50 protein-coding genes (2 of these 50 cut by a window edge) are annotated in these 56652 nt (G+C 66.3%); 25 read left to right on the top strand and 25 right to left on the bottom strand.

Annotated features, from left to right (window positions below; all coding sequences use genetic code 11):
* The 4 genes from ACQ5SA_RS02795 to ACQ5SA_RS02780 all read left to right on the top strand — a co-directional run.
* Positions 1-390, top strand: partial view of a ribonucleoside-diphosphate reductase subunit alpha gene (locus tag ACQ5SA_RS02795; protein WP_499313302.1) — the final stretch only. 1938 nt of this gene lie to the left of the window's left edge; 390 of the gene's 2328 nt are visible here — the last part of the coding sequence; its start codon lies off the left edge, out of view; the stop codon is at positions 388-390.
* A gap of 74 nt (positions 391-464) precedes the next feature.
* A complete protein-coding gene (locus ACQ5SA_RS02790; protein ID WP_025878567.1) occupies positions 465-1505 on the top strand; it encodes a ribonucleotide-diphosphate reductase subunit beta in 1041 nt (346 codons plus the stop codon).
* 13 nt (positions 1506-1518) lie between these two features.
* Positions 1519-1998 carry a flavodoxin gene (locus ACQ5SA_RS02785; RefSeq protein WP_499313300.1) on the top strand — a complete coding sequence of 160 codons (480 nt, stop codon included), beginning with the start codon at positions 1519-1521 and terminating at the stop codon, positions 1996-1998.
* A complete protein-coding gene (locus ACQ5SA_RS02780; RefSeq protein WP_032975313.1) occupies positions 1970-2296 on the top strand; it encodes a thioredoxin family protein in 327 nt (108 codons plus the stop codon). The genes ACQ5SA_RS02785 and ACQ5SA_RS02780 overlap by 29 nt, the downstream gene beginning before the upstream one ends.
* Positions 2297-2430: 134 nt before the next feature.
* On the opposite strand, the gene ACQ5SA_RS02775 is transcribed toward ACQ5SA_RS02780, so the two are convergent.
* Positions 2431-3762 (bottom strand): Nramp family divalent metal transporter, encoded by a 1332-nt coding sequence (locus ACQ5SA_RS02775; protein WP_230109954.1) that lies wholly within the window; start codon positions 3760-3762, stop codon positions 2431-2433.
* Between the two features lie 116 nt (positions 3763-3878).
* Between ACQ5SA_RS02775 and mntR the strand changes: the two genes are divergently transcribed.
* A complete protein-coding gene (mntR, locus tag ACQ5SA_RS02770) occupies positions 3879-4349 on the top strand; it encodes a manganese-binding transcriptional regulator MntR (protein ID WP_499312531.1) in 471 nt (156 codons plus the stop codon).
* A 68-nt stretch (positions 4350-4417) separates the two neighbouring features.
* On the opposite strand, the gene ACQ5SA_RS02765 is transcribed toward mntR, so the two are convergent.
* From ACQ5SA_RS02765 to fabR, 3 genes are all read right to left on the bottom strand, one after another.
* Complete coding sequence (locus ACQ5SA_RS02765; RefSeq protein ID WP_499312530.1) at positions 4418-4966, bottom strand: thioredoxin-like domain-containing protein; 549 nt, start codon at positions 4964-4966, stop codon at positions 4418-4420.
* Positions 4956-7115 carry a TonB-dependent receptor plug domain-containing protein gene (locus ACQ5SA_RS02760; protein WP_499312529.1) on the bottom strand — a complete coding sequence of 720 codons (2160 nt, stop codon included), beginning with the start codon at positions 7113-7115 and terminating at the stop codon, positions 4956-4958. The genes ACQ5SA_RS02765 and ACQ5SA_RS02760 overlap by 11 nt, the downstream gene beginning before the upstream one ends.
* A gap of 196 nt (positions 7116-7311) precedes the next feature.
* On the bottom strand, positions 7312-7968 hold the full coding sequence (gene fabR / locus ACQ5SA_RS02755; protein ID WP_033831321.1) for an HTH-type transcriptional repressor FabR: 657 nt from the start codon (positions 7966-7968) through the stop codon (positions 7312-7314).
* A gap of 92 nt (positions 7969-8060) precedes the next feature.
* Between fabR and ACQ5SA_RS02750 the strand changes: the two genes are divergently transcribed.
* Positions 8061-9131: a ferredoxin reductase gene (locus tag ACQ5SA_RS02750; RefSeq protein WP_499312527.1), complete on the top strand. Its 1071-nt coding sequence runs from the start codon at positions 8061-8063 to the stop codon at positions 9129-9131.
* A gap of 13 nt (positions 9132-9144) precedes the next feature.
* Entirely contained in the window at positions 9145-10293 is a 1149-nt protein-coding gene (locus ACQ5SA_RS02745) for a fatty acid desaturase family protein (RefSeq protein ID WP_499312525.1), read from the top strand.
* 4 nt (positions 10294-10297) lie between these two features.
* On the opposite strand, the gene ACQ5SA_RS02740 is transcribed toward ACQ5SA_RS02745, so the two are convergent.
* From ACQ5SA_RS02740 to ACQ5SA_RS02720, 5 genes are all read right to left on the bottom strand, one after another.
* The gene (locus ACQ5SA_RS02740) at positions 10298-10636 is read right to left on the bottom strand and encodes a tetratricopeptide repeat protein (protein ID WP_499312524.1); all 339 of its coding nucleotides are present in this window, start codon (positions 10634-10636) and stop codon (positions 10298-10300) included.
* Positions 10636-11211, bottom strand: coding sequence for a flavin reductase family protein (locus tag ACQ5SA_RS02735; RefSeq protein ID WP_499312523.1), 576 nt, complete (start codon positions 11209-11211; stop codon positions 10636-10638). Before ACQ5SA_RS02735 ends, ACQ5SA_RS02740 begins: the two co-directional genes overlap by 1 nt.
* Positions 11208-11837, bottom strand: a complete 630-nt coding sequence (locus ACQ5SA_RS02730) for a superoxide dismutase (RefSeq protein WP_363733544.1) — start codon at positions 11835-11837, stop codon at positions 11208-11210. The genes ACQ5SA_RS02735 and ACQ5SA_RS02730 overlap by 4 nt, the downstream gene beginning before the upstream one ends.
* Positions 11838-12077: 240 nt before the next feature.
* The gene (locus tag ACQ5SA_RS02725) at positions 12078-13601 is read right to left on the bottom strand and encodes a thioredoxin family protein (protein WP_499312521.1); all 1524 of its coding nucleotides are present in this window, start codon (positions 13599-13601) and stop codon (positions 12078-12080) included.
* Positions 13602-13700: 99 nt separating this feature from the next.
* Positions 13701-14180, bottom strand: coding sequence for a GNAT family N-acetyltransferase (locus tag ACQ5SA_RS02720; RefSeq protein WP_499312520.1), 480 nt, complete (start codon positions 14178-14180; stop codon positions 13701-13703).
* 54 nt (positions 14181-14234) lie between these two features.
* On the opposite strand from ACQ5SA_RS02720, the gene ACQ5SA_RS02715 reads away from it, so the two are divergent.
* From ACQ5SA_RS02715 to ACQ5SA_RS02670, 10 genes are all read left to right on the top strand, one after another.
* The gene (locus ACQ5SA_RS02715) at positions 14235-15170 is read left to right on the top strand and encodes a TIGR03571 family LLM class oxidoreductase (protein ID WP_499312518.1); all 936 of its coding nucleotides are present in this window, start codon (positions 14235-14237) and stop codon (positions 15168-15170) included.
* Between the two features lie 134 nt (positions 15171-15304).
* The gene (locus ACQ5SA_RS02710) at positions 15305-15634 is read left to right on the top strand and encodes a DUF3817 domain-containing protein (protein ID WP_312787966.1); all 330 of its coding nucleotides are present in this window, start codon (positions 15305-15307) and stop codon (positions 15632-15634) included.
* Positions 15635-15786: 152 nt separating this feature from the next.
* Positions 15787-16983 (top strand): MFS transporter, encoded by a 1197-nt coding sequence (locus ACQ5SA_RS02705; protein WP_499312516.1) that lies wholly within the window; start codon positions 15787-15789, stop codon positions 16981-16983.
* The gene (locus ACQ5SA_RS02700) at positions 16980-18173 is read left to right on the top strand and encodes an isochorismate synthase (protein ID WP_499312514.1); all 1194 of its coding nucleotides are present in this window, start codon (positions 16980-16982) and stop codon (positions 18171-18173) included. Before ACQ5SA_RS02705 ends, ACQ5SA_RS02700 begins: the two co-directional genes overlap by 4 nt.
* Positions 18170-19822, top strand: coding sequence for a (2,3-dihydroxybenzoyl)adenylate synthase (locus ACQ5SA_RS02695; protein WP_499312513.1), 1653 nt, complete (start codon positions 18170-18172; stop codon positions 19820-19822). The genes ACQ5SA_RS02700 and ACQ5SA_RS02695 overlap by 4 nt, the downstream gene beginning before the upstream one ends.
* Positions 19822-20454 carry an isochorismatase family protein gene (locus tag ACQ5SA_RS02690; RefSeq protein WP_230109973.1) on the top strand — a complete coding sequence of 211 codons (633 nt, stop codon included), beginning with the start codon at positions 19822-19824 and terminating at the stop codon, positions 20452-20454. The genes ACQ5SA_RS02695 and ACQ5SA_RS02690 overlap by 1 nt, the downstream gene beginning before the upstream one ends.
* Positions 20454-20711, top strand: coding sequence for a phosphopantetheine-binding protein (locus tag ACQ5SA_RS02685; protein WP_230109974.1), 258 nt, complete (start codon positions 20454-20456; stop codon positions 20709-20711). Before ACQ5SA_RS02690 ends, ACQ5SA_RS02685 begins: the two co-directional genes overlap by 1 nt.
* Entirely contained in the window at positions 20708-24586 is a 3879-nt protein-coding gene (locus ACQ5SA_RS02680) for an amino acid adenylation domain-containing protein (RefSeq protein ID WP_499312510.1), read from the top strand. The genes ACQ5SA_RS02685 and ACQ5SA_RS02680 overlap by 4 nt, the downstream gene beginning before the upstream one ends.
* Positions 24577-25341, top strand: coding sequence for a 2,3-dihydro-2,3-dihydroxybenzoate dehydrogenase (locus ACQ5SA_RS02675; protein WP_499312508.1), 765 nt, complete (start codon positions 24577-24579; stop codon positions 25339-25341). The genes ACQ5SA_RS02680 and ACQ5SA_RS02675 overlap by 10 nt, the downstream gene beginning before the upstream one ends.
* A 337-nt stretch (positions 25342-25678) precedes the next feature.
* On the top strand, positions 25679-26122 hold the full coding sequence (locus ACQ5SA_RS02670) for an REP-associated tyrosine transposase (RefSeq protein WP_499312507.1): 444 nt from the start codon (positions 25679-25681) through the stop codon (positions 26120-26122).
* A gap of 113 nt (positions 26123-26235) precedes the next feature.
* On the opposite strand, the gene ACQ5SA_RS02665 is transcribed toward ACQ5SA_RS02670, so the two are convergent.
* From ACQ5SA_RS02665 to ACQ5SA_RS02640, 6 genes are all read right to left on the bottom strand, one after another.
* Positions 26236-27696 (bottom strand): esterase-like activity of phytase family protein, encoded by a 1461-nt coding sequence (locus tag ACQ5SA_RS02665; RefSeq protein ID WP_499312505.1) that lies wholly within the window; start codon positions 27694-27696, stop codon positions 26236-26238.
* Between the two features lie 21 nt (positions 27697-27717).
* The gene (locus ACQ5SA_RS02660) at positions 27718-30018 is read right to left on the bottom strand and encodes a TonB-dependent receptor (RefSeq protein ID WP_499312503.1); all 2301 of its coding nucleotides are present in this window, start codon (positions 30016-30018) and stop codon (positions 27718-27720) included.
* A gap of 373 nt (positions 30019-30391) precedes the next feature.
* Positions 30392-30850, bottom strand: a complete 459-nt coding sequence (locus tag ACQ5SA_RS02655) for a DUF2894 domain-containing protein (protein WP_428701586.1) — start codon at positions 30848-30850, stop codon at positions 30392-30394.
* The gene (locus tag ACQ5SA_RS02650; protein ID WP_499312501.1) at positions 30759-31418 is read right to left on the bottom strand and encodes an OmpA family protein; all 660 of its coding nucleotides are present in this window, start codon (positions 31416-31418) and stop codon (positions 30759-30761) included. Before ACQ5SA_RS02650 ends, ACQ5SA_RS02655 begins: the two co-directional genes overlap by 92 nt.
* Positions 31415-33679: a DUF802 domain-containing protein gene (locus ACQ5SA_RS02645; protein WP_499312499.1), complete on the bottom strand. Its 2265-nt coding sequence runs from the start codon at positions 33677-33679 to the stop codon at positions 31415-31417. The genes ACQ5SA_RS02650 and ACQ5SA_RS02645 overlap by 4 nt, the downstream gene beginning before the upstream one ends.
* Positions 33680-33689: 10 nt before the next feature.
* The gene (locus tag ACQ5SA_RS02640; protein WP_499312497.1) at positions 33690-34343 is read right to left on the bottom strand and encodes a DUF3348 family protein; all 654 of its coding nucleotides are present in this window, start codon (positions 34341-34343) and stop codon (positions 33690-33692) included.
* Positions 34344-34487: 144 nt separating this feature from the next.
* On the opposite strand from ACQ5SA_RS02640, the gene ACQ5SA_RS02635 reads away from it, so the two are divergent.
* Complete coding sequence (locus tag ACQ5SA_RS02635; protein WP_059064378.1) at positions 34488-35405, top strand: M14 family metallopeptidase; 918 nt, start codon at positions 34488-34490, stop codon at positions 35403-35405.
* 124 nt (positions 35406-35529) lie between these two features.
* Here ACQ5SA_RS02635 and ACQ5SA_RS02630 read toward each other — a convergent pair whose 3' ends face one another.
* Positions 35530-40599, bottom strand: coding sequence for a putative Ig domain-containing protein (locus ACQ5SA_RS02630; RefSeq protein ID WP_499312495.1), 5070 nt, complete (start codon positions 40597-40599; stop codon positions 35530-35532).
* Between the two features lie 296 nt (positions 40600-40895).
* Between ACQ5SA_RS02630 and ACQ5SA_RS02625 the strand changes: the two genes are divergently transcribed.
* From ACQ5SA_RS02625 to ACQ5SA_RS02610, 4 genes are read left to right on the top strand one after another with little or no spacing between them, the layout of a single operon-like run.
* Positions 40896-41420: a phage tail protein gene (locus tag ACQ5SA_RS02625; RefSeq protein WP_499312493.1), complete on the top strand. Its 525-nt coding sequence runs from the start codon at positions 40896-40898 to the stop codon at positions 41418-41420.
* Positions 41421-41450: 30 nt separating this feature from the next.
* On the top strand, positions 41451-41981 hold the full coding sequence (locus ACQ5SA_RS02620; protein ID WP_499312491.1) for a phage tail protein: 531 nt from the start codon (positions 41451-41453) through the stop codon (positions 41979-41981).
* 37 nt (positions 41982-42018) lie between these two features.
* Positions 42019-42552, top strand: coding sequence for a phage tail protein (locus tag ACQ5SA_RS02615; RefSeq protein WP_499312490.1), 534 nt, complete (start codon positions 42019-42021; stop codon positions 42550-42552).
* A gap of 4 nt (positions 42553-42556) precedes the next feature.
* Positions 42557-43105 (top strand): GNAT family N-acetyltransferase, encoded by a 549-nt coding sequence (locus ACQ5SA_RS02610; RefSeq protein WP_499312489.1) that lies wholly within the window; start codon positions 42557-42559, stop codon positions 43103-43105.
* A 43-nt stretch (positions 43106-43148) separates the two neighbouring features.
* Here the strand turns inward: ACQ5SA_RS02610 and ACQ5SA_RS02605 are convergent, their stop codons facing one another.
* The 5 genes from ACQ5SA_RS02605 to ACQ5SA_RS02585 all read right to left on the bottom strand — a co-directional run bounded on the left by ACQ5SA_RS02605 (position 43149) and on the right by ACQ5SA_RS02585 (position 48042).
* Positions 43149-43445 carry a DUF6916 family protein gene (locus ACQ5SA_RS02605; protein ID WP_499312487.1) on the bottom strand — a complete coding sequence of 99 codons (297 nt, stop codon included), beginning with the start codon at positions 43443-43445 and terminating at the stop codon, positions 43149-43151.
* A gap of 110 nt (positions 43446-43555) precedes the next feature.
* Entirely contained in the window at positions 43556-45004 is a 1449-nt protein-coding gene (locus tag ACQ5SA_RS02600) for an efflux transporter outer membrane subunit (RefSeq protein WP_499312486.1), read from the bottom strand.
* Positions 45001-45885, bottom strand: coding sequence for an HlyD family secretion protein (locus ACQ5SA_RS02595; RefSeq protein ID WP_499312484.1), 885 nt, complete (start codon positions 45883-45885; stop codon positions 45001-45003). Before ACQ5SA_RS02595 ends, ACQ5SA_RS02600 begins: the two co-directional genes overlap by 4 nt.
* A complete protein-coding gene (locus ACQ5SA_RS02590) occupies positions 45882-46097 on the bottom strand; it encodes a DUF1656 domain-containing protein (RefSeq protein WP_025874327.1) in 216 nt (71 codons plus the stop codon). The genes ACQ5SA_RS02595 and ACQ5SA_RS02590 overlap by 4 nt, the downstream gene beginning before the upstream one ends.
* A gap of 4 nt (positions 46098-46101) precedes the next feature.
* The gene (locus tag ACQ5SA_RS02585; RefSeq protein WP_499312482.1) at positions 46102-48042 is read right to left on the bottom strand and encodes an FUSC family protein; all 1941 of its coding nucleotides are present in this window, start codon (positions 48040-48042) and stop codon (positions 46102-46104) included.
* Between the two features lie 77 nt (positions 48043-48119).
* Between ACQ5SA_RS02585 and ACQ5SA_RS02580 the strand changes: the two genes are divergently transcribed.
* Entirely contained in the window at positions 48120-48935 is an 816-nt protein-coding gene (locus ACQ5SA_RS02580; RefSeq protein ID WP_499312481.1) for an AraC family transcriptional regulator, read from the top strand.
* Positions 48936-48958: 23 nt separating this feature from the next.
* Here ACQ5SA_RS02580 and ACQ5SA_RS02575 read toward each other — a convergent pair whose 3' ends face one another.
* From ACQ5SA_RS02575 to ACQ5SA_RS02565, 3 genes are read right to left on the bottom strand one after another with little or no spacing between them, the layout of a single operon-like run.
* Complete coding sequence (locus ACQ5SA_RS02575; RefSeq protein WP_499313295.1) at positions 48959-49489, bottom strand: nuclear transport factor 2 family protein; 531 nt, start codon at positions 49487-49489, stop codon at positions 48959-48961.
* Positions 49490-49527: 38 nt separating this feature from the next.
* Positions 49528-49953, bottom strand: coding sequence for a YbbD-related protein (locus tag ACQ5SA_RS02570; RefSeq protein ID WP_499312479.1), 426 nt, complete (start codon positions 49951-49953; stop codon positions 49528-49530).
* Positions 49954-50007: 54 nt separating this feature from the next.
* A complete protein-coding gene (locus tag ACQ5SA_RS02565) occupies positions 50008-50628 on the bottom strand; it encodes a hypothetical protein (RefSeq protein WP_499312478.1) in 621 nt (206 codons plus the stop codon).
* 308 nt (positions 50629-50936) lie between these two features.
* On the opposite strand from ACQ5SA_RS02565, the gene ACQ5SA_RS02560 reads away from it, so the two are divergent.
* A complete protein-coding gene (locus ACQ5SA_RS02560; protein ID WP_499312476.1) occupies positions 50937-55640 on the top strand; it encodes an RHS repeat-associated core domain-containing protein in 4704 nt (1567 codons plus the stop codon).
* A 3-nt stretch (positions 55641-55643) separates the two neighbouring features.
* The gene (locus ACQ5SA_RS02555; protein ID WP_499312474.1) at positions 55644-55979 is read left to right on the top strand and encodes a DUF6984 family protein; all 336 of its coding nucleotides are present in this window, start codon (positions 55644-55646) and stop codon (positions 55977-55979) included.
* 368 nt (positions 55980-56347) lie between these two features.
* Here the strand turns inward: ACQ5SA_RS02555 and ACQ5SA_RS02550 are convergent, their stop codons facing one another.
* Positions 56348-56652 carry the 3' portion of a hypothetical protein gene (locus ACQ5SA_RS02550; RefSeq protein ID WP_499312472.1) on the bottom strand. Its footprint extends 70 nt past the window's final position, so 305 of the gene's 375 nt are visible here — the last part of the coding sequence; the start codon falls outside the window, past its right edge; it ends in the stop codon at positions 56348-56350.

The raw sequence follows: 56652 nt of genomic DNA, 5'->3' as shown, positions 1-56652 counted from the left end.
GGCTGGCTGCTGGCAGTGGCACCGAACATGAGCACCGCACAGATCGCCGGTTCCACCGCGTCGATCGATCCGATCTACAGCGCGTTCTACTACGAGGAAAAGAAGGACTTCCGGCGGCCGGTGGCTGCACCCGGGCTGTCGCTGGAAACCTGGCCGTACTACGAGAAGGGTGCCTACAAGGTCGACCAGTTCGCCAGCGTGCGGCAGAACGCGCGCCGCCAGCGCCATGTCGACCAGTCGATCAGCTTCAACCTCTACGTGCCGAGCACGATCCGCGCCAGCACGTTGCTGGAGCTGCACCTGAGTGCCTGGCGGGAAGGGCTGAAGACCACCTACTACGTGCGCTCCAACGACATCGATATCAGCGAATGCGAGTGGTGCTCGAGCTGATCGCCCGGCCCCCTCGGTGGTAGTGCCGGCCGCTGGCCGGCAACCCGTCAGCAACAGAACGAAGGCAGAAGACCATGGCAACACCCCTCGACCGCATCAAGATTCTCGAACCGCGCCACCCCAACCGCAGCACCGGCATCATCAACGGCCGCACCAGCGGCATCCTCAACTGGAACGACATTCCCTACCCGTCGTTCTATCGCGCCTACAAGGAGCTGTCGACCAACTTCTGGATCCCCGACGAGGTGGACATGAAGGTGGATGCACGCCAGTACGGCGAGCTCAACGCGCGCGAGAAGAACGCCTACGATTCCATCATCGGCCTGCTGGCCACGCTGGATTCGCCGCAGACGCGTTTCATCTACAACGTCGCCGAGTACATCACCGACCCGGCCGCGCACGCCAACGCAGCGATCATCGGCCAGCAGGAAGTGATCCACAACGAGAGCTACAGCTACGTGCTGGCCTCGATCACCGACCTGCCGAACCAGAACCGCATCTTCGAGATCGCCCGCACCCACCCGACCATCATCAAGCGCAACGCGCCGATCATGGGGGCCTACGACGACTTCATGCGCGAGAAGACCGCCGAAACCCTGTTGAAGTCGCTGATCCAGTCCTCGATCCTGGAAGGCATCAACTTCTATTCCGGTTTCGCGTACTTCTACAACATGGTGCGGCAGAACCGCATGAACGGCACCGGCAAGATCATCAGCTTCATCAACCGTGACGAACTGGCCCACACCAAGTTCATCAGCGAGCTGATCCGCGCCATCATCGGCGAGAACCCGGAGCTGCAGACCAACGAGCTGACCGCCTACGTGCACCAGTCGTTCGAACATGCCATCGAACTGGAAACCCAATGGTCGGCGGAGGTGCTGGATGGCATCGACGGCATCGACGTAGACGAGATGGTGCGCTACGTGAAGTACCGCGCCAACAAGATGGCCGGCATGCTTGGCATCGAGCGCCTGTACAGCGACACCACCGACAACGTGATGCCGTGGATCAAGGCTTACGCCGACAACTTCACCGAGACCAAGACCGACTTCTTCGAGATGCGCAATGCAAGTTACAAGAAGACCAACGTCGACAACGGCTTCGACGACCTCTGAACGCGGCCCGGCGCTGCGCATCCTGATCGTGGTGGCCTCGCTCAGCGGCAACACGCGCGAGCTCGGCCGCCATATCACCGGGCGCTGCCGGGCCGCAGGCCACGCCGTGCACTGGCAGGACGCCGACGACCTGCGCCAGTGTCCACCGCTGCCGGTGGACGAGGCCGACCTGGTGCTGCTGGGCTGCTGGACCGACAACGCCGGGCGCACGCCGTCGGAGATGAAGGCCTGGGTGGCCGGCATCGCCGAACGCGGCCAGCGGCCGCGCCAGGTGGCGGTGTTCGGTACCGGCGAAACGCAGTGGGGGCAGGAGTACTACTGCGGTGCGGTACACCGGCTGATCCGCTATTTCCACAGTGGCTACCCGCCGCTGGAGATCGAACAGATGCCACATGGCCGGCGGCATGCCGCGGCCATCGATACCTGGACCGATGCGGTCCTGGATCAATACTGGAGCACCACCGATGCAGATCATCGACGCCACCACGCCTGAGCAGTTCCAGCAGTTGCTGGCCGACCATCCGCGCGTGCTGGTGGACTTCCACAAGGACCAATGCCCGGGTTGCCGGATGCTGGATATGTCGCTGCAGCGGGTGGCCAGCGGCACGGCGGGGCAGGGCACGACCCTGCTGCGGGTGCAGCTGGAAGTGGTGGGCGAGGCGTTCTTCCGCGAGCTGGGGCTGCGCCAGACCCCCACGCTGTCGCTGTTCCTTGACGGTGACGAACGCATGCGCATGCCGGGCTTCCAGTCGCCGCAGCAGATTGAAGCGGCGATCGCAGAGTTCCTGTAGCCCAGGATCAGGGTCGGAGCCCTGGCCACAGGCTAGGGCTCTGACCCCACTTTGACGCATGGCTTGGATCATCGGGGTCAGAGCCCTTGCCTGCGGCAAGGGATCCGACCCCCGGCGGCCCCACGGCGCGCGGATCAACCGCCAGCGAACGTATCCACCAGCAGCTTCACGTTCAGCACCACGATCACCACTGCGATCACCCAGGCGATGCCGCCCAGCCAGCGCGGCGCCACCAGCGCGCCCATCGTCATCTTGTCGGTCACGATCCGTACCAGCGGGATGATCGCGAACGGCAGCTGCATCGACAGCACCACCTGGCTCAGCACCAGCAGCTTCACTGCGCCCTGGTCACCGAACAGCATGATGACCACCACCACTGGGATGATGGCCAGCGCGCGGGTGATCAAGCGCCGCAGCCATGGCGGCAGGCGCAGGCGCAGGAACCCTTCCATCACGATCTGCCCGGCCAGTGTCGCCGTCACCGTGGAGTTCAGGCCGGACGCGAGCAGCGCCACGGCGAACAATGTGGAGGCCAGGCCCACGCCCAGCATCGGCGCCAGCAGCTGGTGCGCCTGCTCGATGTCTTCCACATCGAAGCGGCCGTTGGCATGGAACACCGACGCCGCCAGGATCAGGATGCTGGCGTTGATGAACAATGCCAGGGTCAAGGCAACGGTGCTGTCGGTGACGGCCCAGCGCAGCGCGCTGCGACGGCCTTCATCGGTGCGTGGATAGGCACGGGTCTGCACGATGGAAGAATGCAGGTACAGGTTGTGCGGCATCACCGTGGCGCCGATGATGCCGATGGCGATGTACAGCGCATGCGGATCAGTGACCACCTGAGCGCGCGGAATGAAACCGCCCAGTACCTGCATCACCGGCGGCGCGGCCAGCGCGATCTGCACCATGAAGCAGCCGAAGATCACCAGCAGCAGCGCGATCACGAAGGCTTCCAGCGCGCGGAAACCGCGGTTCATCAGCAGCAGCACCAGCAGCGTGTCCAGCGCGGTGATCACCGCGCCCCACAGCAGTGGCAGGTCGAACAACAGTTTCAAGGCGATGGCCGTACCGATCACTTCGGCCAGGTCGCAGGCGATGATCGCCGCTTCGCACAGCGCCCACAGCGCCAGGTTCACCGGCTTGGGGTAGCGCGCACGGCAGGCCTGCGCCAGGTCCATGCCGGTGGCGATGCCCAGCCGTGCCGACAACGCCTGCAGGATCACCGCCATCAGGTTGGAGATCAGGATGACCGACAGCAGCAGATAGCCGAAGCGCGAGCCGCCTGCCAGATCGGTGGCCCAGTTGCCCGGGTCCATGTAACCGACCGACACCATGTAGCCCGGGCCAAGGAAGGCCAGCAGCCGGAACCACCAGTGGCCTTTGTCGGGCACGGCAATCGACGCGTTGAGCGCACCCAGGCTGGCCGGAGTGGAGGCGGCAGAATCGGTGGGTGCGACGGTGTTCATGGCTGTCAATATAGCCACTGCTATATCGCATAGCAATGTGAAACAATCGTCTTTACTGCGTCACTGGTCCAGAATTCAGGTTCGCACCCGATGACAACTGCAGGACAGGCACACGCGTGGGCAAGACGGACGATTCGACATCGCTGAAAAGCACCCCCTTGATCGAGGCCGAGCGCCAGGTCGAGAGCTTCCGGCAAGTGCGCGAAGCACACCGGATGGAACTGGTGGAGGACTATGTCGAGCTGATCTCCGACCTGTTGGCCGACGGCGGCGAGGCCCGCCAGGTCGACATCGCTACCCGTCTCGGCGTGGCCCAGCCGACCGTGGCAAAGATGCTGCGCCGGCTGGCCCGTGATGGCTGGGTCGTGCAGCGCCCGTATCGCGGCGTGTTCCTGACCCCCGAGGGCGAGGCGTTGGCCCATGCCAGCCGCCAGCGCCACCAGACCGTGGAGCGCTTCCTGCTGGCGCTGGGAGTGGACCCGGATACCGCGCGGCGTGATGCCGAGGGCATCGAGCACCATGTCAGTGAACAGACGCTGGCCTTGTTCGACGAATTCGTACGCAAGGCCGAGGGCGGTTCCGACTAACGGTAGCGCCGGGCCATGCCCGGCGGGCGCGTTGCCGCATCACGTATTTCGCCGGGCATGGCCCGGCGCTACCGGGGTTGAATGCCGCCAGTGGGGCAGCGCGCCTGTTCCTGCGCACACGCCCGTTTCGTCCATTCCTTCAATACCGGCTGAAGGCCTCCGTAGCGCCGTCCCTGCCAGCCATTGGCCAGCACCGTGCCCTGCGCATCGATCAGCACCAGGTTGGGGGGTGCCGGGCCCGCCAATGCCTGCAGTGCCGGCATGCGCTTCGCGCGACGCGGGTCCAGCACCGGCCACGGCATGTCCTGCAGCTGCATGTAGCGCCGCAGCGCCGCCTCGCTTTCATCCAGGCTGACATACACCACTTCGGTATCGGCGCCGGCCTCGCGCAGCGCGTCGCGCACGCCGCGCAGGGTTGGCACGAAGGCGTGGCAGGGCGCGCACCAGTCGGCACCGAAGTACAGTGCGATCAGCTTTGGCGGTGGCGACCACTGCACCGGCCGCAGGGAACGTGGCTCGGGCCGCATCAGCGACGCCGAGACCTGCGCGTGCAGGTCGGCCGCCGCGGCCGGCGATGCCAGTGCCAGCAGCAGTGCGGGCAGCCAGCTAGAACGCATAACGCAGGTTCACGTACCACGAGCGGGCGAAGCGTGGCCCGTACACGTAGTCGCTGTCGCGCAGCGCGCCGCTTTCCAGATCCTTCTGTCGTTGGTCGAACACGTTCTTGACCCCGGCCGCCACCGACACTTCCTGCTGTGCCTGTGCGCCCAGGTGGCGATGCCAGCGCGCGCCGAGATCGGTGACCAGGAACGCGCGGGTGCGGTGCAGTTCGCCCAGCCGATTGTTGAGCACCGGCATCGATCCGGTGTGGCGCAGCGCCAGGAACGTCTCCCAGGGTTCGGCCGGCATCCAGCTGAGCTGGGCCACGCCGGTCCAGCGCGGCGTCTTCAGGTAGTCGCGGCTGTCGATCACCGTATCGCCGCCGTCGGCGGTGTCATCGAAGATGCGTTGCGGCTCGCGGAACTGCGAGCGGTACCACGACGCGCCGGCCGTCAGCCGCCATTGCGGAGAGGGCTGCCAGCCGACGTTGGTTTCCATGCCCAGTACGTTCGAGCCGGACGCGTTGTAGCGCAGCTGTGTCAGCTGGCCATCATCGCCGCGCTGGATCTCGCCCAGCGCGAAGGTGTCACGGATGCGTGCATAGGACGCGGTGGCATCCCAGCTCCAGACCGGGTCGGCCGGGTCGGAGCGCCAGTCGAACCCGAACAGCGTGGTCAGCGCGCGCTCCTCCTTCAGGCCACGGGTGTTGCGCACGCGCACCTGCTCGCCGCCGAGGGTATCGACGTGGACATCCTCGACGAAGATTTCCGGCGCACGGAAGCCGGTGGCGACGCCCGCACGCCATTTCAGCCGAGGTGTCGCCTGCCAGGCGAGGGCGATACGCGGTGAGAACACGGCGCTGTCCAGTTCCGAACTCTTGTCCACGCGCGCACCCAGCACCAGGTCGACGTCATCGCGTACGCTCCATTCGTCCTGCACGAACGCGCCGAGGTTGTGGAACGTCGCATCCTCGAGCACGGCGAGGCGCTGGCCGGCACCATCGCGGTTGTCGTCACGCAGGCCCTCATGCTTGTACTGCACGCCGAACGCGAGCGTGTGTGCACCCAACCGCCAGTTCAACTGGCTGTCGATGTAGTGCAGCGGGTTGTGGGTGCGCCCGTACTGGCGCCACGAGCGTGATGCGGCACTGCCGGGCACGGTCGGGTCCAGTTGCGAAGGATCGTAGCCGGGCGCCGATGGATCGGTGACCACATCGCCAAGACCGCCATAGAAGCTGTCGCGGTTGATGTCGGCGAAGGCGTAGGCCAGACGGAAGTCGACGTCGCTGTTCACTTCCTGGTCCCATGACAGGCTGCCGCGACGGTAGTTGGTATCCAGCGATTCGGCGATGTTGGCCAGGTGTTCGGGCTGGTCGAGGCGGTTGCCACCGCGACGGCTTTCATCGGTCACCTGCAGGTCCAGCCGCAGGCGCGTGCCCGGATTCGGTCCATACCAGGCCTGCAGGCCACCGACCTTGAGGTTCTTGCGGGTGATCTCGGTATAGCCGTCGCCGTTGTAGTCGATGCCGCTGTTCCAGTTGCGCTGGGCGATCACCGACAGTCCGGCGTCGGCTTCGCTGGCGACCAGATCCAGACGGACGTCGGCGTTCTTCTGCGGCGTGCCCTTCAGCACATCCACGCCGGCCTGCACATGGCCACCGCTGCGGGCAGGTAGCGGCGGAATCAGATTGATGACACCGGCCACCGCGCCCGGCCCATACAGCGACGAACCACCGCCCTTGACCACTTCGATGCGGTCGACGAAGCCGGCGGGAATCTGTTCCAGCCCGTACACGCTGCCCAGCGTGGACAGCAGTGGAATGCCATCGAACAGCAGCTGGTTGTAGGCACCGGGAAGGCCCAGCAGCTGCACTTCACTGGTGTTGCAGTTCTGGCAGTTGCTCTCTACGCGCAGGCCGTTGATCAGCTCCACCGCGCGCGAAAAATCGGTGGCCGCGCGCAGGGCGATGTCTTCCTTGCGCAGTACTTCGGTGCGGATCGGCACGTCCGACAGCAGGCGTTCGCTGCGGGTGGCGGTGCTGACTTTCACCTGCACCCGGTCCAGCTCGGTAGGTGAGGGCGGTGCAGCGACCGCGGCGAGTGGCAGGGCGGCGGCGATACCGGCAGCCAGCGGCAGCCGGCGAAGAAGGGAGGCAGCAATGCGCATGAGGGCGTCGTCCTTGGGGAGGGAGGGCGGCGAGGGCGACCTGGCTGGCGCACATGAAAGCAGAAGGTCATCAATATAGCAATTGCTATATTGCCGTTTCAGCTTGCGGCGGGACCGTGGCCTTTACTCGAATTAGAGTGTTATAACATTACACAATGCGCACGGAAGTGTGCCGGTGGTCATGCACCGGAAGGGGTCAGCCGCGACGGAAGGCGGCGGGAGTGCGCGCGCCGACGATGATCATGCGGATCATCGTGGAGATCTGTTCGACCAGTTCCGGGTCGTTCTCCGGAGGCTGGTCCATGGCCGAAGCGCCCATCGCAAACACCAGCCGGGTGATCGCCATCGACACCAGTTCCGGCTTGTACAGCACCGCGCCATCCAAGGCGGCCAAGCGCACCAGGTCGTGCTGCAGCTCTTCTTCGAAGTAGTGCAGTTCGCGTTCGACCGCGTGTTTGAAATCGTCCGAGCCGACCGCGCCTTCGCGCAACAGCACGTGCAGCAGCTTGTCGTCGGCGCGCAGCTGTTCCATGAAGGTTTCCACCGACACGCGCACCACGCTGGTGGCGCTGGACGTAGCGCGCTGGCGGGCTTCGCCGATGATGGTGCGCAGTGAGCGGCCAGCGACGTCGATCAGGGCGACGGCCAGTTCGTCCATGTCGCGGAACTGTCGATAGAAGCTGTTGGGTGCGATGCCGGCCTCGCGCGCGACTTCGCGCAGGCTGAGGGTGGACAGGCTGCGATGCGGGCCGATCAGTTTCAACGCGGCGGCCAACAGATCCTCGCGGCTCACCGTACGGCGGGCCGGGCTGTTGGCATCTTCAGGCGGAGACAGAACGGTGGCGGCGGCCATGGCACTTCCGGTGGGGCAAGGCTGAATCATACCCAATCCGGTGCAATATACACATGTATACACAGCTGTGTGTGCGGCCGTATAGTGCGCCCATGAGCGCTGTCGTCCGACCTTCCCTGCTTTCCCCGTACCGCTGGCTGTCGCCGTCGCTGTTCGACTTCTGGGCGGGCCAGCTGAATCCGTTGTGGACCCTGCGTGAGCCGATGGCCCGCCTGGTACGGCGCGAGCCGGCCGGCGAGGGCGCCGCGACCCTGGTCCTGCGCTGCAACCGGCACTGGGCCGGCATGCGCGCCGGTCAGCACGTCACCCTCGGCGTTGAGCTTGAGGGGCGTGTATTGCGCCGCAGCTACAGCCCGACCCGCCTGGGTCGCCGCGAGCTGGCCATTACCGTCAAGGCGGTGGAAGGCGGCAAGGTCAGCCAGCATCTGGTCGCACATGCCAAGCCGGGCGACCTGTTCCGGCTGGATGCGGCCTTCGGTGATTTCCACATGCCTGCCGCCGCGCCGGTATTGCTGCTGGCGGCCGGTAGCGGCATCACGCCCATGCGCAGCCTGCTGCGCGACGCCTGCCAGCGCCCGCTGGCTGCGCCGGTCGACCTGTTCTACTGGGAGCGCAGCGCGGCGGCGTTCCAGTTCCGCGATGAACTGCTGGCGCTGGCTGCGGCGCATCCGAACCTGCGCGTGCACCTGCTGGCCACCCGCGAAGGCGACGTGCCGGCTGCGCGTATCGACAGCCACACGCTGGCCGTTGCCGGTGACGACACCCCGCTGGCGCAGCGCCATGTGCTGGCCTGCGGCCCGGACGGTTTCGTTGCCGCCGCGCGCACGCGGCTGGCCCAGCAGGTGGCCGGTTTCCAGGCGGAAGCCTTTACCCCACCGGCCGCACTCAGTGATGCCGACAGTCTGGGCGAGGTCGCATTGACCCTGGCCCGCAGCGGCCGGCGGTTGATCGTGCCGCGTGGCCGCTCGCTGCTGGAAAGCCTGGAGGCGCAGGGCATCGCGCCCAAGCACGGCTGCCGCATGGGCATCTGCAACAGCTGCACCTGTGAACGCGTCAGTGGCACCACCCGCCACCTGCGCACCGGCGACACCCAGTCCGAAACGGCCGTGCCGGTGCGGATCTGCGTGAGCGCGCCGACCACCGACCTGACCCTGGATCTCTGAGGACCCCGCTGCCATGACCCGCGCTACCGACCGTGCCCTGAGCCCTGCCGAGATGCAGACGTTTGGTGAGGAACTCGATGCGATCCGCGACCGTGTGATCGGCAGCCTCGGCGCGTCCGACACCCGCTACATCCGCCGCGTCGCAGCTGCCGTGCGCTGGTCCGGCGTGCTTGGCCGCAGCCTGCTGTTCCTGGGCGCGTTCTCGCCGTTGTTCTGGGCGCCGCTGCTGTGGCCGGCCTGCATCGCCGGCACCCTGCTGCTGGCGCTGGCCAAGATCCTGGAGAACATGGAGCTGGGCCACAACGTCATGCATGGCCAGTACGACTGGACCGGCGACCCCAAGCTCAACGGCAACACCTACGAATGGGACATCGTTGCCACCGCCGACAACTGGCGCAAGACCCATAATTTCCGCCACCACACCTACACCAACGTGCGTGGCATGGACGATGACATCGGCTATGGCCTGCTGCGCATCTTCCCGGAACAGCGCTGGAAGCCGTTCTACCTGCTGCAGCCGATCATCGCACCGATCTTCGCGCTGCTGTTCCAGTGGGGCGTGGCTGCGCAGGATCTGCGCCTGGGCCGCTGGTTCAAGGGCCGCATCAGCAGCCGCGCGATGTGGCTGCAGACCCGTCCGGTGGCACGCAAGATGATCCGCCAGGTGCTGAAGGACTATGTGTTCTTCCCGCTGCTGGCCGGTCCGTTCTTCCTGCCGGTGTTGCTGGGCAACATGGTGGCCAACGGCCTGCGCAACATCTGGACCTACGTGATCATCTTCTGTGGGCACTTCACTGCCGAATCGGAAACGTTCCCGAAGGAATGCCTGCGCAATGAATCGCGCGGCCACTGGTACCTGCGCCAGCTGCGCGGTTCGTCCAACATCAGCGGTGGTTTCGTGATCAACGTGCTGTCGGGCAACCTCAGCCACCAGATCGAGCACCACTTCTATCCGGATCTGCCGGCCAACCGCTATGCGGCGATCGCCAAGGAAGTGAAGGATATCTGCCGTCGTTACGGCCAGCATTACAACAACGGCTCGCTGCCGCGGCAGTTCACCCAGGTGGTCTGGCGCATCCTGCGCCACGCCTTCCCGAGCAAGCCGCGCCGCCTGCCGATGCCGGACATCATGCCGGCACCGGTGTCGGCCAACGCCGGCTGATTGTTCAGCCGGCGTTCGCCAACAGCGCAGGCGACTGGCGGTCCAGCCTGCGCAGGAACACCTGCATCTCCTTGCGGGCCTGCTGGTCGCCCTTGCTGCCGGCCACGCTGAGCCCGCGCTGCCACGCCTCGCGCGCCGCCTGTGGCTGGCCACCGGCCAGCCATGCCTTGCCCAGCAGCTTCCACGCCGCCGAATAATCCGGGTCCAGCACCACGCAACGGCCCAGGTGGGTGGCTGCGCGCACCGGATCGCCGGCGTCCAGCCAGCTTTTGCCCAGGCCGAAGCGCAGCAGCGCGCTGTCCTTGCCGGCGGCGAGCATCTTTTCCAGCGTGTTGATGTCCATCAGCGCACCTCCACCAGGGTTTCCATCGGACCCGCCTGGAAGCGCCCGCGATGGAACAGCAGCGGTGCGCCGCCTTCTTCCCGCACGTCGACGATGCGCCCGGCCAGAAGCAGGTGATCGCCGACCGGCCACTGCGCGTGGCGGGTGCAGGTGAGGTGGACGACCGCACCGGCAATACGCGGTGGCGCGTTCTCGCCGTCGTCCAGCAAGGGCACGTCGGCGAATCGATGGCGCACCTGCGGGTCGGCGAAACGGCGCGCCAAGGCTTCCTGTCCGGCGCCGAGCACGCTGATCGCGAACTGGGTGGCGCGCTGGAACGTGGACAGGCTCTGCGCATGCAGGGCCAGGTTCCACAGCACCAGTGGCGGCTGCAGCGAGATCGGCACGAACGAGTTGATGGTCAGGCCCTGCGGCTTTCCCTGTGCATCACGCGCGCAGACGATCGCCACGCCGGTAGGGAAATGGCCGAGCAACCGCCGCAGCGCGCGTGGCGGCAGGCCGACCGACGGCACCGGTGCCGGAGCGGGGAAGACCCCTGCCCACGGCCCGGCGTATGCACCGGAGTCTGCGTTCATGCGGCCCTGGCCTGGCGGTAGCGCCGGCCGACTTCGGCCCAGTTGATGAGGTTGAAGAACGCGCCGATGTAGTCCGGGCGGCGGTTCTGGTAATGCAGGTAGTAGGCGTGCTCCCACACATCCAGGGCAAGGATCGGGGTATTGCCGGAGGCGCCCGCCGCTGCGCCCATCAGGGGACTGTCCTGGTTGGCGCTGCTTTCGACCTGCAGGCGGCCATCGCGATCGACGGTCAACCATGCCCAGCCACTGCCGAAGCGCGTCTGTGCGGCCTTGCTGAAGGTTTCCTTGAAGGCATCGTAGCCGCCGAGGTCGCGATCGATGGCCGCGGCAAGTTCGTCATCGGCGGTGCCGCCGTTGGCACTGAGGACGGTCCAGAACAGACTGTGGTTGGCGTGACCGCCGCCGTTGTTGCGCACTGCGCCGCGGATCGATTCGGGCAGGGCATCGAGGTCGGCGATCAGGACTTCGACCGGCTGCGCCGGCAGGCCCGCCTGTTCCAGCGCGGCATTGAGGTTGTTGACGTAGGTCTGGTGGTGCTTGCCGTGGTGGATTTCCATCGTGCGCGCATCGAAGTGCGGTTCGAGGGCGTCGTAGGCATAGGGGAGGGCGGGAAGCGAGTACGACATCGAGACAGTCTCCGTGGGGAAGGCCAGGGGTGTGGCCGTGGGGAGACTGTTATCGCACCTCAACATTGGTTGAGGTCAAGCCACGTGATTGAAAAGCGGGCGCTGTCGGCGCGGAGGCGACGTCAAAGGCGAGAGCAGAAGCAACAGGGTAGTGCCGGCCGCTGGCCGGCAGCTCGTGATGATCGGGGCTGCCGGCCAGCGGCCGGCACTACCCCTATCCGTCGAATCCTGCGTCTGGCGTCAGCTCAACCAATCCTTGCAGGCGCTATCAACCTGATCACCACACGCGGCCTGCATCCGCTGCTGCAACCGTGCCAGCGTCTCCGCACCCTTGTGCGTCGCGCTCCACGCCTGCAACTGGCCGGCCAACCGTTCAAAGCGCTGGCGGGTGCGCTGGTGGTAGCCGGATGGCTGCTTGTCCAGCTCGGCGATCAACGCCTCGGTGGCCTGCTCGATGCGCGCTGCATCATCCGGCGCCAGCCGCAGCAGGCCTTCCACGTACAGCACGCCCCACTGCACGCGCGTCGCAGGACCCTGCGCGCCTTCGTAGGCACGCTTCAACCATTCCAGGGCGCCGGCGGTATCAACGCGCTGCTCGGCCAGTTCAGCCAGCTCCGGCATGTAGTAGTAAGGCTGCTCGCTGCGCTTCAGCTCTGCCAGCAGCAGGGCCTCGGCGCCCGCATTGTCATCGACCTGACGCAGCGCGTAGACCGCACTGCTGATGGTGGCCTGGCGCGCATGCGCGTCCGTGGCGGCGGCATCGGCGGCGGCCACGCGTTGCTTTACCCGCTCAACCAGGGCTGCCGGCAGCGCGCCCTCGGGCTGCTGCTGGCGGGCCAGAGCCAGCTCGGTCAGCGCACGTGACAGGGCATCATCAGCGCGATCACCACGCGCGGTATCGGCACGTTCCAGCGCGACCAGCAGCTGCTGGCCGAGGGCATTGCTGCTGGCCGGACCGGCGCTGGCCTGCTTGACCAGCCCGGCGCCGGCATACCCCAGCAGCTCGCGGTTGCGACGTACTTCCGCCGGCTGCGCCAGCACGGCCTGCAACAGTTCGCGTACCTGGGTGGGCGCTGTCGTCGGTTTCTCGGCTGTAGCCAAGGCGAGCAACCCGAAGCGACGCTGCAGCGCAGGTTCGGGTGCGGCCTTGGCAAGCTGCTGCAGCACGTCCTGGGTGCTGCGCTTGCCGGCCAGGCGGTTGGCATCCACCTCCCAGCCGTAGTCACCCAGCACCTGCCAGTCTTCGGCGCCAAGCTTGGCCGGCGTCGCCAGCGCGGTCGCAAGCGTTTCAGCAACGGCGCTGCGGCGGCTGGCGGCGACGGTAAGTGCCCGGGTCAGTTCGGCCGCGTCGTTGCCGCCGGCCACGCGGGTGATTTCATTGCGCTGCGGGTCGAGCACGATCAGGGTCGGATAGCCGCGCACGCCGAAGCGTTCGCCCCACGCCTGCGCGCCTTCCTCGTCGCCGTCCAGGTACACCGGCACGAATTTTCCGGTCAATGCGATGAAGGCCGGATCCTTGAACAGCCCGGCCTTGAGCTGGTTGCAAGGTGGGCACCACATCGCGCCCCAGTACAGCAGCACCGGCTTGCCACTCTCGGCGGCTTCGTTGAAGGCATCATCCACATCGCCCTGACGCCAGGCGATGGCGGAGGCCGGGGCGGCGGATGTCGCCTGCGCCGTCGGTACCGGAGCGGAAGCGGGAGAGCAGGCGCTCAGGGCCGAGGCCAGCAGCAACATGGAAAGCGCGACGCGCATCGGCAGCATCTCGAAGGACAGGGTGATGGGCCATTGTAGGAACGGTCGGGGTGCTGGCTGATGCAGTTTGCTTATGTCGCACGCGCAGCACGGCATGTGGGCTGCACATCAGTGCGGACCAGGGTCCGCACCCACCGGAGCGGGCACGGTCAACACCAGCGGCTGGTAGATCAGGCCGTTGAACTGGCCGACGTCACCATCCAGCACGAATCCATAGTGTTCGTAGGCGGGCACCGCGTTGAGCGAGGCGCGCACGGTCATCTGCGGGCCACGCACCTGCGGCAGCACCGCCTGCAGCAGGGCACGACCGATGCCTTGCCCCTGCAGCTCCGGCGCGACGAACAGCATTGCCAGATGCTGGCCGGCCTTCAGTTCAACCACGCCGACCACCCGGCCTTCCTGTTCGGCCACAAGGATGTGGTTGTCGCCCTGCAGGCGTTCGGCGAACGCAGACGCTGCGGCCACCGTGCCGAACGTGGCGATGCCCTCGGCGGTGAGCATGGGCGCAACGGCTGCAGTGAAGGCGGCCATGCACACCGCGCTGATCGCGGGCAGGTCATCGACATGGGCGGGGCGGATCGTGGTCATGCGCGGTACTTCCTGTGGCGGGACGGCATCAATGCCCCACGCTAAGCTGGCGGCATGACTGATTTCAATCCCGCCCATGCACGCTTGTTCCCAACGCAGGGCCTCAGCCTTGGCCTGATGACGCCGGTGGCCGCACACGGCCTGGCCGCTCCACATGAGGCGCGACGCATTGCGCGGCTGGCCGATGATCTCGGTTTCGCCGCGCTGTGGACCCGCGATGTGCCGTTGATGGTGCCGCAGGGGCCGGATGCGACCGCCAGTGCGCTTGATGATCCGTTCCTGTGGCTGGGCATGCTGGCCGCGGCGACCGAACGCATCGTGATCGGCACTGCGGCCATCGTGCTGCCATTGCGGCAACCGCTGCAGGTGGCGAAGTCGGCGTTGAGCCTGGACCGGATCAGCGGTGGGCGCTTCGTCCTGGGCCTTGGGTCGGGCGATCGACCTGAGGAGTTCGCAGCATTCGGCGAGGATCTGCAGGGCAGGGCAGGTACCTTCCGCGAACGCTGGTCGCTGCTGCGTGCGGCGCTGTCGCCAGAACCGTCCGAGCGTGCGCCAGTGTTGCAGGCAACCGGTGGATACGACGTACTGCCCGCGCCGACGACGCGCATTCCGATGCTGGTGGTCGGTACTGCACGGCAGAGTCTGCAGTGGATCGCGCGCGAAGCCGAAGGCTGGGCGACCTATCACCGCGAAGAAACCGCGCAGGAAGGGCGCATCGGGCTGTGGCAGCAGGCCCTGGCCCAGCGCGGCGGCGATCCGAAACCGTTCGTGCAGTCGATGCTGCTGGACCTGCAGGCCGACCCGGTTGCGCCGGCAGAACCGCTGCCGCTGGGCCTGAAGGTGGGCCGCGATGGCCTGCGCGACTACCTGTTGCGGGTGCACGCGCAGGGCGTGGCGCATGTGATGTTCAACCTGGTCGACAACGGCCGGCCGATGGACGAGGTGCTGCGTGAGATCGGCGAGCAGATCCTGCCGGACACGCTTCGGTAGGTGTCCACCTTGGTGGACACAGCTCCAAAGTTCGCCTCTACCGCCCGCCGGGCATGGCCCGGCGCTACCCTCGGTGTCCGGAATGTTCGCATCTGCGTATCATTCGCATTTGATATCCACTGTTGGAGCCTTGCGTGACCCACCGCAACCCGCTGCATCCGACCGGACGCCTGTTCGCGATCGTCGCCTTCATCGAGGCCATCACCTGGGCCGGTCTGTTGGTCGGCATGTGGCTCAAGTACGGCCCGCAGGCCAACGTCGCGCTGGTGAAGCTGTTCGGGCCGCTGCATGGCGTGGCGTTCATGGTCTACGTGGCGGTGACCTTGTTCGCGGCGCTGCGCCTGCGCTGGCCATGGTGGGCAACGGGGCTGGCCTTGCTGGCCGCGATTCCGCCGCTGGTGACCCTGCCGCTGGAATGGTGGTTCAAGCGTCGCGGCCTGCTGTCGGTACGCGCAGGGCAGTGATGCACCCGCGGGTGCATGCCCGTTAAGCGAATGGGTATCAAATGCAAATGCGAGCCGTTATCATTTAAGGATGGCGTCGCCGCCTGACAGGGCGACGTCGCGCGGGGTGCGGAAGCGCCCGGCGTTCCCTCCTTGGTTACGGTTGGTGTTCCATGCATGCACGTCCCGTGGTTCCCGGCTTGCCGGCGCTGGTGTTGGCTGCCCTGATCGGCACCATGGCGATGATGTCCTTCGTCGCCGTCATCGGCCCGGTGGTCCGCCTGCTGGGCCTGTCTGAATGGCATGCCGGTCTATCGGTCACGGCCGCGGGTGTGTTGTGGATGCTGGCCGCTCGCCCGTGGGGCCAGCTCAGCGATCGCATCGGCCGCAAGCGCGTGCTGGTGCTGGCCATGAGCGCCTACACGCTGGTCTACATCGCGTTGGCGGTGTTCATCGATGTCGCGCTGCAGACGATACCGCCGGTGCTGGTCTCGGTGCTGGTGCTGGTAGGTGCGCGCGGGCTGGTGGGCCTGTTCTATGCGGCCGTGCCGCCGACCGCTGCGGCGCTGATCGCAGACCAGGCCCCGCCCGGCCAGCGCACCAAGTTCCTGGCCCGGCTGGGCAGCGCCAATGCGCTGGGCATGGTGCTGGGCCCGGCTGCTGCCGGATGGCTGGCCTACAAGAACCTGCCGTTGGCGCTGTACGTGGCGGCGCTGTTGCCGCTGCTCGCGCTGGGCCTGCTGGCGTGGCGCTTGCCGGCCACGCCCCCGGTGGCTGCCGCACAGAACCGCAAGCGCGTACCACTGTCGCGCCTCGACCCGCGCCTGCGCCTGCCGCAGATGGCCGCGTTCGTTGCGATGGTGTCGGTCACCATCGCGCAGGTCACGGTAGGGTTCTTCGCCATCGATCGCTTCGGCCTGGATGCAGCCGCAGGCGCGCGCATGGCCGGCATCGCCCTGACGGCAGTGGGCGTGGGCCTGATTCTTGCGCAGGGGCTGGTGATGAAGCTGGACGTGCATCCCCGGCGCTGGATCATCCTCGGCGCACTGATCGCCGGCATCGGCTTCGCTTCGGTGGCCGCGGTGCAGCAGACCTGGCAGTTGCCGGCGGCCTACGGGCTCGCGGCGTTCGGCATGGGTTTCGTGTTTCCCTCGTTCCAGGCGTTGGCCGCCGATGCGGTGCAGGCGCACGAACAGGGTGCGGCGGCCGGCACGGTCGCGGCGGCACAGGGGCTGGGCATGGTGGCCGGGCCGATGCTCGGCACCCTGTTGTATCGCGGCGGGGCCAGCCTGCCTTATCTGCTGGTCGGCGTGCTGCTGCTGGTGCTGTGCGTGCTGGCCGCAGCGTATCGGATGAAGGAGACGACATGAACGATTCCCTGATGCAGGGTGCGTGGCCGGAGGCTGCGTCGACGCTGCCCGAACCCACCGCCGAAGCGTCGCTGTTCCTGCTGCGGCAGGCCGATCAGCAGATGCACGCGCGGGGCTGTCGCGCACCCTTGCCGACGGGCGCGCTGGCCACGTTGGCCGAGCGTGTGGCGACGTTCTTCGCGCAGCAGCGCGGTGGCCCGGGCCTGCTGGTCGGCGTGGTGCCGTTCGAGCCGCGCGCCGATGATGCGTTGTACCAGCCCGAGCGCCTGCTGCCGGCGTTGCCCGTGCAGTCGCAGGCAGCGCCAGCGCTGTCCGGCGCGCTGAGCGCCGAGCCGTCCGCGCAGGACTATGCAGCGGCAGTGGCCGAGGCGGTCAGCACCATGCGCGCGCCCAACCCGGTGCTGCACAAGGTGGTACTGGCGCGCAGCCTGTTGGCGCGCACGCAGCAGGCGCTGTCGCCGGAAATTCTGCTGGCCCGCCTGGGCACCGATCCTTCGGTGGCGACCTACGCCGTGCCGCTGCCGGTGGACGTCGGCCAGGCGCCAGCGTGGCTGGTGGGCGCGACGCCGGAGCTGCTGCTGCGCAAACGCGGTGCGCAGGTACTGTCGCACCCGCTTGCCGGTTCGGCCCGGCGCAGTGCTGACCCGGCCGCCGACGAGCGCGCCGCGCAGGCGTTGCTGGCATCGGCGAAGGATCACGACGAACACCGCCATGTGGTTGAAGCCATCGTCGATGGCCTGTCGCCCTGGTGCAGCCACATCGAGGCGCAGCCGCGCCCGGTGCTGCACGCTACCGCCAGCATGTGGCATCTGGGAACGCGCATCCACGCCACGCTGAAGGACGCTGCCACCTCGGCGGCGACCCTACTGGCCGAGCTGCATCCCACCCCGGCCGTGTGCGGTACCCCGCGGCTGGACGCACTGCAGCGCATCCGTGCGCTGGAACCGGTACCGCGCGGCTTCTATGCCGGTGCCGTGGGCTGGCTGGATGCACAGGGTGACGGCGACTGGTATGTGGCGATCCGCTGCGCGCGCCTGCAGGGCACCCAGCTGCGCCTGTATGCCGGCGCCGGCATCGTCGCCGACTCGCAGCCCGCTGCCGAGGTTGCCGAGACTGCCGCCAAGTTCGCCGCGCTGTTGAACGCACTGGGCGTGCAGGACCCGCTGCCCTTGATCGAGGTATCCGCATGACGCCGTCCGCCGTTGACTCCCGCCTGCCGCTGCAGCAGCAATGGCCAGAAGTGCTGGTCGCGCGCTATCGGGCTGCAGGTCATTGGCGTGGCGAAACCTTCCCCGGTTTCCTGCGCGAACGCGCCGAGCGCCATGCCGATGACATCGCGGTGGTGGCTGGCGATGTGCGCTTGAGCTATGCGCAGCTCTGGCATGAGGCCGGGCGCATCGGTGCCGGCCTGCTGGCGCTGGGCCTGCAACCCGGTGAGCGCGTGCTGGTGCAGCTGGGCAACACCGCCAATTTCATCAGCACCATCTGCGGGCTGTTCCGCGCCGGGCTGGTGCCGGTGTACGGACTGCCGGCGCATCGCATCACCGAGCTGGCCCACTTCGCCCGCAAGGCCGAGGCCAGTGCCTACATCAGCACCGATGTACATGAGGGTTTCGACCATCGTGGCCTGGCGCGCGCGCTGCAGGCGGACGTGCCGGCGGTACGCCACGTACTGATCGATGGCGACGCAGCCGAATTTGTTGCGCTGGAAGCGCTGCAGGGTGACCGCAGCCAGCTGCCGGCCGATCCTGATCCGCAATCGGTAGCGTTCCTGCAGATCTCCGGCGGTAGCACCGGGCTGTCAAAGCTGATTCCGCGCACGCACGACGATTACATCTACTCGTTCCGCGCCAGCAACGAAATCTGCGGTATCGACCGCGACAGCGTGTACCTGGTCGCGCTGCCGGCGGCGCACAACTTCCCGATGAGTTCGCCCGGCTTCTTCGGTGCGCTGTACGCCGGTGCCCGCGTGGTGCTCAGCCCCGGCCCTGGCCCGGACGCGGCGTTCCCGTTGATCGCGCGCGAGAAGGTGACCTGCTGTGGTCTGGTACCGCCGCTGGCGCTGCTGTGGGCGCAGGCGGCGGCGTCCAGCAAGCACGATCTTTCCAGCCTGCAGGTCCTGCAGGTTGGTGGCGCCAAGCTGGTTCCGGAAGCCGCACGGCGGGTCATCGAGGGCCTCGGATGCACATTGCAGCAGGTGTTCGGCATGGCCGAAGGTCTGGTCAACTACACCCGGCTGGATGATCCGCAGGAACTGATCGTGGCCTGCCAGGGGCGGCCGATCAGTGCCGATGATGAAGTGCGCGTGGTCGATGACCACGATCATCCTGTTGCCGAAGGCGAGGTGGGCCATCTGCTCACGCGGGGCCCGTACACCATCCGCGGTTACCACAACGATGCGGCGGCGAATGCACGCTCGTTCACCGACGATGGCTTCTATCGCACCGGCGACCGCGTGCAGCAGCTGCCTGGAGGCTACCTGGTGGTGCAGGGGCGTGCCGGCGACCACATCAACCGGGCGGGCGAGAAGATCTCCGCCGAGGAGATCGAAGACCATCTGCTGGCCCATGCCAGCGTGTTCGATGCCGCGGTGGTCTCCATTCCCGATGAGTATCTCGGGGAGCGCAGCTGTGCCTTCGTGATCCAGCAGGGCGAGGCGATCAAGGCACCGGCGCTGAAGGCGTGGATGCGCGGGCGTGGCCTGGCGGCGTTCAAGGTGCCCGATCAGATTGTCTTCGTGGACAGCTTCGATACCACTGCGGTTGGCAAGATCAGCCGCCGCGAACTGCGTGCGCAGCTGCGTGCGCGTCATCTGCAACAGACAGGAGGAACGCGCTGATGGCGCTGCCCCGTATTACCCCGTATTCCCTGCCGACCGCTGCGGAACTGCCGCAGGCGCGTGGTGCCTGGCGTCCCCAGCGTGATCGTGTTGCCTTGCTGGTGCACGACATGCAGCGCTATTTCCTTGCCGCCTTCGATGCTGGCAACGCGCCGCTGCGGCCGGCAGTGGACAACATCGCGCGTCTGTTGGGACATTGCCGTACGCACGGCATTCCGGTGTTCTACACCGCCCAGCACGGCGACCAGGACCGCCGTGACCGCGGCCTGCAGGCAGACCTGTGGGGCCCGGGCATGGGCCGGCGTGCCGACCACGAGCCGATCATTGACGCGTTGGCACCAGCACCGGGCGAGCATGTGCTGGTCAAGCACCGCTACAGCGCGTTCCAGCGCAGCAATCTGGAAACGCTGATGCGCGTGCGTGGCCGCGACCAGCTGCTGATCACCGGCGTGTACGCGCACATCGGATGCACGGCTACGGCGGTGGAGGCGTTCCAGCGCGACATCGAGACCTTCATCGCTGCCGATGCCGTGGCCGATTTCTCGCGTGCCGACCATGATCAGGCCCTGCACTGGATCGCCCGCACCTGCGGCGTACCGATGACCACCGATCAACTGCTGGAGGCAGTGTGATGAACACGACCACCGAAGCCTTGACCCTGGAGCGCATGCGCGCTGACGTCGCCCGCGTGCTGGACTGCCAGGCGGCTGACATCGGCGACGATGACAACCTGATCGATCTGGACCTGGATTCGATGCGCATGCTGGGGCTGGTGCTGGCCTGGGGCAACACCGGGTTGCCACTGGAGTTTTCGCAGCTGGCCGAACACACCACGCTGCGCCAATGGTGGGCGGTGGTGCAGCAGCTGCAGGCCGCGCAGACAGCATGAACGGAGCGCCGCTGCCGCTGACCGAGGCGCAGGCCGGGCTGTGGTTTGCCCAGCGGCTGGCACCGGAGAATCCTGCATTCAATACCGCGCATGCGGTGTGGATCGAGGGTCCGTTGGATGTGGCAGCGTTCACCGCTGCCGCCAATCAGGCCGCCGCCGAGGCCGAGGCGTTGGCCTTGCGCTTCGCCGAGGCCGAGGACGGCCAGCCCGTGCAATGGCACGAATCCACGCGGGTGCCATTGCTGCAGCTGCGCGATGTCGCTGCTGCGGTCGATCCGCAGCAGACGGCACGCGCTGCGATGCAGGCCGATCGCTCCAGCGCGGTTGATCCGACCCGCGACCGACTGAGCCAGCAGGTGCTGTTCAACCTGGGCGGCCAGCGCTGGGCGTGGTACCTGCGCGTGCATCACCTGGCCACCGATGGCTATGGCATGGCGCTGTTTACTGACCGTGTCTGCGCACTGTATGCGGGCCGCACCGGTAGCCCGTTGCCAGCGCTGGCGGGCGTGCTGGCCGACGATGCCAGCTACCGCAGCGATGCGCGCCGCGACGCGGACAGGCAGTGGTGGCTGCAGGCACTGCAGGGCGCGCCGGCCTCCACCGGCCTGGCCGGAACCGCCGCTGCCAGTGACGATGCCGTGCGCTGGGTACAGCCGGTGGACCCCGCCTTCCGCGAGCGCCTGCTGCAGGTTTCGGCATCGTGGCTGCAGCCGTGGCCGGATGTGCTGGCTGCATTGGCCGCCGAGTATGTGCGCCGCATGAGCGCGTCCGAGGAAGTCGTGCTTGGCGTGCCGTACATGGCGCGGCTGGGCAGCGTAGCGGCGCGGGTGCCGGCGATGGTGATGAACGTGCTGCCGCTGCGGGTGGCGGGCGGCGAGGACAGCGTCGAGGAATTCTGCCGGCGCATCGGACGCCAGCTCAGCCAGGGCCGCAAGCATGGCCGCTACCGGGGCGAGCAGCTGCGTCGTGACCTCGGGCTGGTCGGCGCACAGCACCGCCTGCATGGGCCGTTGATCAACGTACAGCCCTTCTACAAGCCGCTGATGCTGCCGGGTGTGCAGGCCTCGCTGGAGGTGCTGAGCACCGGGCCGGTGGAGGATATGACGCTGGGCTTCCGTGGCGATGGACAGACCCTGCTGGATCTGGAGATTGAAGCGAACCCCGCCCTGTACGATCTGCACGAGGTGAAGGCGCATGCGCGGCGGTTGCTGCATTTCGTGTCGGCGGCGCTGCAGGCCGAACACATCGCGGCGGTGCCGCTGGCCACGCCGGAAGAATCCAGGCAGGTCCTGCTTGGCTTCAATGCCACCGCGCATCCGCTGCCTGACACCACCCTGGTCGAACTGCTGCAGCAGGGCATGGACCGTGATCCGTCGGCACCGGCGCTGGTCTTCGGCGATACGACGCTGGACCATGCCACGCTGGAGGCGCGTAGCTTCGCCCTGGCCGCGCAGCTGCGCTCGCTGGGCGTGGGCCCGGGCACCATCGTCGCGGTAGCGCTGCCGCGTTCGCTGGAACTGGTGGTGGCGCTGCTGGCGGTACTGCGCGCAGGCGGCGCGTACCTGCCACTGGACCTTGCCCATCCGGCTGAGCGCCTGGCGCGCATCCTGGCGTCGGCGCAGCCGGTCTGCGTGCTGGCAGAGGCCAGCGCACAATCCCGGTTGGCAGACGTACTGGTGCTGCCGCCGGAGCAGTGGACCGATGTGAGCTTCGCCGCACCGTGGCCGGGCCCGATGGGCAACGATGCGGCCTATGTGATCTATACCTCCGGTTCGACCGGCGAGCCCAAGGGCGTGGTGATCGAGCACCGCGCCATCGTCAATCGCCTGCTGTGGATGCGCGAGCACTACGGCATCGGCGCCGACGACCGGATTCTGCAGAAGACCCCGGCAACCTTCGACGTATCGGTCTGGGAATTCTTCCTGCCACTGCTGTGTGGCGCGACGCTGGTGCTGGCGGGGCCGGACGCACACCGCGACCCGACCGAGCTGGCGCGATTGATCCGCGTGCATGGCATCACCACCGCGCATTTCGTACCGTCGATGCTGGATGCGTTCCTGGCTGCCCCGGCCTCGCAGGACCTGCAGCTTCGGCGCGTGTTCACCAGTGGCGAGGCGCTGGATGCCGCCCTGCGTGATCGCTTCCACGCGAGAATGCAATCCGAACTGCACAACCTGTACGGGCCGACCGAGGCGGCAGTGGATGTGAGCTGGTGGCCGGCGTCGGCCGATGACCGCTCGCGCCCGGTGCCGATCGGTTTCCCGGTCTGGAACACCCGCCTGTATGTGCTGGACGCACGGATGCAGCCCGTGCCGGTGGGCGTGGCAGGTGACCTCTACCTCGGCGGTGTGCAGTTGGCGCGCGGCTATCTCGGCCGCGACGACCTGACCGCCGAGCGCTTTCTGGCTGATCCGTTCCTGCCGGGTGAACGCATCTATCGCACCGGCGATGTGGCGCGCTGGCGGGCCGACGGTGCTGTCGAGTACCTGGGGCGCAGCGACCACCAGGTGAAACTGCGCGGCCTGCGCATCGAGCTTGGCGAGATCGAAGCGGCATTGCGCGAGCTGCCTGGCATGGACCGGGTGGAAGTGCTGTTGCGCGATGATCTTCCCGGTGAGGCGCGGCTGGTCGCCTATGTGCCGTCGACTCAGGCGGATGCGGCGGTGCTGCGCAGTCATCTGCTGACGCGGGTGCCCGACTACATGGTGCCGTCTGCGTTCGTGGGCGTGGATCAGTGGCCGGTGACTGCCAATGGTAAGTTGGATCGGGCTGCGCTGCCGAAGCCGCCGCAGCAGGCGGTCGCGGGGCAGGCACCGCGCACGCCGCTGGAACAGGAACTGGCCGGGCTGTTCGCGCAGGCGCTGGGACGTGAAGCGCCGGTGGCCGTCGATGTGGATTTCTTCAGTCTCGGTGGCGACTCGCTCTCGGCCGTGCACCTGCTGCTGGCCATCGAGCAGCGCTGGCGTTGCGAGCTGGGTCTCGGCGCGCTGTTCGCGCAGCCGACCGTTGCCGCACTGGCAGCACGCATCACCGAGCCACCTGCACGTGCCGACCACGCATTGGGACCGGTGATTGCGCTGTCAGCGTCCGACGAACCGACTGTCGCACCGCTGTTCGTGCTGCACCCGGCAGGGGGCATTGCATGGAACTATCGCGCGCTTGCCCGGGCGCTGCAGCCAACGCGCGCGGTATACGGGCTGCAATCACCTGCACTCGATCCCACGCAACCCCTGCCAGGCAGCATCGAGGCCATGGCCAATGACTATGTGCAGCGGGTGATCACGCTGCAGCCGCAGGGGCCGATCCATCTGCTCGGCTGGTCGGTGGGCGGGATCCTCGCGCAGGCGATGGCCGTGCGCCTGCACGATATCGGCCGCGAGGTCGGCGAACTGGTGCTGCTTGATGCCTATCCCAGCGAATGCTGGCGCGCCGAACCGGAGCCCGACCCGATCGCGGCGCTGCGGGCGCTGTTGGCCATTGCCGGTCACGATCCTGATGCGCATCCAGAGCTGGACGACCGCGCGCGCATCCTCGCCTTCCTGCGGCGAGGCGGCAGCGCGCTGGGCAGCCTGCCCGAGGTGGTGCTCGACGGCGTGGTGCGGGCGGTGACCGGAACCAATCGACTGATCCGCGAACACCAGCACCGACCCTTCGTGGGGACGCTGGCGCATGTGCGCGCAGGACGCGATCACCAGGCACGGCCGCAGTTGCAGTCCGCGCTGTGGAAGGCCCATGCGCTGCAGGTGGATGCCATCGAGCTGCCGTTCCTGCACGCCGAACTGACCGGCCGCGACGCCGTGGCACAGCTGGCACCATGGCTATCGGCGCGTCTGCAGCAGTGGGACACGCAACAGGAGAAAGCAACGTGCAGTTGACGGGTTTTGAAGGAAACGTGGCGCTGGTGACCGGCGCAGCCGGCGGTATCGGCGCGGCACTGGTGGGGCAGTTGCTGGATGCAGGATGCCGGGTCGTGGCAACCGATCGTGAGCGGCCTGCGCTGGCGACCGACGATGGGCGCCTGCAGGCCTTCGCACTGGACGTCACCGACGGTGCGGCCGTGGACGCGCTGGTCGACCAGGTGGAAGCCACGATGGGGCCGATCATGCTGGCGGCCAGCGTGGCCGGTGTGCTGCATGTCGGCGAGGTCGTGGACACCAGCGACGCGGATTGGCGCAGGGTGTTCGCGGTCAATGCCGACGGTGTGTTCCACGTCGGTCGCGCACTGGCGCGGGTGATGTCGCCGCGCAGGCAAGGTGCCATCGTGACCGTCAGCTCCAACGCGGCGGGCGTGCCACGCCACGGCATGGCCGCCTATGCCGCCTCGAAGGCGGCGGCGACGATGTTCACCCGCTGTCTGGGGCTGGAGCTGGCGCCGCTCGGCATCCGCTGCAACATCGTCGCGCCGGGCTCCACGCTGACCCCGATGCAGACCGGCATGTGGGAAGACGAGCAGGGCGCGGCGCGGGTGATTGCTGGCAATCCGGCCACCTACAAGGCAGGCATTCCGTTGCGGAAGCTGGCCACGCCGGAGGACATCGCGCAGGCAGTGATGTTCCTGCTGTCCGAGCAGGCCGGGCACGTGGCGATGAGCGACCTGTACGTGGATGGTGGCGCCACGCTGCGCGGGTGAGATGCAGAGCCCCGATAGGGTAGTGCCGATCTGGACGTAGGTAGTGCCGGCCGCTGGCCGGCAATCAGGCGATGCGTCCGGAGGTTCATGGGGTTGCCGGCCAGCGGCCGGCACTACCGTGAGGGAGGTCGCGCAGGATTCCGGCGATGGGCATTTCCGGGATTCATGTGGCTGCCGGCCAGCGGCCGGCACTACCATGGGTCAGCCGTGCAGGGTCTTCATTGTCGGGTAGTGCCGGCCGCTGGCCGGCATCCTCAGCAGACTGTCAGCAACATCCTCATGCAATGCCGCGATGTTCCCCGACAGCCAGCGATGTCTGCCTGATCCACGATGGGCCATGAGCAGCAATCTCCTGCGCCAAGGGCGGCGTTCCATCATCGGCCAGATCTACGTGCTGACCACGACGACGAGCCAACGCCGCCGTCGCTTTGAGTGTGATGCCACCGCAGGCTGCGTATCCAGCCAGCTCCAGGACCTGGAGCGACAAGGCCTTTTTCAGTCGCTCGCCTGGGTGGTGATGCCGGATCATGTGCATTGGATGCTGCAACTGCGTGCGTCGGAGCTGTCGGGCATCGCCCGTCGGTTCAAGTCATCCAGCGCGTTGGCGTTGAATCGGCTGGCCGGTCAGTGTGGCGTGGTCTGGCAGCCCGGGTATTTCGATCATGCGGTCAGGGCCGAGGAATCGTTGCATCGGCAGGCTTTGTACATCCTGGGAAATCCCATTCGAGCCGGCCTGGCCAGGGAGATTGGTCAATATCCGTATGCGTGGTCGATCTGGTAGTGCCGGCCGCTGGCCGGCAATCGGGCGACGCGTCCGGAGGTTCATGAGGTTGCCGGCCAGCGGCCGGCACTACCAGGGGCGGGGTTCATGAGGCTGCCGGGCGGCGGCCTGCGCTACGGCAGGGTGAGCCGATACACCAGTACCCGGTTGTCGTTGTCGTACGCGCTGTCGCAGTGCTCGCCCTGCATGCGGCAGTTGCGGGCGATGAAGTCGTTGTCGTTGCCGATCAACAGCAGTACGTCGTTCGGGTGCTCTGGATCAAGCGCCGGCAACACGTCCATCGCCTCCCACTTCTCCGACAGCAGCCCCGGGTGCGGGCCGCGCCCTGTATCCAGGTCCAGCCCGGCCCGGGCCAGTTGTGGCCGGTCGAGCAGGTTCAGCACCTCTTTGACGCGGGCGGGCACGATACCGGTCTTCAACATGGCATCAGCCGGATCGGCCAGCACCGATGCCGTGCCGGTCTCATATTCCGTATCCACCAGATTGGAGGCCTGCGCCACGCTCACCAGCAGCACCGATTTGTAGACGATCGGGTCATCGCCATCCTTGCCCAGGCCATTGCCATCGCGCGCCAGCATCAGGAAGCGCTCGTTGTCCAATGCACGCAGCTCGCTCTGCGCGGCGGTACGGTCGAGCTTGCCCTTGCCGTCATGGGCATAGGCGGGCAGGATCATCACGTGATGGCCGACTGGTTGTTTCGGCGTCGGGTTGGCAGACACGTCGTAGACCAGCACGCGGGTATTGATGCGGCCAGCGGCATTGCCCGGCGCGCTGTCCTGGATCAAGGCGCTCTGCAGGGCAACAAACAGCCGTGTGCCGTCGGGCGACAGGCTCATGCCTTCCACGCCCTGGTTGTTGCGGCGCCCGGTCTGCGGCGGAGCCAACGATCCAAATGCAGGTTTGCCATCACGTTGTGGCCGGATCGCCAGCGGCGGCACGATCACTCCCTGCAGCTGGCCCTGTGCATCGAAGTAGTAGACGTTGGCGGTGTACTCGTCGCCGATGTAGAAGTGGCCGTCGGCAGTGAACTGCAGGGATTCTGCATCGAGCGCGACCTTGCCGGCCCCCGCGCCCACGGCGGGCGAGGGCAGCACCACGCCACGCTGGTTGATCGTGTGATCACCCGGGTCGGCACCGGTGAAGGGCTGGCTGTTGTAGTCCTTCAGCACCAGCCCCTTGTCGGGCGTCATCGTCACCACTCCGAAGCCCTTGGACGTTCCCTGCGGCCAGTCGATGCGCAGCTTCATGCGCTCCAGACGGCCGGCATAGTCGTAGAACAGCCCGGCCTCCGGATCGTTGCGGCCGCGGTCGGGCAGGGTCCACAGCACCCCTTGGTAACCCCGCGCGGTGCGCCGCCACGTGCCCGGCTGTATCGCCAACGACGAGAACGAGCCCAGCGTATCGCCGAGGAAGTCCACGGTGCCTGCCGGCAATCGCCCGGCGGCGACCAACCCCTTGTCCACGTAGGTGAAGCTGCCCACGTCCACCGCGCGTGGCGGCACGCCGCGGGCTTCATGCGGTGCGTTGTAGCCGCTGACCGAGAGCGCGGCCAACAGCAGGGCAGTAGCGGACATGGGTGACTCCTCGGCCGGCGATCAGAAGCGGATGTCGATGGTACCGAACACCTGGCGCGGTGCCGACGCATGGAACACATACAGCTTGCCCGACGGGTCGCTGGGTGCGAACACGCTCGAATCCAGGTTGCTGGCGTAGCGCTTGTCGCCCAGGTTGGTCACGTTCAGCGACAGTCGCATTCCCTTGGCGAAGCCGACCTGGCCGAAATCGTAGCCGCCGGCCAGGTCGAACACGGTGAAGCCGCCGAAACCCTGGTCATTGGTATAGGTGTAGAAGCGCTCGCCGGTGTACTTGCCGCGCAGGCTGGCAAACCAGCCGTTGTCGCGCCAGGTGATCTCGGTGGCCAGCAGCTGCTTGGGCGTGTCGGTCTGGATCTTGCCCTTGATCTGCTGCTCGACGCCAGCCTGGATGTAGTTGGAGGCATAGGTCGAGCGGTTCAGCGATGCCGAGGTGTACCAGCTGAAGTGCTCGTTCGGTGTCCACAGCACGGTCAGTTCGGCACCGCGGCTGTCGACGCCGCCGACGTTGTAGAAGCGGTTGCCGCAGGTCGGTCCGACCGCCTGCCGCGAGTCGCAGGGGTTGTACTGCAGCAGGCGGTTGTCGAAGCGCACGCTGTAGGCAGCAACCGATGCCTGCAGCGTGTCGGTGACGAAGCGATAGCCCGCTTCCAGCGAGCGCGATTCCTCCGGCTTCAGGTTGCCCTGCGCGTTCCAGGTGGCCTGGCTGACCGCCTGCGGGCCGAGTTTGAAGCCGCCCTGGAACATGGCGATGTTCTCGGCGTAGCTGGCGAACACTTCGTGATGCTCGCTGAGGCGGAAGTTGGCACCCACGCTCGGCAGGAAATTCTTGCTGGCCTTCAGCGAGCCGGTGGCGAACTGATTGTTCGAGCTTGGCGAGATCGGCGTCTTCGCATCGCCGGGCAGCGCCTGCGCGTCGGAGGTGGCATGCGGACTCTTGGCGCCGAATTCCAGGGTCAAACGGTCGTCAAGCAGGCGCCAGGTGTCCTTCAGGAAGAACTGGTGGGTTTTCCAGCGCGTACGCTGGGCGAACACACCCACATCCGAGGGCAGGGTGTTCATGCCGCTCAGGTCGCGCGGGCCGTCCACCGCGGTCTGGTAGCGTTCGGCGCTGCTGGTGTTGCGTTCGTACCAGACGCCACCTTCGATGCGGTGCGCACCCAGCTCCCAATCGAACGACAGCGTGCCGCCATCGCGGTCGATGGTGTAGATGGTGTTGCGGAAGATGATCGGGATTTCCTGCGCAGTGCCCTTGTTCGACCAGGCGCCGCTGTTCCAGTTGTGGCCTTCACCACGGTCATCGTGGTGGTAGGCCAGCGCCCGCAGGGTGAAGCCATCGGCGAGGAAGAAGTCGCCGGCCAGGTAGTACAGGTTGTCATCGCGCAGGATCTGCCCGGCGGTGAAGGCGCCGTCGGCGTCCTTGTCGGGACCGCTGTTGTCGCACTTCTTCGCGTTGAGGCTGGCGGTGTTGCAGTAGGCCTTGGCCACGGCCTTGTTCCAGTCCGGTGCGTAGCCGCCCCAGTCCCAGCCGAGGCCGCGGGACATCTCGTCCTTGGACAGGTAGAAGTAGTCGGCCTGGCTGGTGCGTGAGGTGTCGACGAAGCCGGTGATCTGGCCGCTGCCGAAATTCCACACGCCCTTGGCGTTGAACTGCTTGGTGGTGGACTTGTTGTAGGCGGTCTGGTCGTTCCACAGGTCCGAGACCACGTTCATGCCCGACACGTAGCCGGAGAATCCGTTGTACTCGCCGCTGTCCACGCGCACGAAGGTGCGGCGGTTCGCATCGCTGCCGAAGGTCTGCACCACGCGGCCACCCAGTTCCTGCGCCGGTCGGTCGGAGGTATAGGAAATGGTGCCGCCGAGGTTGCTGGTGGACGGCGTGCCGAGGCTGCCGATGCCCACCGCGAGTTCGGCGCCTGCCATGTTCTCGCTGATCAGCGCACGGTTGATGGTCAGGCCGTTGTAGTTGTTGTACGCGCCATCGCCCAGCGGCACGCCGTCCAGTGTGTAGCCCAGCCGGGTGGCGTTGAAGCCGCGCAGGCTGAGGGTCATCGACTGTTCGTTGGTACCCAGGGCGTCGGCAGACTGCGCGTTGACGCCGGGCAGCAGGTTCAGGGTTTTCTGCAGGCTGGTGCCTGGCGGCAGGATGTCCAGGTTCTCGCGGGTGATGCGCTGCACCTGGCGCGCCTCGCCACTGCCGATGACTGAAACGGCATCGAGGTCGGTGGCCGACGGCGCCTGCTGCGCCCATGCGGTCGGCGCAAGGGCAAGGGACAACGCAGCAGCCAACAGGGTCTTGGTCATGGAACAGGCACTCAGGCAGGCGCGAGCCGCCGCATGGAAGCGGAGCTCAGGCAGATGAAAGGGGGAGACGCGATGCGATCGCGGGCGCCGGAGGCGCCGTTCGATCAACGTGAAAATGGTGCGCTAGACAGATGACTGTCTGGTGACATGTTCATCTGTGCTTGCGACTGGGCCGGGTGGCGGCACTGCTTTGAACGTTGGAACGACCGGCGCACTGCTGTGGTAGATGCCAACCTTGGTTGGCATGCGCAGCGTCGAATGGACGCTGCGTTATCCGGTCTGTGGAGCGCCAACCAAGGTTGGCGTCTACCAGAAGCGCGGATCGAGATTGCCGTGTCCAGAAGTGCCGATCGAGGTCGGCGTCAGCGTGCGCTCAATCCGCCTTGCGTGGCTTGCGCGTCCGCTTGGGCTTTGCTGCGTCCCCACCGCTGGCCACACCATCCTGCAACGCCTGCAGCCACGACAGCGTGTCGACGTAGTCGATGAAGTGGCGCAGATAGCCGGGACTGGTTGCCTGCATCGTGTCCAGCATGCGCTGCACCAGCACCGCCGAGTTCAGCGGGCCGCCGTCGGCCGGGGCTTCGGTGCGCAGCGAGCGGCGCACCTGCAGTTCGCTGCGCAGTTCGGACCACTCGCGGCGCACGTCGTCCAGCATAGGTATCTGCGGGTAGTGCGGCAGCGAACGCGACCCGGCGTCGAGGTCGCGCACCAGCGCACGCAATCCATCCAATGGCGTGGACTCAGCTGCCATCGCCGCTCTTTTCGCCCGGCGCAGCCGCCTTGGGCTTGGGAATCGGCGCGATCTCCACGCGGCGGTTGCGCGCGCGGCCATCTTCGTTGGCATTGGAGCTGACCGGCTGCTCGCTGCCGAACGCGGCGGCGAACACCGCATCGGCCGGTACGCCGTCGGCGATCAGGGTACGGGTCACCGTCAGCGAGCGCTGCGCGGACAGCTCCCAGTTGTCGGCGAAGCGGCGGTTGCCTTCGCGCACCGGCGCGTCATCGGTGAAGCCGCTGACCATCAGGATCTCTTCGCGCGTGCCCAGATACGCCGCCAGCGGCGCGGCGAGGCTGCGCAGCAGCTCCTGGCCTTCCGGCTGCAGCTGGTCAGAGTTCAGCGCGAACAACACGTTGCCGCTGATGCCGATGCGGCCATCCACCAGCGTCACCCGGCCGGCGGCGAGCGGGCCAGCCAACGCCTGTTCCAGCGTCTGCAGGCGCTTGGCCTCGGCCTGGCGCTGCTTGACCTCCTGGTCCAGTCGCTGTGACAGCTCCAGCTGCACCGCAACCACGCCGACCAGGATCAGCACGAACGCGCCCAGCAGCACCGACATCAGATCGCCGAATGCCGCCCAGATCGGGGCGTGCGAGCCGCCGTCGACCTCCAGCTCGTCGCTCATGCGCTGCCGGCCTTGCCGCGGCGCGCGGCCAGCTGCTGCAGTTCTTCCATCACCTGTTTCTGCGACAGCAGGCTGAGGTCGACCACCTCGCGCGCCTGTGCCACGTAGTACGCCAGCTGCTCATCGCTGCGCGCCAGCGAGGCATCCAACGCACCGCCGATCTGCTCCAGGCGTCCCGACAGCTCCGCCGAGGCGGTGCCGAACTGCTCGACCGCAGACCCGAAGGTGCCGGCCAGCAGACCCACCTCACCGGCACTGCCGTTGAGCAGGGTGGCGATGCCATCGAGCTTGCCGGTCTCGGCGGCGATGTGGTCGGTGAAACGGTTGCCGACGCGTTCCAGCAGTTCAGCCGAACCCCCGACCAGCGCGTCCACGGCAGTGCGCTGCTCGTGCGAGGCGTGGTTGATCGCCTCCAGCAGGGTCTGCACGGTGGCCAGCAGGTGACCGCGCTCTTCCAGCATCGCGTTGTCGCGCACCAGACTTTCGGACAGGGTGCTGCGCAGCTCGTTGATGACCTCGGCGGCGGCCTTCGGCGCCTCGGCGGCGGTCTGCAGCAGGGTGGACACTTCGGCCAGCGTGGCGCTGGCCTGGGCGCGGCCGTTCTCGCCGATCTGCTGCGCGGTCTGCGCCAGCGTGTCGCACACCTGCCGCTGCTGCGTGGACAAGCGTTCGCCATTGGCCTGCAGGCGCTCGGCCAGGTCGGTCGAAACGTTCTGCAGAGCGTCGCTCCAGCGCTGCAGGCGCTGTTCGTCAGCGGCCACCAGCTGAGCCTGCAATGCGGCATGCGCCTGCTGCAGCTCGGTACTCACCGCGTCCCAACGCAGCTGGCGCTGCTGTTCGCGTGCATCCAGGCCCGCCTGCAGTTCGGCATGCGCCGTGGCAGTGGCGGCCTGTGCGGCCTGCCAGTCCTGCAGGCGCTGTTGTTCATGTTCCTGCAGCAGCGATTGGCCGGCGGCGTGACGCTCATCCAGCGCCTGCAGCAGCGTCTGCGCACGTTCATCCAGATGGCTGCTGGCACGCTGCAGTGCCTGCTGCTGACGCTCGACCAGTTCACTGTTCAACGCATGCTGCTGTTCGGCAGCGGCACGCCAGGCGTCGGCGTTGCCGCTGGCGTCGGCCTGCAGGCGCTCGCCGATGCGCACCACCAGGGCTTCACCCTGCGCACTCTGGCCTTCGCTGAAGGCCTGCAGATGCTGGCGTAGTTCAGACACCAGTGCCTGCTGTGCGCCGGTCTGCTCGGCCACGACGTTGGCCCAGCTGGCCTCGGTGGCCACGCGGCTGCGCTCGAAGCCCTCAGCGAGGCCGTTCAACTGCTGCTGCACCGCTTGTTCGACACGCGAATGCAGCGCCTGGCCGTGGCTGGCCAGACCGGCCAGCGTGGTTTCGGCCATTGGCTGCAGCGCGCCACCAATGGCGGCCGCACTGGCTTCAGCACCTTCGCGCAGCGACTGCTGCAGCGAGGTGGCCAAGCGCTCCTGCAACGCCTGGCTCTGCGTCAGGAACTCGGCCTGACCGGCCAGCAGGCGCTCATTGGCGGCCGCGCTGTGCTGTTCGAAGGTGCTGGTCATCGCCTGCAGGCGATCCACCAGCGCAGGCAGCGCCGCGGACTGCGACTGCAGCAGGCGCAGCGACTCGGCACGCTGCCAGGCTTGCGAATACGGATGCAGGTCAGTGGCGATGGCGCGGTCCAGCTGCTGCACCACCTGCAGGCGGTCGCGGCGCAGCAGCGCCGACAGCAGGCCCAGCATGGCCGAACTGGCGACGCCGGCGATGGACGTGCCGAACGCCACCGCCAGGCCCTGCACCGGCGAGGCCAGCGAGCCGCGGATGGCCGCCATGTCGGTAGCGCTCTGCAGGGCCAGGCCCGTGCCGCGCAGGGTGTCCATCATGCCCAGCAGCGTGCCGAGCATGCCCAGCAGCACCAGCAGGCCCACCAGATAGGGGGTCAGCACCGGCGAGGGCAGGGCGGTGCGCTCGCCTTCCACGCGCAGGCGCACGGCATTGCGCAGGCCCAGCGGCACACGCTCCAGCCACGGCGCCAGGCTGTCCTGGGCCAGCGAAACGTCATTCAGCGCGGCGCGCAGGCCATTGCTGGCCTGCCGGTAGCGGTAAAGCTCCACGCCACCGGCGATGTAGCAGGCCGCAATGATCGCTGCCACGGCCGCACCCAACGGGTGCACCGAAACATAGCCGACACCGATCCAGCACACGGCCAGCAGGCCAGCAAGGAAAACAAGGACGTGGAAAACAGTTCTGGACATGGTGTTCCGGTCAGTGTGAGCGCAGGGCGGCAAGCAGCCCCTGGATCGGGTGGAAGCGCAGTTGCAGCTCGGCGAGCAGCAGCGTGCGCATGTCGTGGCGGAAGGACGCGCGCCAGCCGGGCTGGCCGTGCACGCGTTCGAATCGGGCACCCAGCACCGCCGGGGCGGTGGCAAGCAGGCTGTGCTCGCGCGGGCTCAGGGTCTGTTCCATCACCGCATCGACCTCGGCCAGCCGCGCCAGCTCCGGTGATACCAGCACCAGCTGGTCGCGCAGGCGGCCGCGCAGGCGGCCGGTGGCGGTCTGGATGGCCTGCTGCAGCACGCGGTAGCGCTGCCGCAGCGAAGCGAAGTTGGGTGCCGCAGCGGCCTCGGCCAGATCCAGCAGGCGCTCGGCCTCGGCATCCTCGCTCAGCGAGGCCAACAGGCTCGCTTCGGCCTGGGCGCAGTCGGCCAGCAGATCATCCAGCGCTTCGGCGGCCTCGGCCGGTTCAGCCAGGCGGCCATCCAGCGCCCCCGCCAGGGCCACGGCACGGCTCCAGTCCACCCACTGGCCGAGGCGATCGGTCAGGGCGGGACTGGAGGCCGGCATCGCGCCGTCGCTGAGACGGGCGAGCAGACGGAGGAAGTCCGGTCCACCCAGGACCGGCTGCGCTGCGTTCGCCATCAAGGGGGTGGGGGCCAAAAACCATTGATTTTACAACCAGATGAGGGCGGCCGTATGAAGGCGGGGCGGAAGGGCAGCAACGATCAGGCCGCAGGGCTTAAAATGGTCGGCTGTACCACCGCACCCCGACTTCTGGAGCTTGAGATGACCGTTGCGCAGTTCTACCCGATCGGCACCCCCGGACAGCCCTGGGGCGACGCCGAACGCGCGCAGTGGCGGGCCCGCCAGCAGCGGCAGCGCAGCTACCACGAGGACGTGGTGACCGCGCTCGAACGGCTGGACGAGCGCTTCGACGTGGTCCAGTACGGCCAGCTGGACTACGCCCCGGACCACTACCCGCTGTTTGCGGTGGTGAACCATGACTGGAACCCGGCCCTGCCGACCGCGCTGGTCACCGGCGGCGTGCATGGCTATGAAACCAGCGGCGTGCACGGCGCCCTGCAGTTTCTGGAACAGCATGCCGAGCGTTACCTGGGCCGCTTCAACCTGATCGTGGCCCCGTGCGTGAGCCCGTGGGGCTACGAGCGCATCCAGCGCTGGAATCCCAATGCCATCGACCCCAACCGCAGCTTCCGTGACGGCGGCCTGATCGAAGAAGCCGCCTCGTTGATGCGCTGGGTGGCCGAACGCAAGGCCAACATCCGGGTCCACCTGGACCTGCACGAAACCACCGACAGTGACCTGCACGAGTTCGACCCGGCCCGTTGCGCGCGCGACGGCAAGCCGTTCGAGCGCGACACCATTCCCGATGGCTTCTATGTGATCGGCAACAGCGAAGACCCGCAGCACGAATTCCAGAAGGCACTGATCGCCGCAGTGGCCCCGATCACCCACATTGCCCCGGCCGACGCCGAAGGCAATCTGGTGGGCATGCCGCTGCAGTCGCCAGGCGTGGTGTGGGGTGAGTCGCGTTCCATTGGTGCATGTGCCGGCTTCACCGATGCGCTGTATGCCACCACCACCGAGGTGTACCCGGACAGCCCGCGCACCAACCCGCAGGAATGCAACGACGCCCAGGTGGCGGCGGTGTGTGCGGGGTTGGATTTCGCCCTGGCCAATTGACGGCCGTGTCGTAAGGCCGGGCCCATGCCCGGCCGCTTTGATCGGCAGCAGGACCAGCCGATGCTTTCGACATGCACGACCGGCGTTGCCGGGAGGGTGGGGCGCGTCGCCGCGCCCCACGTGATCAGTACTTCTTTTCCAGGTTCAGCTGCACACCGTGGTCGGTGTCTTCGCTGCTGCCGAACAGGCCGCGGTATTCGATCCGCAGGCTGAGGTCGCGCTCGGTCTGCAGCACCGCACCCAGACCGAACACGAACCGGTTGCGCTTGAGCCCGTCGATTTCGCCGCGGTAGAACGGACCACCCGGCAGATCGGCGTAGCCCATCGTCACCGAGCTGGCGTCCTGGAAGTCGTGCTGGTACTCGAACCGCAACTGTGGCGAGAGCGTGCCGAAGCGCACCGGGAAGCGATAGTCCATGTGCACGCCCAGGCTGGCGGTGGTGGTATCCACATCCTGATCCTCGTAGCGCAGGGCGTAGATGGCGTCGCCGCGTTCGGTATAGCCGTTCAATGTGGCGCGGGCCAGATCCAGGCGCGCGTACGGGCTCACCGACAACCGGTCGCGCTGGTAGTCGCCACCGACCGACAGCGAGGCGAACCACTGCTTGCCGTCGCGGTCACCTTGCACCATCGCGCCATTGGCAGTCACGTAGCGGCGCGAATCGAACGACAGCAACTGGTAGCCCAGCAGGCCATCAACGAAGAAATACTGGCCCGGGTGATAGCTGCCGTACACGGCCAGGGTGTAGCTCTCGCCGTGGCTGCGGGTGTCGTTGTGACCGACGTCGGTAGTGTCGCGGCCGTAGCCGATACCGCCGCCGAAGGCGAAGGCCTGGCTCACACGGGTGTCGGCGCCGGCACTGATGCCGCTGGTCTGGAAGTCGAAGCCGGCGCTGCCCGAACGGCCATCGCGATCGCCGCTGTTGATCGAGCCGCCGGTCCACAGGGTCAGGGCGCCGTTATCGGCCCCGCCGCTACGGTTGCCGCGTTCGCCAACACTGGGCGCGACAACAACATCGTCCCTCAGCGCAGATTCGTCCAGCGCGGTCACCTGGCGGCAGTCACCGCCGGGCATGCGTCGCACCTCATCCTGGCAGCGACGGTCGCGGTCGACGCCGAAGCTCAGCCCGTTCTCGAAGCGCTCGCCTCTGCTGGCGCTGTGCAGGCCTTCCATGCGGCGCTGGAAGTTGCCGATCTGGGCAGTGGCGAAACGCCGCGTGGAAGCGGTCTGTGCGCCCAGCAGGCCCATCACTTCCGCGTCCAGGGTCGGGTCCGGTCGGCCGATGACGTCGAAGTCGATGGTCGCCGGCGCCGACGTCGCGAACGTGTTGCTCAGGGTGAAGGTGGCCGTGGCGGTACCGGCGAAGGTGGCCGCCGGAGTGAAGGTCAGACGATAGCCCGCGCTGGCACCGCTGCCGGAAGGCGCGACGGTGGCCGTGCCCGCACTGGCCGGCGACAGCGACACCAGCGTGGCCGCAGTGAACGGACCGCCGGTGGCGTCAGTCGTCAGCTCGACCACCGCCGCAACGCCCGCATTTGCACTGACCCGGCGCGAGACCGCCACAGGCACCTGGTTGATGGTGATCGTGGTGGCGATCGGAGCCGAAGCGCCATAGGCGTTGTTCAATGTGTAGACGATGCTCACCGTGCCCGAGGCGGTGGCCAGCGGGGTGTAGGTGATGTTGGTGCCGGTCACGGTCGTGGTTCCGGTTGCCGGCGGTGTCACCAGCGTCACGCCGGTGAACGGACCGCCGGTGGCACCCACCGTGGTGTCGATGGTCACCGGCTGCCCCGCCACGGTGGTGACGGCCGCGCGCGGCTGGCCCGCAGGCACGGGCAGAGCGTTGATCGTGATCGACACGGTGGCCGGCGCCGAAGTGCCGCCCGGGCCGGTCGCGGTGTAAGTGAAGCTGTCGGCGCCGAAGTAGGTGCCGGATGGCGTATAGACAACGCTCATGCCGCTGACCGTGGCAGTGCCGTGCGCTGGCGCGCTGGCCACAGCGACCGAGGTGATCACGCCGCTGTCGTTGGCGGCGACCGGAATGATCACCGCCTGCTGCGACGGCGTGGTGGCGCTGTCGTCCACAGCCACCGGCACCGCATTGGCGATGACGATGGTGTAGCTCTGGGTAGCGTTGTAGCCGGCGTCGTCGGTGGAGCGCACCACCACGGTGTAGCTGCCGGCCGTGACCGGCGTGCCACTGAACACGCCCGCTGAGCTGAAGGCGATGCCGGGGGGCAGGGCGCCGGAGACGATCGCGTAGGTGTAGGGCGCAATACCGCCGCTGCTGCTCAGGCTTTGTGAGTAGGCGGTGCCGACTGCGCCGCCTGCGAGGGGGGCTGGTGCGAGCACCACGGTCGCCGGAGCGATCGTGAAGGTGTACACGCGGCTGGCGGTCTGGCCGTTGGAATCGGTGGCACCCAACGTGATGCTGAAGTTGCCATCCGAGCGGGGGATGCCGGACAGGGTGCCTGCAGAGGTGAAGGACACGCCGGTCGGCAGCGCACCACTGAGCAGCGTGTAGCTGTATGGCGCTATGCCGCCGCTGGAACTCAACTGCGCGTTGTAGGCCACGCCAGCGCTGCCGTTGGGCAGACTGGGCGGATCGATGCTGATCGTAGGCAGGCCTACGACGATCGTGTAGTTCTGCTGCAGCGAGAACGGCGCACCCGCGCCGGTGCTGGAGTCGGTGGTGCGCACGGCGATGTTGTAGTTGCCCGGCGCGGTCGGCGTACCGCTGAGCACACCGGCCGAGTTGAAGCTCACACCCACCGGCAACGAGCCGGCCGCCAGTGCGTAGCTGTACGGCGCGGTGCCGCCGCCGCTGGCGAAGTTGATGGTGGTGGCCACGCCGTAGTTCATCGGCAGGTTGCCCGGCGCCGGGGTCATGCTCAGGGTCGGCGCGCCAACGGTCAGCGTGAAGCTCTGGTGGGTGGTGAACGGACCGTTGCCGGTGCTGCTGTCGACGGCAGTGGCGACGAGGTTGAAGCTGCCCGCCGCGCCCACCGTGCCGCTTATGGTCACGCTGTTGGCGGTGGTGCCGCTGATGCCCAGGCCCGCGGGCAGGCCAGTGACAGTGAAGCCGCTATAGGGCGCGGTGCCACCATTCCAGGTGAACGTCTGGCTATAACCTGCGCCGACCTGCGCGCTCATCGGGCTGCCCGCCGTCACGGTGATGCTCGGCAGGCCAACGCTGACATTGACCGTGGCGGGCGCCGAGGTGCCGGCGTTATTTGTTGCGGTGTAGGTAAAGCTGTCCGGGCCCGAATAGCCTGCGGTGGGCTGGTAGGTGAGGGTGGTGCCGCTGGGGATCGCGCTGCCATGGAGCGGCGCGGTACCGACGGCCACCGAGGACGGCACACCCCCGGAGATGTTCAGCGTGATCGGATTGGCGCTGCTGTTGTAGGCCACGCTCGCTGACAGCGGATTGGCCACGGGTGGGATGTTGATGATCTGTAGTGAATAGCCGCGCGGTGCGGAACTGTACGGACCCGTGCCGGTGCTGCTGTCGGTTGCGGTCACCGCGAAATTGAAGGTGCCCGATGCAGTAGGTGTACCGGTCAGGGCACCTGTTGCGGTGTTCAGCGTGATGCCCGCTGGCAGGGCGCCCGCAGTGACTGCATAGGAGTACGGCGAGGTGCCGCCGCTGGCCGGGTTCAACGTGGTGCTGTATGCCGCGTTCTGGGTGCCGTTGGCCAGCGTGGTGGCCGGCAGCAGGACCGTTGCCGGAAGGAACGTCGTCGAATAGGCACGTGAGCCGGTGTGCGGCGCGCCGACGCCGGTGCTGCTGCTGGTGGCGGTAACGGTGAAGTTGAAGGTGCCGCCTGCAGTCGGCGTACCGCTGAGGCTGCCGGTGCTGCTCAGAGTCAGGCCGGCCGGCAACGCGCCTGCAGTGATCGCATAGCTGTACGTCGCGATGCCGCCGCTGGCGATGATGCTCTCACTGTAGGCCGCGCCGACTGTGCCGCCTGTCAGCGCGGACGGAGCGATCAGGATCACCGGCGGCGCCACCGCCAGGGTGTAGGCGCGGGAACCGGTGAAACTATTGGCGTCTGTTGCGGTCACGGTGAAGTTGAAGGTGCCGGCCGCGGTCGGCGTACCGGTCAGTGCGCCGGTGCCGGTGTTGAGGCTCAGCCCTGCGGGCAGCGCGCCTGCGGTAATGGCGAAGCTGTACGGCGCAGTTCCGCCGCTGGCGCTGAGGGTCTGGTTGTAGGCCACGGCGACGGTTGCGCCCGGAACGGTGGCCGGATTGACCAGGATGGTCGGCGGCGGAATCACCTGCAGGGTCACCGTCTCAACCTCGGCGTAGCTGCCGGTGCCGGTGCTGCTGTCGGCGACGCGGATGCCGAAGGTGTAGCTGCCCTGGGTGGTGGGCGTGCCGCTCAGGGTCGCGCCACTCAGATTCAGGCCGGGCGGCAGGGTGCCGTTTTCAAACGCGAACGTGTAGCCGGGCACGCCACCGCTGGCAGTGAAGGTGACCGAGTAGGCAAGGCCCAGCGGCGCAGAAGGCGTCGACGGCGCGATGGTCAGGGTCGGGTTGGCCGCCGAACCGCTGAAGGTGCGCACGCCACTGGCAGACGCGCTGTCGGTGGCGCGGATGGTGAAGGCGTAGGCGCCGCGTTGGGTCGGCGTACCGCTGATGGTATTTCCGCTCAGGCTCAGCCCCGGCGGAATGGAGCCGCTGTCCAGATTGTAGGTGTAGGGCGCGGTGCCGCCGCTGGCACTGAGGCTGGTGCTGAAAGGCACGCCTACCGTCAGGTTGACCGCGGGCGTGGCGACGAGGGTGATGGCCGACGCCGGGCCGATGGCCACGGTGACGACGATGTCACCGTTCGAGTCGTCCTGGATGACGAAGGTGTCGCTGGTCGCGCTGTCGCCGTTGTGGGTGTAGGTCAGCGGCAGGTTGACACCCGACTGCACGCCGACGGTGCGGCTGCCGTGCGCAGTTGCCGCGGTGCCCGCGGAAATGCCGAAGCCGCCGTGGCAGTGGTTGATGTCGATCGTCTGCGAGCCACTGTTGGCTACCGACATGTTCAGCGTCGGGCAGAACGTCGATGGCGCTGCCGTCGCCAGCTGCGGCCACAGGCTGCCTGCGCACAACAGCGCGATGGCAATCCAGGAACAGAACGAGAAAAAGAAAGCGTGCGAACGCGCACGCGGCGTCTCCACGCGTTGCGCTGATGACTGATGCATGTTCTGCCCCTGTTGGCACCGCACGGGCTCGACCGTCCCCAAGGACATCGAACCAGAACGGCGAGACCTTACCCCTGTCCGCGGACACCGGGCTGGACCCGGCACCGCACCCCTTGCGAACTGCTGCCCATCATTCAAGCAGGATTCAGTGTGAAAAAGAAAGTGCCTCTATATTCATGAATGATTAATGTTGCGCCCGCACAAAAATTTCGCTTGTACGGCGTGCGGAGTGTGAGCGAGAGTAGCGGCGGCAGCGGACATGACGTCCGTGCCACCAACCTTTCGGGGGAAAAGGTATGACCGAAGTCTTCCTCGGGCAGATAATGCTCACGGGGTTTGCGTTCGCGCCCAGGGGATTCGCCCTTTGCAACGGACAGCTGCTTTCCATCGCCCAGAATCAGGCGCTGTTTTCTCTGCTGGGAACCATGTACGGCGGTGACGGCAGAACCACGTTCGCCTTGCCCAATCTGCAATCGCGTACTCCGGTGGGCGCCGGCCCTTCGGCGGATGGGGGCTGGAATCCTGCGCCATACGTCCAGGGGGAAGTGGCCGGTGTGGAGAGCGTTACCCTGCTGCCCACTCAGGTTCCGGCACACAGCCCGGTGGTCAACGGCACCACCACGGCAGGTACGGCGCGCAACCCTACTGGGGGCCTGTATGGCACCAGCGGCAGTGCCATCTTCGGACCTGCCAACGGCACCTTGGTTCCGCTGAAGGGCGTGGGGCCGGGCGGCGGTAACCAGCCGCACCAGAACCTGCAGCCCTACACCGTGATCAATTTCGTGATCGCGCTGAACGGCATTTTCCCGTCGCGCAACTGATTCTTCCGACGCCCATTACAGGAGTTCCCCATGAGCACCCCTTACATCGGAGAAATCCGGATGTTCGGTTTTGCGCGCGTGCCCAACGGCTGGTTCGCATGCAACGGTTCGCTTCAATCGATTGCCGAGTACGAAGTGCTGTACACCGTGATCGGCACCACCTACGGCGGCGACGGCATCAATACCTTCGGCGTACCTGACCTGCGTGGCCGCGTGCCGATCCACCAAGGCCGCGGACAGGGATTGAGTACCTACGTGATGGGGCAGCAAGCGGGTAGCGAAAGTGTCACCCTGCTGCAGACGCAGTTGCCGCAACATACCCCGTCGCTGATGGCCGCCACCGTCCTGGCCACCACCGGTGCGGTTGGCGCTACCGTGGTGCCGGCAGCGTTGTCAGGCGAGACCATGTACGTCACCGATATCACCGGGGCCAACGGCGCGACCCTGTCGGCCAATGCGATCGTCAGCCAGGGGGGCAACCAGCCACACGACAACGAGATGCCCACGCTCACGGTGCAGTTCTGCATCGCCTGGGCCGGCATCTATCCGTCGCAAAGCTGAGCCGCCACTTGCGCATATCCGCTTCCAGGACACGACCATGACCCAACCTTTCATCGGCGAAATCCAGATCTTCGGCTTCAACTTCGCGCCTTATGGCTGGGCAAGCTGCAATGGCGTCACCCTGCCGATCCAGCAGAACACTGCGCTGTTTTCGCTGCTGGGCACCCAGTACGGTGGCGACGGACGAACGAATTTCCAGTTGCCCAATTTCGTCAACCGCGCGGCTACCGAACAGGGCCAGGGCCCCGGCTTGACCCCGCGTACCATCGGCGAGGTCTATGGCAGCAATTCGGTGACGTTGACCACCATGGAGATGCCGTCGCACAACCACGCCCTGACGATCTACAACCAGCCCGACCAGACCAAACGCACCGGCACCCCGGCCGCGGGCAACTACCTGGGCCTGCCGACCTCAGGTGCACCGTTCGTGCCCAACGCCACCGCCAACGCACAGTTCAGTCCCAACATGATCGGTCCGTCCGGTGGCGGCCAGCCCCACGAAAACCGCCAGCCCTACCTCGCGACGAACTTCTGCATCGCGTTGCAGGGTGTGTTCCCCAGCTTCAACTGAAGGTATGCACGCTTCGTCGCGGCTCACTTCATTCCCGGCGGGCCGCGACGACCGCCTGGCCGTACCCGCGCCCCTTGGCGAGCGCGGGTACGTCCTGCGGCCGCTGAGCGACGATGACCTGCCTTGGCTGCGCGACCTGTACGCCAGCACCCGCGCGGAGGAGCTGGCGTCAGTGCCTTGGCCCGAAGCGAGCAAGCGCGCATTTCTCGACAGCCAGTTCGCGTTGCAGCACCAGCACTACCAAGCGCACTACAGCGACTCCGATTTCCTGGCCATCGAACGCAACGGCGTGGTGGTGGGTCGTTACTACCTGCAGCGCAGTGCGCCGGATCACCTGATCGTGGATATCTGTTTGTTTCCCGGTGAGCGCGGTCGCGGCGTAGCCGCAGCGCTGATTGGTCACAGCCAAGACGAGGCCGCCGCGCTGGGCTGCGGCGTGACCCTGCACGTGCAGGCTGACAATGTCGCTGCGCAGCGCCTGTACCGGCGTGCAGGATTCGCCGTGATCCACGACCAAGGCTCGCATCTGCTGCTGCGTTGGGCGCCGGACTGAGCCGGCGACACGCCGCCGCATGCCTAGCCACGGGCTCACATTCTCAGTTGAAGATCGCCTGATACAGGAATCCGGCCTGCTCACGCGCGACCGGAACCAGGAAAATGCCCACCTCACCGACGTCGGCATGGCGCATCTGGTAGATCTGCTGCGGGAACAGGAAGGCCGAGCCGTTGCGGAACAGCAGCGAGAAAGGCACCCGCGCCGCGCCCGGCGTTAGTTGCGAGGGATTCAGCGCCCGCGCCTCCACAAGCACAAACGGAACCTCGCCGTCGTTGATGACCGCCGAGAAGGTCTGATCGACGTGGCGGGCGAAATGGTCAAGCGTCAGCAGTTCCATGCAGGGTTCCCCTAAACCGAACCGCATCGTCGCCGCGCGGTACGTCCGATGCAAGTGTGTTGCGAAAATTTCCGGCAGGCATGGTTGGCTGCACGTGAACCGCTCGTCCATCAGTCCTGTGTACCACCCGAGGCGAGTGTCCGGTTGCCTGCCACTGCCCACCCCCCACCCAGCGCCAGGAAGAGATCCACCTGACGGTCCACCCGCTGCGCACGCGACGCTGCGAGTGCGGATTCTGCATCGGCGAGCGCGGCCTCGGCAGATAGCACATCGAGGAAGCCGATTCTGCCGAACCGGTACAGCTGCCCGGCCTGGTCGCTCGCACGTGCCGCGTCGTCGCGGGCCAGGGCAAGGCTGCGCCCGCGATCGATCTCCTGTGCATAGGCCGACAACGCCGTTTCGGTCTGCCGCAGAGCATCCAACACCGCGCCATCGAACGAGGCCAACGCGGCATCGGCGTTGGCCCCGGCAGCGTCGATCCGTGCGTGGGTTGCGCGGCGGTTCGGCCAGCGCCACGACAGCAGCGGTCCGATGGACGCCCCGATGCTGTCGCTGCCCAGCAGCTTCTTGAATGAACCTGCCATGCCAGCGGACGCGCCGATACTCACCTGTGGATACAGCGCCGCCGTTTCCACGCCGATCATTGCAGTGGCGGCCGCCAGGCTGCGCTCCGCCGCACGGATATCCGGGCGACGCTGGATCAGCTGGCTGCCATCGCCGACAGGAATCAGCTGCTGCAGGCGCGGCGGTTGTTGGCAGTTGGCGACGTCCTGCGGGTAGTCCGCTGGTAGTCGGCCCATCAGCGCTGCCAGTTCGAACAGGGCTGCCTGCCGCTCGGCAACCAGATGCGGCACCGCCGCCGCGCTGCGGTTGACCGCCGCGCGCGCCCGGCTCACGTCGAATTCGGTTCCGCGTCCGCCGTTGGCCAAGCGGGTGGTGGCGTCCAACGTGGCGCGCTGCGTATCGAGCACACGCTGCGTCGCCGCCAGGGTGAGGTTGGTCGAACAGATGCCGACATAGGCGCGGGTGACGGCGGCGGCGACAACCACCCGCACCTGGTCGCGCGCTGCAGCGACGGCCTCTGCATCCGCACTGGCCGCTTCAATACCGCGGCGGATGCCACCGGCCAGATCCAGCGGGTAGGACAGGTGGATGCCGAGCGCGTACAGCTGCGGTGGCGAGGAAGGCGAGGTGTATCCCCCGGCGCGGGCCAGCGTGGCCGATGCGTCGGCGTCGGTGCCTACCGAGCCCTCGGCCCGGACCTGCAGCACCAGCGCCGTGGCGCGCCGTAGGTTGGCGTCGGCCGCGCGCAGATCAGTATTGGCCCGCAGCGCTTCGCTGACGTAGGCATTGAGCCGTGGATCGTCGTACAGCTGCCACCAGCGGTCCGGCGGCTCGGCCTGTATGTAGGCAGCTTCGTGTCCCGATACGAATGTGCGGCGGGCCGCCGGGGCCGCGGCGACCGCGTTGGCCGGAAGTGTGTAGTCGGGGCCGGACAAGCAGCCCGCCAGCGAAAGCGCACAGGCGAGCACACCTGCGCGCGATGCGTTGCCGATCACTTGCAGACCCCCGGCGCACGCGGGGTGATGGTCACGCTGGCGGTTCTACCGACGATCAGGCGGGTATCCGGTGCAACGTCATCCAGGCGGATGCGGACCGGTATCCGCTGCGCCAGCCGCACCCAGGTATAGGTCGACGCGACCGACGGCAGCAGGTTGTGGGTGCTCGAGCGCTGGTCGTCGGCGATACCGGCAGCGATGCTCTCCACATGCCCACGCACTTCGCGACCATCGCCCATCAGGTGGGCGACCGCGGCATCGCCCTCGTTGATGCAGTTGAGCTTGGTTTCTTCGAAATAGCCTTCGACCCTCAGGCTGCTGCTGTCGATCAGGGCCAGAGCCTGCGCGCCGGGCTGCAGGAAGTCACCCGGGTGCAGGTCGAGATTGGTGACGGTGCCATCGGCGCTGGCGCGCACTTCGGTGCGCTGCACGTTCAACAGTGCCACCCGCCGCTCCGCGCGGGCCTGCGCCAGACCGGCAACTTCGGTATCAACCTTGGCCGTATTGCGCTCGCGTGTCTCCGAGGCGACCAGGTTGCCCAGCGCCAGATCCCGTTTCGATTCACGGCGGGCGAGGGTGAGCGTGGCCTGCGCGCTGCTCACCGCAGCATCCGCCTTCTCCAGCGCAGCGGCGTAGCGCGGCTGGTCCAGCACCAGCAGCAGCTGCCCGGCTTCCACCCGCTGGTTGTCCTGCACCAGCACCTGGGTCACCAGTCCGCCCATGTCCGATGCCACGCGGATCACATCCGCGCGTACCCGGCCATCGCGCGTCCAGGGCTGCGTTTCGTATCGGTTCCAGAGGGAGAGGGCAGCGATGACGGCGACGGCGAACAGGCAGAGCGTTGCGCTCCAGCGGCCAAGGACACTCAGCACGTGTTTCATTTCAGTTTCTCTAACAGGGGCGCGAGCTGGATCAACAGCTCCGCCAGGATCACGAACAACGAAAGGCCCACCAGCGGGCGATAGGCGAACAGCCGGTACAGCCCGAGGCTTGCCAGCAGCCGCGAGGCCATCATCGACAGGGCCAGCGCGATGAGCGCCACCGCCAGCAGGCCGGGAACGAAGACGCCATCGATGGAGATATCGGAGAACATCGCATCAGTCCTCATGAACGAGCAGGTCGCGGCGCAGGCCGGAGAGCAGCGCGAGAACGCGCTCGGTTTCGGGTGGGTTGCCAGCGAGGATGGCGTAGCGTGTGTTCTCGAGCGATTCCAGCAGCGGCGAATTCACCAGGCGCGGAGTGGGAGTGCGGAAGTGGGCGGTGGCCCTGTGCATCAGCAGCGCATGACACTCGCGGCTGCTCCGGTCCTTGAGCTTCCTGCCGATCACGCGCAGTTCGGCCACGGCACTGGCCGCGCGCATGTCTGCAAACATCGTCCGCAATGTGCGGGCCGCATCCGGATGGCCGCGCAGGCGAGGAGCAAGCAGCGCAAGCCGATCCACCATGCGGCTGGTCCAGTCGCTGGCATTTCGCACCTGCCCGGCCGCCCGACGCGCGATGTCCCGCCTGATCACGTCCTGCAGGCGCGCGCGGCTGCGATTGCTGTCCAGGGTCTGCAACAGCGACATGCTGCACAGCGCCGCCGCCGTGCCGACGAACAGCGCGACGCCGCTGTTGAGCGCACCCACGATGTTGCTGGCATTGGTCGCGCCCAATCCTGCAATGAGCGGGAAGGTGAGCACTACGCCCAACGCCGCCATGATGAACGGTGGGCGGGCGAGGAACGAGCCACACACCAGCAGCGCGGGCGCCAGCGCCATGGCCAGGCCGACGAAATCGGACAGGCCCGGAAAAATCACCAGCGCGTAGAACAGCCCGATGACCACGCCGATGGTCGACCCGATCAGGTAGCGCATGACATGCCCGGCAGGTGCCTCGGCGGTCCCGAACAACACGCAGGCCGTGCCGATGATGGAGACGGCAGTTGCACCATCGGACCACGCGGTAGCGATCCACAGCGCGCAGCTCAGTACGATGCCGACGAAGGCGCCCAAAGCGCTGCGCAGGGCGACCCGGTGATCACGATGCAGCACATGGCCGTTCGCCTTGCTGGCAAGGTGCACGGGCACCCGCCGGCGCCAGTCCGGGCGGGCGTCGTGCAGCTGCTCTTCCAGCAGCCGGCAGTCGTGATGGGCAGCATCGAGTTCGGCCTGACGTGTGCAAAGCGCTGCACGCAACAGGTCCGGCCATGCTGTGTCTGTCGTGCCAACAGGCTGCGCGCGTAGCTGGGCCATCGATTCATCCACCGCGCTGGACAGCATCAGCACATCAAGCATCCGGTCATGCAGTGCGCGCAGGATCTGCACCTGGGCAACGCCGTGCGCGCTGTCGAATGGCAGGTGGATGGACAGCGTGTGCAGTTCGAGCAGGTCCGCGGCTACCTTGGAGCGGTCCTCCGCCAGTACCGTGTCCCTGGCGCCTGCGCGCATGTCCTGCGTCCAACGTTCCGCATCGCCGAGGATCGACGCCACACGCGCGTGCACACGCGGCGAGACCCGGCGTGGCAGCACCAGCCCGTGGACCAGCGTTGCCGCAAGAATGCCGATCGAGATCTCCTGCACGCGGGTGATGGCAATGGTGAAGACTTCACCGGGCACCATCACCGCCGGGAAGCCGATCAGGCTGGTGGTGTACCCGGCCAGCAGGAAGGCATACGCACGCGGTGTGCGGTCGAGCATGGCCAGGTACAGGCACAGGCCCATCCAGGCCGCCAGCGCCACGCTCAGCACCAAGGGCGCGTTGGCGAAACGCGGCACCAGCAGCACCGTAGCAACCGCGCCGCCGACGGTGCCCAACAGGCGGAACAGGCCCCGGCTGAGCGTTGCGCCGGACATCGGCTGCGACACCAGATAGACCGTGCCGATCACCCAGAATGGGCGGGTCAGGCCGATGCGCAGCGAGACATACAGCCCGAGGATTGCGGCGAGCAGGCACTTGAGCGAGAACAGCACCGCTTCGCGGTCGACCTTCAATGTGGGCGACGTCAGCAGCGCACTGGGGCGCGAAAGCCAGGGGCGGGTGGGGGCGGGAATCTGCATGCCGCCATCGTATTCAGCGAGGACCGCAGCCGAATTTCGCTAGAATGCCAGCCTATCGCTGAATCTGGTCATTGAGAATGACTCGCATCTCGCTGCCTGGCTTTGATCTGGACCCGGACGCGACGGATCGGCCTGCAGTGGCCAGCCGCCTGCAGGTGGCCGATCACGATGCCGAGATTCCGGTCCACGACCATCGCAAGGGACAACTGATCCTGGCACTTCATGGCGCGGTGACCTGCGAGGTGGCCAATGCCCTGTGGATCGTGCCGCCGCAGTGCGGCGTGTGGATTCCCGGCAGCATGCCGCACAGCAATCGCGCCACCGCGAACGCGCGCCTCTGCTATCTGTTCGTCGAGCCGGGCGTCGTCGACCTGCCACGGCACTGCGTGACGCTGTCGATCTCACCGATGGTGCGCGAGATGATCCTGCACCTGGCCGATGTGCCGCAGGACTACCCGCGCGGCGGGCACATCGAGCGGCTGGCGCGTGTGCTGCTGGACGAACTGGTGCAGATGCCGGCCGAGCGGTTGTACCTGCCGGTGAGCGATCACGCGAAGATCCGTGCGCTGGCTGTAGCGCTGTCGGCCAATCCGGCGGACCGCAGCACCATCAGTGAATGGGCCAAACGCCTGGCGCTGGGCGAGCGCACCTTGACACGCCTGATTGATCGGGAAACCGGTCTGTCGTTCGGGCGCTGGCGGCAACAGCTGCATCTGCTCGTTGCGATTCGCGAGCTTGCAGGTGGCGCGGCGGTGCAGCGGGTTTCTGAAAGCCTGGGCTACGAGTCGGTGACAGCGTTCATCACGATGTTCAAGAAAGCGCTGGGGCAGTCGCCTACGCGGTATTTTGCGGCGCGGCTGCGGAATCAGGATTCTGCTGCTCGTGGCGATTGACGTTGACTGGCTGAAACGGAGTATCAGCTCTCCACGGAGCTGCGTTTGTCGCGTATCGAATAGATCACTGAAAAGATCTTCCAGCCTTGCTCGGTGCGGACCAGTTGCCACATTTCCCTGCCCCAGTTTTGTTTCGCACCGTTGGCGTGGAAGCTGTAGTCGAACGATGCCGATGCCACATCTCCGTCTGTGTCGATCTTCGTGTTGAAGAACTTCTCCTCTCGTGGCTCTGCAGTGGCCACGGCCTCATCGATGAGCGAGATGAAGTTGTTCGATGGGATCTTCCGCGCCTTGAGCGCATCGGGCTTGGCCCGGCGGATGTCCGCCAATCGCCGATCCTCGGACACGTACTGCCAGCCGATATCCTCAGGCTTGTCAGAGAAGAACAGCGCCATGTAGGTTGGCTTGTCCTTGTTCATCAGCGAGGTACGGAAGGACTCGATTACCTGCTCGATCGCTTCCACATCGGCAGGCGTGCTTTGCTCTGCGTAGGCCGGAAGGCTGGCCAACAGGCAAAGGGCGAGGGCGGTGAGGACCGTTCCTGGAGTGTGCATCTGTAGTGTCGGGTTGCAGGGGAGGGCGGGCATGCGCATCAGCGAGCGTAAGTGCGCCAGAAGAGCACACGATCGCCGGTTCTGTTTGTTGCGACGAAGATCGACTTGCCGAATTCTGGCTCGCAACGAAAGAAGGAGTAGGAGTGCTTCAGAGCGGCCTCACTCGGCCACCAGCTTCGATTGAACGGTGCCGGCTGGGTAGCGCTGTGATCGACGGGCCGGCAACCGGACGGCAACAACAGCTGCTTGCTGCGTGGCGTGCTGAAGGCAAGCGCGCTCACGTTTGAATCGAGGTCGTGCACCTCACGCAGGTCGGTCGCCTCCTCGGGCACCCACGCGGGAATCCAGCCCTTGGTAATCATCTCGGCGTCGACGGCTTCCTGCTTCGTGGCGTAGGACCTGTCCATCACCAGATCGCAGGAGGTGAGTATCAAGCAGAGTGCGAAGAGGATGGGCGGTCTCATGCTGCTTCTGGCGAGTTGTCGGAACGTCATTGCTGCCATGCCTTGCCTCGCGACCTACCGGGTCAATGCCTCGAAAAGACGGTTTCGATCCGCATCGGTCATCGACCACGATTGCCCGGCCGGCACCATGCGCACGGTCTCCACTCGGCCGCAGGCCCGGTATTGCCAGGTTTCTGTGCCGTCCGCCTGCGTTGCCACATCGATCCCGTCCAGACGCGCGCATTGCAGCCTTGCCAGTGCCATCGGCGCGAAATGGAACATGTAATGTTGCACTCTCTCGGCTGGCATTGCCGAGCCTGTCGGCAGCGGATGGGCCGGCGAATACTCGCCCAGCAGGCTGATGCAGGTCGCGGCGGCAGACAGCGTATTGCGGCCGAAAGCACGGGAGGCGTCACGTTCTACGTCCTTCTCGAGCTTCTTCCCCTCCTTGCTGGCGGCGTACGTCTGTGCCACCTGAAGCTGCGCGGGCTCGAAGGTCGACAGCCACCGTTCGCGGCCGTCCTGCAACTGTAGTTTCAGGCCCGGCAGAATTTTCTGGCAGCGCGCCGAAATCGCCTGTGTCTGCACGAAGTCCTGGGCCCGATCTCTGGGAGTTGCGGCCGGCTGTGCTGCCGTCGCGTCCGCCGCCAGGAAAGCGGAGGTGATGACTAGGGCATATCCAATCCTGCTGCGCATCCTTGCACCTGATGGAAAGTTCGATGGCGCACGCTATCACGGATGTTGGGTGGGACGCATTTTGGAAAGGGAGGGGCTGACCCCGACCCAGGGACGGCCACCGTCATCGATAATCGTGACCTGTATCTCATGGCTTGACTTGATTATGTAATCGGCTTGCGCGATAAAGGCCCCATGCGGCGGTGCCGCATTCCGGAACAGGGACGATCCGAAGCAGGGCGCGACAGGGCGGTGATCCGCCTGTGCGCCTTCGTCCCTCCCGGCGCGGTATTCGCCCAGGAAGGAGAACACGGATGTTCGGACGGACAATGAAGCTGTCTTGTGTGGCGCTGACGATGGTCGCGCTTGGCTGCGCGGCCCCCCTTGCCGCGCAGGCGCAGGAGAGCAAGACAACCTGGCGCATCTCCCAGCCAAGCGGGAATTCGACCCAGTACAAGACTCAGCAGGAGGCAGTGCAGGCGATCAAGAGCCTGCCCGCGCCGAGTCCGTTCCCGCCTGAGCTCCAGTTCGGTTGGCAGTCCGTCAATTCGATCAAGTCGAAGGTCGTGGACCTGGAGGGAAATACCTCAATCACGTACTGGATGGGCAAGTCCCAGCCCTCCGACCCTGATTGGTCGTATCTGAGTACCGCTATATTCCCGACCGAAGAGGCGATGGTTGCCGCCTACCTGGCCAAAGTTCAGGAGGCAAATCCTGTATGTCCCGGAGCGGCGGTCACCCCGACGAGTGAATGGTATGCACTCAGCCCCGACATGGAAGGGACGATCGAGATCCGCGATTTTCAAGCGACTTACATGACCGGCTACAATACGGCGGAGTCGCCGTGCACGCCCTATCCAAGCGATGCCCATATGACGCGGACCCGGCGTCTGAACTGCCCGGTCCCCCTCACCCAGTGGTCCAACAAGCATGAGGCGTGTGTCAGCGAAGAGTTCGTAGCAACCATTACCTCCAAGACGACGCAGTGCGACAAGGATGGGGGTAGCGCCGGCTGCCCCGATGAGGATCAGGCCCCGTGCAACGGCACCGTAGGCAACCCCTGTGACGTAAAGACCGGTGAGAAGTACGAGATCGCGCAGGATTTCGATCTCGGCTGGATTGCACTGACGCGCTATTACCATTCGGGAATATCCACCTCATCCGGAGGCTTCGGCCACGGTTGGACACACTCGCTTGGCGCCCAGCTCGCACTGGATGGGGCGGGCGGTGCTGGCATCGTTGAAGCCACTGGTTTCCAGCGCGCCTTCAAGAAGATCGGCCAGGTGTACGAGGCTGCTGACAGCAGTGGCGATCGCATGGTCCAGAACGGAAACTGGACGCTGTACGCAGCGGATGCCATTTCGACGTTCGACGACGCGGGTCGGCTCGCCGCGAAGCGCTTCGTGGACGGTACCTCGCTCACGTTCGTCTATGACGACAGCCAGCGCCTCGCTGCCGTCGTGCACAGCAGCGGCCGTACGCTTGAATTCGTCTACCAGTCCAACGACTACGAGGCCCTGATCAGCTCCGTTCTGGTCGCGGGCGTGCCGCAGGCGAGCTATACCTATACTGCGCATGGGCAGGTCGCTACCGTCACCTACGCGGGCGGCGGGGTGCTCACCTATCACTACGAGAATCTGGATTTCCCCCAGCATCTGACCGGCATTACCGCCGAGGACGGGCGCCGCTACAGCACCTTCACCTATGACACCATCGGTCGCGTCATTTCGAGCCAGCACGCGGGCGGTGCCGATGGCGTAACCCTTGCCTACAGCCCCAATGGCGGTGCCGTAGTCACCGATGCATTGGGCCATCAGACCGATTACACGTTGACACCCGGTGGCGACAGCGCGCCTCCCCGCAAGGTGTCGGGCACGACCGACGCCCAAGGTTCGGTCAGCCGCACTTACTATGACGGTGCGGCCGACTTCCGCAGGCGTCTGGATACCTACACGGACCGGCGTGGCACCCAGACCAAGCACACGTACAGCGAAGGCGTCGACGCGGTGACGGGCCGACCGGTCAACACCCATACCATTACCGATGCGGTCGGCCTGCCTGAGCAGCGTGTTGCGCAGACCACGCGCGACAGTGTGACCAACGCGGTGCTGGCTACGACCATCGCTCAGCGTGAGACGCGTACCGCCTACAACGCCCGTAGACAGCCGGTGAGCGTGACCCTGAAGGACCTGGCGTCCGGGCAGACGCGTACGGCCACATATACCTATTGCGAGGCCGCGGATGTAGCCGCAGCCGGCAGTTGCCCCGTGGAGGGGCTGCTGAAGAGCGTGGACGGCGCACGCACCGACGTGGCCGACGTCAGCACCTATGCCTACTACGCCGCAGACGACGCAGGGTGCGCGACCAATGGGGCCTGCACCTATCGCAAGGGCGACCTGCGCAGCGTCACCAATGCACTCGGTCAGACGGTGGAGACGTTGGCCTACGACGCCTACGGGCGACCGTTGTCGGTGAAGGATGCCAATGGCGTGGTCACCGACTACGCCTACCATGCTCGTGGCTGGCCCACCTCGGTGACCGTACGCGGCGCCACCACCGCCGAGGATCGATCCACCCAGATCAGCTACTGGCCGACCGGCCAGGTTCAGCAGATCACCGAGCCCGATGGCGGCAGCGTGACCTACGTCTATGACGCAGCACTGCGACTGACCGATATCGAGGACAACGCGGGCAATACCATTCACTACACGCTGGACAATGTCGGCAATCGACTGAAGGAGGACACCCTGGATGCGGGCGGTACCCTGCGCCGCACCCTGGCACGCACCTTCAACGCGATTGGCCAACTTACGGCGCTGAAGGACGCCGGCAACCACGCTACCGGCTTCACCTACGATGCCAACGGCAACCCGCAGACGGTGACCGACGCCCTGCAGCGCGTCTCCAGCCAGCAGTACGATCCCCTGAACCGGCTGGCGCGGACCCTGCAGGACGTGGGAGGTGTTGCTGCGGAAATCCGCAGCCAGTACAACGCGCTGGACCAGGTCACCCAGGTGACTGACCCGAAGGGCCTGCACACTACCTATGCCTATAACGGTTTCGGTGATCTGACTGGACAGGTCAGTCCGGACAGTGGCGCCAGCAGCTTCACCGTTGATGTGGCTGGCAACCGCAAGACCGCCACCGATGCGCGGGGCATCACCGCTACCTACAGCTACGACGCGCTCAACCGCCTGATCGGCATCGCCTACCCAGACCCCAACCTGGATGTGGGCTATAGCTATGACGTGGCACCGGCTGCCTGCGCCGCCGACGAGCGCTTTGCCAAGGGGCGCCTGGGGCAGGTGCTGCACGCCAATGGCAGCACGCAGTACTGCCACAACCGCTTCGGCGAGATCACCCGCAAGGTGCAGACCGTCAACGGTGTCGTCAGCACGTTGCGATATGCCTACAGCAACTCGGGCCGCCTGACGGCGTTGACTTACCCGGACGGCAATGTGGCCGACTACGTGCGCGATACCCAGGGGCGCATCAGCGAGATCGGCCTGACCCGCCCTGGGCAGTCGCGGCAGATCGTGGTGAACAACGTGACCTACGCGGCCTTCGGCCCTGCGACAGGGTGGACCTACGGCAATGGCCGCCAGTTGCAGCGCCCGCTGGACCTGGACTACCGTCCGCAGGCCGTGCATGACCCGGCGGCAGGCGGCCTGTCGCTGGGCTACGGCTATGACCCGGTCGGTTCGATCACCGAGCTGAAGAACGGCGCAGGGTCCGAAGTGCTGGCCAAGTACGCCTACGACGCGCTGGGTCGCCTGACCCAGACCCAGGACGGCGCGACCGGCACGCCGATCGAAACCTACGGCTACGACGCTACCGGTAACCGCACCTCGCTGACCACTTCGGCAGGAACTGCCAATTACACCTATCTGGCCACCAGCCACCGGCATACGGCGGTCGATGGTGAGCCACGCAATCATGATGCGGCGGGCAACACCACCAGCATTGGCAGCAAGATGTTCACCTACAACGATGCCAACCGCATGAACGCGGTGAAGCAGGGCAACGCCACACTGGAGAGCTACGGCTACAACCATCGCGGCGAGCGCGTGCTGCGTACCCCGGCCGGTGGTGCGACTCAGATCACGTTGTACGACGAAGCAGGGCAGTGGCTGGGCAACTACTCGGCCACGGGCCAGGCGCAGCAGCAGGCGATCTGGCTGGACAACTATCCGGTGGCGTTGATCAATCTGCCGAGCAGCGGCGTGCCGGAGCGGGCCTACGTCCAGCCGGATCATCTGGGTACGCCGCGTGTTGTGATCGACCCTGCGCGCAATGTCGCGATCTGGGAGTGGAGCAACAAGAGCGAGGCTTTTGGCGATCAGGCGCCGGCCAATGATCCAGATGGCGATGGCGTAGCTTTTGAGCTCTCGCTGCGCTTCCCGGGGCAGCAGGCGACGGATGCGAGTGGTTTGTTTTACAACTACCAGCGGGAATACGACCCGGTAGTGGGGCGGTATTCGCAAAGTGATCCGATTGGGTTGGATGGCGGGATTTCAACGTTTTCGTATGCTCGCTCTCAGCCAACCTTCTCGATCGATCCGCAGGGTCTTCAGGTTATCGGAAGCCCAAGAGAGATAGCCAATCCGCTGGATGAGTCTCAAGCCAGGATGCTGCTTCCATGGGTGGCGGACATGACTCCAGGCGTCGGAGAGGTCAAGGGCGTTTATGAAGCATGTGAAAATCCCACGCCGGGCAACATTGCCATGGCGGCAATCGGCATTGGTCCCCTCAAACTTATCAAGCTTCCCGTAAAGGCGGGTCGGGTACTACTTACATTTGGACGAGTGGAGAACCAGGCCTATCACGCTTTCCGGCACATCGAAAGGGCTGGATTGGACAGCGCAAGTGTGCAGAAGGCGATCACTGCCGACATGGAACGAATTGGGGCGAATCTTCCACCTGGGCAATACTCTGGATCAGTGATGGTCGACGGCGTGAAAGTTGACTACAGCTCCTATAAGCTGCCAGACGGAAGTATCAATGTGGGAAGAATTACCCCGCCTAGGAAGTAACGTATGCCCAGACACCTGTCAGAATCCGAGAAATGGATAGTCCAAACGATGCTTCGGGATGTGCATCCTCTGAAAATCACTCCGGAGGCGCTATCAGTGGTTGAGATTGAGGGAATGGATGACGGAGGGATGGGGAGCCTACTGTTTCAGTCAGGTAAGCCCGATCGCTGTCTTGGAAAGGATCTTGCCAGAGAAGTCTTCGTGGACCGGGATGGCGTTGATGTAATAGCAACTCTTTCATTGGACAATTATGGGGACCTTTTCGAATTGGATATATGGAAAGTTGATTTCTCGCCAGTTGTTAGCCTTCGTCGCAAAGACTCGTCTACCGCTAGCTAGGAAAGGACAGTGAATCGCTTCGGCCAGGTCGCCCGCAATGGGTGAGGGCGCTCATTGGCATCCCAGAGAACGGGGAAAATGAGATTACTCGTTATCCTATCGATCAACTCGCGTGGGCCAACGTTGGCCCATATCATGTGGGGCGCGCTTTGAGAGCGTCTTGCATGATGTGGTGCGTTGCGAGGCTGACGAAGATCACCTAGCCCGCCATTTCGGGGATGTGCTGTTTCCACCTAGCAGGATCAGTTCTTCGAGCTGAAAACTGTGGAAGGTGGACTTCTCGATCATCGGCGTCGATCCGAGGAGGGCTTTCAGAGGGCACTGACGCCTGCTGAAAGCGCTCTTCGCTGAAGCGTTGCGCGTGGCAATCACCCCTCCACCTGCAATCGCCCCACAGCCTGCGCACTCAACGCCAGGCACGCCAGCATCAGCCCTTCCATCACCCGGTCCCCCACATAGTCCTCGGGCTCGCCGTTCTGACGGGTCCGCTCTGCCGCCAGCAGTACTTCCTGTACCACCCGCAACCCGGCCAACGCGCAATCCGAATCGGCCAGCGCCATGCAGCGCCCGGGCAACTGATGCCGCTCCGGCCAGGGCTGCCCGTCGGCCGCAGCGCCTTTGCCGATACGCTTCAGGTTGGCAATCAGGGTGTTCGCATCCACGCAGGGCACAG

The sequence above is a fragment of the Stenotrophomonas indicatrix genome, from assembly GCF_050573115.1.
In the GTDB taxonomy this organism is placed as follows: Bacteria; Pseudomonadota; Gammaproteobacteria; order Xanthomonadales; family Xanthomonadaceae; genus Stenotrophomonas; species Stenotrophomonas lactitubi_A.
The sequence above is the reverse complement of the archived record's forward strand: the minus strand, read 5'-3'. Positions and strand labels throughout refer to the sequence as shown.

What these genes read in the sequence shown, in the direction of transcription:
- ACQ5SA_RS02790 (WP_025878567.1), top strand. Translation starts at nt 465, where the DNA reads ATGGCAACACCCCTCGACCGCATCAAGATTCTCGAACCGCGCCACCCC.
- ACQ5SA_RS02780 (WP_032975313.1), top strand. Translation starts at nt 1,970, where the DNA reads ATGCAGATCATCGACGCCACCACGCCTGAGCAGTTCCAGCAGTTGCTG.
- ACQ5SA_RS02775 (WP_230109954.1), bottom strand. Translation starts at nt 3,762, where the DNA reads ATGAACACCGTCGCACCCACCGATTCTGCCGCCTCCACTCCGGCCAGC.
- ACQ5SA_RS02765 (WP_499312530.1), bottom strand. Translation starts at nt 4,966, where the DNA reads ATGCGTTCTAGCTGGCTGCCCGCACTGCTGCTGGCACTGGCATCGCCG.
- ACQ5SA_RS02760 (WP_499312529.1), bottom strand. Translation starts at nt 7,115, where the DNA reads ATGCGCATTGCTGCCTCCCTTCTTCGCCGGCTGCCGCTGGCTGCCGGT.
- fabR (WP_033831321.1), bottom strand. Translation starts at nt 7,968, where the DNA reads ATGGCCGCCGCCACCGTTCTGTCTCCGCCTGAAGATGCCAACAGCCCG.
- ACQ5SA_RS02750 (WP_499312527.1), top strand. Translation starts at nt 8,061, where the DNA reads ATGAGCGCTGTCGTCCGACCTTCCCTGCTTTCCCCGTACCGCTGGCTG.
- ACQ5SA_RS02745 (WP_499312525.1), top strand. Translation starts at nt 9,145, where the DNA reads ATGACCCGCGCTACCGACCGTGCCCTGAGCCCTGCCGAGATGCAGACG.
- ACQ5SA_RS02740 (WP_499312524.1), bottom strand. Translation starts at nt 10,636, where the DNA reads ATGGACATCAACACGCTGGAAAAGATGCTCGCCGCCGGCAAGGACAGC.
- ACQ5SA_RS02735 (WP_499312523.1), bottom strand. Translation starts at nt 11,211, where the DNA reads ATGAACGCAGACTCCGGTGCATACGCCGGGCCGTGGGCAGGGGTCTTC.
- ACQ5SA_RS02730 (WP_363733544.1), bottom strand. Translation starts at nt 11,837, where the DNA reads ATGTCGTACTCGCTTCCCGCCCTCCCCTATGCCTACGACGCCCTCGAA.
- ACQ5SA_RS02725 (WP_499312521.1), bottom strand. Translation starts at nt 13,601, where the DNA reads ATGCTGCCGATGCGCGTCGCGCTTTCCATGTTGCTGCTGGCCTCGGCC.
- ACQ5SA_RS02720 (WP_499312520.1), bottom strand. Translation starts at nt 14,180, where the DNA reads ATGACCACGATCCGCCCCGCCCATGTCGATGACCTGCCCGCGATCAGC.
- ACQ5SA_RS02715 (WP_499312518.1), top strand. Translation starts at nt 14,235, where the DNA reads ATGACTGATTTCAATCCCGCCCATGCACGCTTGTTCCCAACGCAGGGC.
- ACQ5SA_RS02705 (WP_499312516.1), top strand. Translation starts at nt 15,787, where the DNA reads ATGCATGCACGTCCCGTGGTTCCCGGCTTGCCGGCGCTGGTGTTGGCT.
- ACQ5SA_RS02700 (WP_499312514.1), top strand. Translation starts at nt 16,980, where the DNA reads ATGAACGATTCCCTGATGCAGGGTGCGTGGCCGGAGGCTGCGTCGACG.
- ACQ5SA_RS02695 (WP_499312513.1), top strand. Translation starts at nt 18,170, where the DNA reads ATGACGCCGTCCGCCGTTGACTCCCGCCTGCCGCTGCAGCAGCAATGG.
- ACQ5SA_RS02690 (WP_230109973.1), top strand. Translation starts at nt 19,822, where the DNA reads ATGGCGCTGCCCCGTATTACCCCGTATTCCCTGCCGACCGCTGCGGAA.
- ACQ5SA_RS02685 (WP_230109974.1), top strand. Translation starts at nt 20,454, where the DNA reads ATGAACACGACCACCGAAGCCTTGACCCTGGAGCGCATGCGCGCTGAC.
- ACQ5SA_RS02680 (WP_499312510.1), top strand. Translation starts at nt 20,708, where the DNA reads ATGAACGGAGCGCCGCTGCCGCTGACCGAGGCGCAGGCCGGGCTGTGG.
- ACQ5SA_RS02670 (WP_499312507.1), top strand. Translation starts at nt 25,679, where the DNA reads ATGAGCAGCAATCTCCTGCGCCAAGGGCGGCGTTCCATCATCGGCCAG.
- ACQ5SA_RS02665 (WP_499312505.1), bottom strand. Translation starts at nt 27,696, where the DNA reads ATGTCCGCTACTGCCCTGCTGTTGGCCGCGCTCTCGGTCAGCGGCTAC.
- ACQ5SA_RS02660 (WP_499312503.1), bottom strand. Translation starts at nt 30,018, where the DNA reads ATGACCAAGACCCTGTTGGCTGCTGCGTTGTCCCTTGCCCTTGCGCCG.
- ACQ5SA_RS02655 (WP_428701586.1), bottom strand. Translation starts at nt 30,850, where the DNA reads ATGGCCGCGCGCGCAACCGCCGCGTGGAGATCGCGCCGATTCCCAAGC.
- ACQ5SA_RS02650 (WP_499312501.1), bottom strand. Translation starts at nt 31,418, where the DNA reads ATGAGCGACGAGCTGGAGGTCGACGGCGGCTCGCACGCCCCGATCTGG.
- ACQ5SA_RS02645 (WP_499312499.1), bottom strand. Translation starts at nt 33,679, where the DNA reads ATGTCCAGAACTGTTTTCCACGTCCTTGTTTTCCTTGCTGGCCTGCTG.
- ACQ5SA_RS02640 (WP_499312497.1), bottom strand. Translation starts at nt 34,343, where the DNA reads ATGGCGAACGCAGCGCAGCCGGTCCTGGGTGGACCGGACTTCCTCCGT.
- ACQ5SA_RS02635 (WP_059064378.1), top strand. Translation starts at nt 34,488, where the DNA reads ATGACCGTTGCGCAGTTCTACCCGATCGGCACCCCCGGACAGCCCTGG.
- ACQ5SA_RS02630 (WP_499312495.1), bottom strand. Translation starts at nt 40,599, where the DNA reads ATGCATCAGTCATCAGCGCAACGCGTGGAGACGCCGCGTGCGCGTTCG.
- ACQ5SA_RS02625 (WP_499312493.1), top strand. Translation starts at nt 40,896, where the DNA reads ATGACCGAAGTCTTCCTCGGGCAGATAATGCTCACGGGGTTTGCGTTC.
- ACQ5SA_RS02620 (WP_499312491.1), top strand. Translation starts at nt 41,451, where the DNA reads ATGAGCACCCCTTACATCGGAGAAATCCGGATGTTCGGTTTTGCGCGC.
- ACQ5SA_RS02615 (WP_499312490.1), top strand. Translation starts at nt 42,019, where the DNA reads ATGACCCAACCTTTCATCGGCGAAATCCAGATCTTCGGCTTCAACTTC.
- ACQ5SA_RS02610 (WP_499312489.1), top strand. Translation starts at nt 42,557, where the DNA reads ATGCACGCTTCGTCGCGGCTCACTTCATTCCCGGCGGGCCGCGACGAC.
- ACQ5SA_RS02605 (WP_499312487.1), bottom strand. Translation starts at nt 43,445, where the DNA reads ATGGAACTGCTGACGCTTGACCATTTCGCCCGCCACGTCGATCAGACC.
- ACQ5SA_RS02595 (WP_499312484.1), bottom strand. Translation starts at nt 45,885, where the DNA reads ATGAAACACGTGCTGAGTGTCCTTGGCCGCTGGAGCGCAACGCTCTGC.
- ACQ5SA_RS02590 (WP_025874327.1), bottom strand. Translation starts at nt 46,097, where the DNA reads ATGTTCTCCGATATCTCCATCGATGGCGTCTTCGTTCCCGGCCTGCTG.
- ACQ5SA_RS02585 (WP_499312482.1), bottom strand. Translation starts at nt 48,042, where the DNA reads ATGCAGATTCCCGCCCCCACCCGCCCCTGGCTTTCGCGCCCCAGTGCG.
- ACQ5SA_RS02580 (WP_499312481.1), top strand. Translation starts at nt 48,120, where the DNA reads ATGACTCGCATCTCGCTGCCTGGCTTTGATCTGGACCCGGACGCGACG.
- ACQ5SA_RS02575 (WP_499313295.1), bottom strand. Translation starts at nt 49,489, where the DNA reads ATGCACACTCCAGGAACGGTCCTCACCGCCCTCGCCCTTTGCCTGTTG.
- ACQ5SA_RS02570 (WP_499312479.1), bottom strand. Translation starts at nt 49,953, where the DNA reads ATGAGACCGCCCATCCTCTTCGCACTCTGCTTGATACTCACCTCCTGC.
- ACQ5SA_RS02565 (WP_499312478.1), bottom strand. Translation starts at nt 50,628, where the DNA reads ATGCGCAGCAGGATTGGATATGCCCTAGTCATCACCTCCGCTTTCCTG.
- ACQ5SA_RS02560 (WP_499312476.1), top strand. Translation starts at nt 50,937, where the DNA reads ATGAAGCTGTCTTGTGTGGCGCTGACGATGGTCGCGCTTGGCTGCGCG.
- ACQ5SA_RS02555 (WP_499312474.1), top strand. Translation starts at nt 55,644, where the DNA reads ATGCCCAGACACCTGTCAGAATCCGAGAAATGGATAGTCCAAACGATG.